Origin of the sequence: Shinella zoogloeoides (genome assembly GCF_022682305.1) — a bacterium.
Lineage (GTDB): Bacteria > Pseudomonadota > Alphaproteobacteria > Rhizobiales > Rhizobiaceae > Shinella > Shinella zoogloeoides_B.
The window spans coordinates 57,672-114,075 of record NZ_CP093531.1; the positions used below are offsets into that span (position 1 = coordinate 57,672).

At 60.0% G+C, this 56,404-nt stretch carries 52 protein-coding genes and 7 pseudogenes (1 of these 59 running past the window's edge); 21 read left to right on the forward strand and 38 right to left on the reverse strand.

All coding sequences use genetic code 11. The annotated features are described in order from the left end of the window. On the reverse strand, nucleotides 1-682 hold the 5' portion of the coding sequence (locus tag MOE34_RS24400; RefSeq protein ID WP_242225171.1) for a LacI family DNA-binding transcriptional regulator. Its footprint begins 416 nt before the window's first position; 682 of the gene's 1,098 nt are visible here — the first part of the coding sequence; the start codon lies at nucleotides 680-682; the stop codon falls past the left edge of the window. Between the two features lie 232 nt (nucleotides 683-914). Here MOE34_RS24400 and MOE34_RS24405 point away from each other — a divergent pair. From MOE34_RS24405 to MOE34_RS25545, 6 genes and pseudogenes are all read left to right on the forward strand, one after another. After that, a pseudogene (locus MOE34_RS24405) lies at nucleotides 915-1,148 on the forward strand (hypothetical protein); the annotation flags it as partial. A 446-nt stretch (nucleotides 1,149-1,594) separates the two neighbouring features. After that, the gene (locus MOE34_RS24410; protein ID WP_242225173.1) at nucleotides 1,595-1,807 is read left to right on the forward strand and encodes a hypothetical protein; all 213 of its coding nucleotides are present in this window, start codon (nucleotides 1,595-1,597) and stop codon (nucleotides 1,805-1,807) included. A gap of 3 nt (nucleotides 1,808-1,810) precedes the next feature. Then, nucleotides 1,811-3,151 carry an amidase gene (locus tag MOE34_RS24415; protein ID WP_242225174.1) on the forward strand — a complete coding sequence of 447 codons (1,341 nt, stop codon included), beginning with the start codon at nucleotides 1,811-1,813 and terminating at the stop codon, nucleotides 3,149-3,151. Nucleotides 3,152-3,384: 233 nt separating this feature from the next. Beyond that, a pseudogene (locus tag MOE34_RS24420) lies at nucleotides 3,385-4,379 on the forward strand (IS3 family transposase); the annotation flags it as partial. Between the two features lie 145 nt (nucleotides 4,380-4,524). Further along, nucleotides 4,525-5,264, forward strand: a pseudogene (locus MOE34_RS24425) (Mu transposase domain-containing protein); the annotation flags it as partial. Next, nucleotides 5,227-5,370 (forward strand): annotated as a pseudogene (locus MOE34_RS25545) (PepSY domain-containing protein); the annotation flags it as partial. The pseudogenes MOE34_RS24425 and MOE34_RS25545, both read left to right, overlap by 38 nt. Before the next feature lie 95 nt (nucleotides 5,371-5,465). Here the strand turns inward: MOE34_RS25545 and MOE34_RS24435 are convergent. The 3 genes and pseudogenes from MOE34_RS24435 to MOE34_RS24445 form a co-directional block, all read right to left on the reverse strand. Further along, nucleotides 5,466-6,863, reverse strand: coding sequence for an HD-GYP domain-containing protein (locus MOE34_RS24435; protein WP_242225175.1), 1,398 nt, complete (start codon nucleotides 6,861-6,863; stop codon nucleotides 5,466-5,468). 140 nt (nucleotides 6,864-7,003) lie between these two features. Beyond that, nucleotides 7,004-7,717, reverse strand: coding sequence for an anti-sigma factor (locus MOE34_RS24440; protein ID WP_130520370.1), 714 nt, complete (start codon nucleotides 7,715-7,717; stop codon nucleotides 7,004-7,006). Next, a pseudogene (locus MOE34_RS24445) lies at nucleotides 7,714-7,926 on the reverse strand (sigma factor-like helix-turn-helix DNA-binding protein); the annotation flags it as partial. The pseudogene MOE34_RS24445 and the gene MOE34_RS24440, both read right to left, overlap by 4 nt. Nucleotides 7,927-8,080: 154 nt before the next feature. Here MOE34_RS24445 and MOE34_RS24450 point away from each other — a divergent pair. After that, nucleotides 8,081-9,007 (forward strand): annotated as a pseudogene (locus MOE34_RS24450) (IS256 family transposase); the annotation flags it as partial. 32 nt (nucleotides 9,008-9,039) lie between these two features. Here the strand turns inward: MOE34_RS24450 and MOE34_RS24455 are convergent. The 5 genes from MOE34_RS24455 to MOE34_RS24475 all read right to left on the reverse strand — a co-directional run bounded on the left by MOE34_RS24455 (nucleotide 9,040) and on the right by MOE34_RS24475 (nucleotide 13,525). Further along, entirely contained in the window at nucleotides 9,040-10,344 is a 1,305-nt protein-coding gene (locus tag MOE34_RS24455) for a hypothetical protein (RefSeq protein ID WP_242225038.1), read from the reverse strand. 22 nt (nucleotides 10,345-10,366) lie between these two features. Then, a complete protein-coding gene (locus MOE34_RS24460; RefSeq protein ID WP_242225039.1) occupies nucleotides 10,367-10,969 on the reverse strand; it encodes a hypothetical protein in 603 nt (200 codons plus the stop codon). Between the two features lie 112 nt (nucleotides 10,970-11,081). Then, nucleotides 11,082-11,642: an RES family NAD+ phosphorylase gene (locus MOE34_RS24465; RefSeq protein WP_242225040.1), complete on the reverse strand. Its 561-nt coding sequence runs from the start codon at nucleotides 11,640-11,642 to the stop codon at nucleotides 11,082-11,084. A gap of 60 nt (nucleotides 11,643-11,702) precedes the next feature. Beyond that, nucleotides 11,703-12,668, reverse strand: coding sequence for a hypothetical protein (locus MOE34_RS24470; RefSeq protein WP_347342772.1), 966 nt, complete (start codon nucleotides 12,666-12,668; stop codon nucleotides 11,703-11,705). Between the two features lie 221 nt (nucleotides 12,669-12,889). Continuing rightward, nucleotides 12,890-13,525: a poly-gamma-glutamate hydrolase family protein gene (locus MOE34_RS24475; protein ID WP_242225042.1), complete on the reverse strand. Its 636-nt coding sequence runs from the start codon at nucleotides 13,523-13,525 to the stop codon at nucleotides 12,890-12,892. Nucleotides 13,526-13,911: 386 nt separating this feature from the next. On the opposite strand from MOE34_RS24475, the gene MOE34_RS24480 reads away from it, so the two are divergent. Next, on the forward strand, nucleotides 13,912-15,264 hold the full coding sequence (locus tag MOE34_RS24480; protein ID WP_242225043.1) for a DUF3800 domain-containing protein: 1,353 nt from the start codon (nucleotides 13,912-13,914) through the stop codon (nucleotides 15,262-15,264). Nucleotides 15,265-15,341: 77 nt separating this feature from the next. Here MOE34_RS24480 and scpB read toward each other — a convergent pair whose 3' ends face one another. The 8 genes and pseudogenes from scpB to MOE34_RS24515 form a co-directional block, all read right to left on the reverse strand. Then, complete coding sequence (gene scpB, locus MOE34_RS24485; RefSeq protein WP_242225044.1) at nucleotides 15,342-16,028, reverse strand: SMC-Scp complex subunit ScpB; 687 nt, start codon at nucleotides 16,026-16,028, stop codon at nucleotides 15,342-15,344. 1 nt (nucleotide 16,029) lies between these two features. Next, entirely contained in the window at nucleotides 16,030-16,983 is a 954-nt protein-coding gene (locus tag MOE34_RS24490; RefSeq protein WP_242225045.1) for a DUF1403 family protein, read from the reverse strand. Between the two features lie 474 nt (nucleotides 16,984-17,457). After that, complete coding sequence (locus MOE34_RS24495) at nucleotides 17,458-18,003, reverse strand: hypothetical protein (protein WP_242225003.1); 546 nt, start codon at nucleotides 18,001-18,003, stop codon at nucleotides 17,458-17,460. A gap of 147 nt (nucleotides 18,004-18,150) precedes the next feature. Then, nucleotides 18,151-18,582: pseudogene (locus MOE34_RS25640) on the reverse strand (TniQ family protein); the annotation flags it as partial. Continuing rightward, on the reverse strand, nucleotides 18,579-19,517 hold the full coding sequence (locus MOE34_RS24500; RefSeq protein ID WP_242225001.1) for a TniB family NTP-binding protein: 939 nt from the start codon (nucleotides 19,515-19,517) through the stop codon (nucleotides 18,579-18,581). The pseudogene MOE34_RS25640 and the gene MOE34_RS24500, both read right to left, overlap by 4 nt. Next, nucleotides 19,508-21,094 (reverse strand): Mu transposase C-terminal domain-containing protein, encoded by a 1,587-nt coding sequence (locus MOE34_RS24505; protein ID WP_242224999.1) that lies wholly within the window; start codon nucleotides 21,092-21,094, stop codon nucleotides 19,508-19,510. Before MOE34_RS24505 ends, MOE34_RS24500 begins: the two co-directional genes overlap by 10 nt. A gap of 314 nt (nucleotides 21,095-21,408) precedes the next feature. Continuing rightward, a complete protein-coding gene (locus tag MOE34_RS24510; RefSeq protein ID WP_242225046.1) occupies nucleotides 21,409-22,770 on the reverse strand; it encodes a hypothetical protein in 1,362 nt (453 codons plus the stop codon). After that, nucleotides 22,767-23,555: a recombinase family protein gene (locus tag MOE34_RS24515; RefSeq protein ID WP_242225048.1), complete on the reverse strand. Its 789-nt coding sequence runs from the start codon at nucleotides 23,553-23,555 to the stop codon at nucleotides 22,767-22,769. The genes MOE34_RS24510 and MOE34_RS24515 overlap by 4 nt, the downstream gene beginning before the upstream one ends. Here MOE34_RS24515 and MOE34_RS24520 point away from each other — a divergent pair. Then, nucleotides 23,536-26,508 (forward strand): Tn3 family transposase, encoded by a 2,973-nt coding sequence (locus MOE34_RS24520; protein WP_242225050.1) that lies wholly within the window; start codon nucleotides 23,536-23,538, stop codon nucleotides 26,506-26,508. The two genes, MOE34_RS24515 and MOE34_RS24520, sit on opposite strands and share 20 nt — an antisense overlap. Before the next feature lie 245 nt (nucleotides 26,509-26,753). Here the strand turns inward: MOE34_RS24520 and MOE34_RS24525 are convergent, their stop codons facing one another. Both MOE34_RS24525 and MOE34_RS24530 read right to left on the reverse strand, forming a co-directional pair. After that, entirely contained in the window at nucleotides 26,754-27,389 is a 636-nt protein-coding gene (locus tag MOE34_RS24525; protein WP_347342770.1) for a DUF1062 domain-containing protein, read from the reverse strand. Nucleotides 27,390-27,767: 378 nt separating this feature from the next. After that, entirely contained in the window at nucleotides 27,768-28,337 is a 570-nt protein-coding gene (locus MOE34_RS24530; protein WP_242225054.1) for a recombinase family protein, read from the reverse strand. Between the two features lie 145 nt (nucleotides 28,338-28,482). Between MOE34_RS24530 and MOE34_RS24535 the strand changes: the two genes are divergently transcribed. Further along, nucleotides 28,483-31,443 carry a Tn3 family transposase gene (locus tag MOE34_RS24535; RefSeq protein ID WP_242225056.1) on the forward strand — a complete coding sequence of 987 codons (2,961 nt, stop codon included), beginning with the start codon at nucleotides 28,483-28,485 and terminating at the stop codon, nucleotides 31,441-31,443. A 50-nt stretch (nucleotides 31,444-31,493) separates the two neighbouring features. After that, complete coding sequence (locus MOE34_RS24540; RefSeq protein ID WP_242225058.1) at nucleotides 31,494-32,435, forward strand: tyrosine-type recombinase/integrase; 942 nt, start codon at nucleotides 31,494-31,496, stop codon at nucleotides 32,433-32,435. A gap of 144 nt (nucleotides 32,436-32,579) precedes the next feature. On the opposite strand, the gene MOE34_RS24545 is transcribed toward MOE34_RS24540, so the two are convergent. From MOE34_RS24545 to istA, 6 genes are all read right to left on the reverse strand, one after another. Further along, nucleotides 32,580-33,011, reverse strand: a complete 432-nt coding sequence (locus MOE34_RS24545; protein ID WP_242225060.1) for a plasmid maintenance toxin (PemK-like) — start codon at nucleotides 33,009-33,011, stop codon at nucleotides 32,580-32,582. Further along, on the reverse strand, nucleotides 32,998-33,276 hold the full coding sequence (locus tag MOE34_RS24550; RefSeq protein WP_242225181.1) for a type II toxin-antitoxin system Phd/YefM family antitoxin: 279 nt from the start codon (nucleotides 33,274-33,276) through the stop codon (nucleotides 32,998-33,000). The genes MOE34_RS24545 and MOE34_RS24550 overlap by 14 nt, the downstream gene beginning before the upstream one ends. Nucleotides 33,277-33,450: 174 nt before the next feature. Continuing rightward, entirely contained in the window at nucleotides 33,451-33,885 is a 435-nt protein-coding gene (locus tag MOE34_RS24555; protein ID WP_242225062.1) for a hypothetical protein, read from the reverse strand. A 286-nt stretch (nucleotides 33,886-34,171) separates the two neighbouring features. Next, a complete protein-coding gene (locus MOE34_RS24560; protein ID WP_242225065.1) occupies nucleotides 34,172-34,396 on the reverse strand; it encodes a hypothetical protein in 225 nt (74 codons plus the stop codon). A gap of 283 nt (nucleotides 34,397-34,679) precedes the next feature. Next, on the reverse strand, nucleotides 34,680-35,480 hold the full coding sequence (gene istB / locus MOE34_RS24565; protein WP_242225182.1) for an IS21-like element helper ATPase IstB: 801 nt from the start codon (nucleotides 35,478-35,480) through the stop codon (nucleotides 34,680-34,682). Continuing rightward, nucleotides 35,480-36,766, reverse strand: coding sequence for an IS21 family transposase (gene istA / locus MOE34_RS24570; RefSeq protein WP_242225068.1), 1,287 nt, complete (start codon nucleotides 36,764-36,766; stop codon nucleotides 35,480-35,482). The genes istB and istA overlap by 1 nt, the downstream gene beginning before the upstream one ends. 299 nt (nucleotides 36,767-37,065) lie before the next feature. Here istA and MOE34_RS24575 point away from each other — a divergent pair, with 299 nt between their 5' ends. Continuing rightward, nucleotides 37,066-37,284, forward strand: coding sequence for a hypothetical protein (locus MOE34_RS24575; RefSeq protein WP_242225070.1), 219 nt, complete (start codon nucleotides 37,066-37,068; stop codon nucleotides 37,282-37,284). A 662-nt stretch (nucleotides 37,285-37,946) separates the two neighbouring features. On the opposite strand, the gene repC is transcribed toward MOE34_RS24575, so the two are convergent. From repC to repA, 3 genes are all read right to left on the reverse strand, one after another. After that, on the reverse strand, nucleotides 37,947-39,176 hold the full coding sequence (repC, locus tag MOE34_RS24580; protein ID WP_242225071.1) for a plasmid replication protein RepC: 1,230 nt from the start codon (nucleotides 39,174-39,176) through the stop codon (nucleotides 37,947-37,949). Nucleotides 39,177-39,390: 214 nt separating this feature from the next. Continuing rightward, nucleotides 39,391-40,368 carry a plasmid partitioning protein RepB gene (repB, locus tag MOE34_RS24585; RefSeq protein ID WP_242225073.1) on the reverse strand — a complete coding sequence of 326 codons (978 nt, stop codon included), beginning with the start codon at nucleotides 40,366-40,368 and terminating at the stop codon, nucleotides 39,391-39,393. After that, nucleotides 40,365-41,582: a plasmid partitioning protein RepA gene (gene repA / locus MOE34_RS24590; RefSeq protein ID WP_242225075.1), complete on the reverse strand. Its 1,218-nt coding sequence runs from the start codon at nucleotides 41,580-41,582 to the stop codon at nucleotides 40,365-40,367. Before repA ends, repB begins: the two co-directional genes overlap by 4 nt. 806 nt (nucleotides 41,583-42,388) lie before the next feature. Here repA and MOE34_RS24595 point away from each other — a divergent pair. Further along, the gene (locus MOE34_RS24595) at nucleotides 42,389-42,673 is read left to right on the forward strand and encodes a WGR domain-containing protein (protein WP_242225184.1); all 285 of its coding nucleotides are present in this window, start codon (nucleotides 42,389-42,391) and stop codon (nucleotides 42,671-42,673) included. A 449-nt stretch (nucleotides 42,674-43,122) separates the two neighbouring features. Here MOE34_RS24595 and MOE34_RS24600 read toward each other — a convergent pair whose 3' ends face one another. Next, a complete protein-coding gene (locus MOE34_RS24600) occupies nucleotides 43,123-43,824 on the reverse strand; it encodes a hypothetical protein (RefSeq protein WP_242225078.1) in 702 nt (233 codons plus the stop codon). Between the two features lie 380 nt (nucleotides 43,825-44,204). Here MOE34_RS24600 and MOE34_RS24605 point away from each other — a divergent pair, with 380 nt between their 5' ends. The 3 genes from MOE34_RS24605 (at nucleotide 44,205) to MOE34_RS24615 (ending at nucleotide 46,669) form a co-directional block, all read left to right on the forward strand. Next, a complete protein-coding gene (locus MOE34_RS24605) occupies nucleotides 44,205-45,119 on the forward strand; it encodes a DNA-methyltransferase (protein WP_242225080.1) in 915 nt (304 codons plus the stop codon). Nucleotides 45,120-45,171: 52 nt separating this feature from the next. Further along, entirely contained in the window at nucleotides 45,172-46,020 is an 849-nt protein-coding gene (locus tag MOE34_RS24610; RefSeq protein WP_242225082.1) for a hypothetical protein, read from the forward strand. Between the two features lie 172 nt (nucleotides 46,021-46,192). After that, nucleotides 46,193-46,669, forward strand: a complete 477-nt coding sequence (locus MOE34_RS24615; RefSeq protein ID WP_242225084.1) for a hypothetical protein — start codon at nucleotides 46,193-46,195, stop codon at nucleotides 46,667-46,669. A 161-nt stretch (nucleotides 46,670-46,830) separates the two neighbouring features. Here the strand turns inward: MOE34_RS24615 and MOE34_RS24620 are convergent, their stop codons facing one another. From MOE34_RS24620 to MOE34_RS24630, 3 genes are all read right to left on the reverse strand, one after another. After that, nucleotides 46,831-47,628: a metallophosphoesterase gene (locus MOE34_RS24620; protein WP_242225086.1), complete on the reverse strand. Its 798-nt coding sequence runs from the start codon at nucleotides 47,626-47,628 to the stop codon at nucleotides 46,831-46,833. Between the two features lie 389 nt (nucleotides 47,629-48,017). Then, nucleotides 48,018-48,335: a hypothetical protein gene (locus MOE34_RS24625; protein WP_242225088.1), complete on the reverse strand. Its 318-nt coding sequence runs from the start codon at nucleotides 48,333-48,335 to the stop codon at nucleotides 48,018-48,020. A gap of 63 nt (nucleotides 48,336-48,398) precedes the next feature. Continuing rightward, nucleotides 48,399-48,806, reverse strand: a complete 408-nt coding sequence (locus MOE34_RS24630) for a hypothetical protein (RefSeq protein WP_242225091.1) — start codon at nucleotides 48,804-48,806, stop codon at nucleotides 48,399-48,401. A 386-nt stretch (nucleotides 48,807-49,192) separates the two neighbouring features. On the opposite strand from MOE34_RS24630, the gene MOE34_RS24635 reads away from it, so the two are divergent. Both MOE34_RS24635 and MOE34_RS24640 read left to right on the forward strand, forming a co-directional pair. Next, a complete protein-coding gene (locus MOE34_RS24635; protein ID WP_242225093.1) occupies nucleotides 49,193-49,363 on the forward strand; it encodes a hypothetical protein in 171 nt (56 codons plus the stop codon). Then, the gene (locus tag MOE34_RS24640) at nucleotides 49,360-49,548 is read left to right on the forward strand and encodes a hypothetical protein (protein ID WP_242225095.1); all 189 of its coding nucleotides are present in this window, start codon (nucleotides 49,360-49,362) and stop codon (nucleotides 49,546-49,548) included. Before MOE34_RS24635 ends, MOE34_RS24640 begins: the two co-directional genes overlap by 4 nt. A gap of 76 nt (nucleotides 49,549-49,624) precedes the next feature. Here MOE34_RS24640 and MOE34_RS24645 read toward each other — a convergent pair whose 3' ends face one another. The 5 genes from MOE34_RS24645 to MOE34_RS24660 form a co-directional block, all read right to left on the reverse strand. Next, complete coding sequence (locus tag MOE34_RS24645) at nucleotides 49,625-49,888, reverse strand: hypothetical protein (RefSeq protein ID WP_242225097.1); 264 nt, start codon at nucleotides 49,886-49,888, stop codon at nucleotides 49,625-49,627. Continuing rightward, entirely contained in the window at nucleotides 49,881-50,009 is a 129-nt protein-coding gene (locus MOE34_RS25475; protein WP_277955671.1) for a hypothetical protein, read from the reverse strand. The genes MOE34_RS24645 and MOE34_RS25475 overlap by 8 nt, the downstream gene beginning before the upstream one ends. A gap of 81 nt (nucleotides 50,010-50,090) precedes the next feature. Further along, on the reverse strand, nucleotides 50,091-51,107 hold the full coding sequence (locus MOE34_RS24650) for a hypothetical protein (RefSeq protein WP_242225099.1): 1,017 nt from the start codon (nucleotides 51,105-51,107) through the stop codon (nucleotides 50,091-50,093). Further along, nucleotides 51,104-52,003, reverse strand: coding sequence for a nucleotidyl transferase AbiEii/AbiGii toxin family protein (locus MOE34_RS24655; RefSeq protein WP_242225101.1), 900 nt, complete (start codon nucleotides 52,001-52,003; stop codon nucleotides 51,104-51,106). Before MOE34_RS24655 ends, MOE34_RS24650 begins: the two co-directional genes overlap by 4 nt. Before the next feature lie 148 nt (nucleotides 52,004-52,151). Further along, nucleotides 52,152-52,505, reverse strand: coding sequence for a hypothetical protein (locus tag MOE34_RS24660; RefSeq protein ID WP_234189743.1), 354 nt, complete (start codon nucleotides 52,503-52,505; stop codon nucleotides 52,152-52,154). 620 nt (nucleotides 52,506-53,125) lie between these two features. On the opposite strand from MOE34_RS24660, the gene tnpA reads away from it, so the two are divergent. Genes tnpA through tnpC form a run of 3 tightly spaced genes read left to right on the forward strand, consistent with a single transcriptional unit; the run spans nucleotide 53,126 to nucleotide 55,571 of the window. Further along, complete coding sequence (gene tnpA, locus MOE34_RS24665) at nucleotides 53,126-53,530, forward strand: IS66-like element accessory protein TnpA (RefSeq protein WP_242225103.1); 405 nt, start codon at nucleotides 53,126-53,128, stop codon at nucleotides 53,528-53,530. Continuing rightward, a complete protein-coding gene (gene tnpB, locus MOE34_RS24670; protein WP_242225105.1) occupies nucleotides 53,527-53,871 on the forward strand; it encodes an IS66 family insertion sequence element accessory protein TnpB in 345 nt (114 codons plus the stop codon). Before tnpA ends, tnpB begins: the two co-directional genes overlap by 4 nt. 47 nt (nucleotides 53,872-53,918) lie before the next feature. Then, nucleotides 53,919-55,571, forward strand: a complete 1,653-nt coding sequence (gene tnpC / locus MOE34_RS24675) for an IS66 family transposase (RefSeq protein WP_242225107.1) — start codon at nucleotides 53,919-53,921, stop codon at nucleotides 55,569-55,571. Nucleotides 55,572-55,767: 196 nt separating this feature from the next. On the opposite strand, the gene MOE34_RS24680 is transcribed toward tnpC, so the two are convergent. Continuing rightward, nucleotides 55,768-56,127: a hypothetical protein gene (locus MOE34_RS24680; protein WP_234189742.1), complete on the reverse strand. Its 360-nt coding sequence runs from the start codon at nucleotides 56,125-56,127 to the stop codon at nucleotides 55,768-55,770. Nucleotides 56,128-56,404 lie beyond the last annotated feature (277 nt).

The window sequence follows — 56,404 nt, forward strand, 5'->3', positions numbered from 1 at the left end:
CCGAGGCCGCGTCGTTGGCGGTCTCCAGCACGACGAGGTTGACGCCATGCAGGCGCGCCGCCTCGCGAAGGCCGCTCTCGCGCCCGAAGCGCGATGACCATTTCGAGGGATAGACGAGAAACAGCCAGTCCTTGTAGCCGTGTTCGGCCAGATGCTGCCCCACGACGAGGCTGGCCTCGTGGTTGTTCGTCGTCACGCTCGGAAAATGAGCGGCTTCCGGCGGCGGGGACGAGTCGACGAACACGACCGGAATATCCCATTTCGCCAGAAGATCAGTGTGCGCAGGCTGCAGTGTCAACGTGGAAATCACCCCGGCCGTGCGGGATTCGATCAGCCGCTGAATCATGCGCGCCTCGAGCCGCGCGTCATAGGCGCCATCCACCGCCACGTCGCCGATGACCACTGTCCATTCGGACGGAGCCAGCGCCTGCTGGATACCACCCATGAGGTCGAGATAATAGGAGTTGGACGTACTCGCCGTGATGACCGCGACGGAATCCCGCTTGGCACGCCGCAATTCCTGCGCCGCCCGGTTCACCACATAGCCGAGGTCGCGCGCCGCCTTGAGGATCTGCTCGCGGCTCTGTTCGGAGACGCCATCGCCCCCACTCAAGGCCCGCGACACGGTAAAGACCGAAAATCCAGTGACGCGACTGATGTCGCGCATCGTCGAACGTGCCACTACATCCTCCCGGCGCGCCAAACCTAAACATTTAGGTAAAGAACCGTACTCCGAGGAAATTGTCAACACAGTGTTTTGATGACTCAATAAATTGTGTGATCCGCACTGCCGCATCACCACCGCCCCGGAAGTCTCAACCTGTGGGAATGGTGCCTCCATAAATGACATGTCGGGTGTCAACGGCGGAGTAAAAACCGGCCACGGGGCGGAGCAAAAGTCGGCCGTTGACAGCCAGTACTTCATGAAGGCGAGTCCGGTTCGGCCAGGCGATTATCTTGAGTTCTTTGCCGAGATCGATCTCCTCGGCGCAATGTCGGCCTGCCCTGGCGGCGATTGCTCGGCGGAGCATTCATCTGATTCCGCGGCCTGCTATCCGCTGGTCGCTGATATCTACCGGGCAAAGGCTTTGCCCCGGGGATGGAAACAGCCACAGGTGAACGGTTACGACCGAAGCCATGGGGTCTAGAATCAATCGGCAGAGGCTTAGCATGGCAGAAGCGATCTGAGAGAAGCGGTGCGATGAACCCCGCTGAGGCCCGTCTTTGTGATGTCGCGGTTGGCCGCCGAGACCCTCGCATCGAGCGTGAACAGGCGCTGGCGGTTATCGATCTGTTTGAGAACAACAGCTTCCTGCCCGTCGGTCACAGTTCGGCTAGGGTTTCACTCCGCCTTGGATCCCAATGCAGCTGCAAATTGGCGTATAGAAAATTACTCGCCCGCTTTATGGTGGACGCGGACAAGAACCGCGAGGTAATATAGCAATGCCGCCGCAACCGGATAGCTCTGCGAAACCAATTGAACGACGGCGTTTTTCCGTCTGCGGCATCTTCGCGCGCGACAGGGGCGGCGGCTTCGCCGCACAGCGCGCCCCTACAGATGGCGGAGCGCCGGAATCAGGGAAGGATATATGAAATGACCAACGTACGGCCGCAGCCCGGCCCGATGGAACAGCGGCTCGCCGAAGTAACCGCCTACCGTCCCACGGACGAGGAACGGCGAATTATCGAAACCTTGCTGGACGTGGCCCGCAGGCCCTTCGGCACCGGCCGGCCCATCGGCGACGACCCGGCCACGCAGTTCTTTCCGGTGCAGTCGGAAGCCTCTCCTTTCGACCCGGCAGGCTGACCCTTGGATACGATTTCCACCCTTTCGGCGCGGCTCGATTCCCGCGACGTGACTGCAGGCGCACTGCTGGATGCGAGCCTCGACATCATCGCTCGGCAGGACGGCGACATCCGCGCCTTCATTTCGATCATGGAAGAGAGCGCCCGCCGACAGGCCCAGGCCGCCGACACGCGCGCGCGAGAAGGCCAGCGCCTCGGCCCGCTCGATGGCATTCCGATCTCGGTCAAGGATATTGTCGCCACTCGCGATGCCCCCACCACCGCCGGCAGCTCGATTCTCGAGCATCACATGACCGGCGACGATGCACCGCTGATCAAGCGGCTGGCAGCGGCCGGCGCGGTGATCGTCGGCAAGAACAACATGCATGAATATGCCTTCGGCGTCAGCAGCGCCAACCGGCGTTTCGGCAGCGTCATCAATCCGCGGGCGCCCGAGTGCATTCCCGGCGGATCGAGCGGCGGCACGGCGGCGGCCATCGCCGCCGGCATGGTGCCGGCCGGCATCGGTTCGGATACCGGCGGGTCGATCCGCATTCCCGCAGCCTGCTGCGATCTCGTCGGTCTCAAGCCGACCTATGGCCTTATCGATGCCCGCAACACCATTCCGCAGGCATGGTCGCTGGATCATTTCGGCCCGATGGCGACCTGTGTCGATGATGTGCGCCTGCTGCTACAGGCCGCGATGGGCGCGCGCCTTGCGGCCGGCACTTCGCAATCGGTGCTGAAGGGTCTGCGCATCGGCGTGCCACGCCATCTGGTGGAACGCGCCGATGCCGCCACGCTCGCCGGCTTCCTGCGCGCCATGCAGCGGCTGGAGGAGTATGGCGCCGTTATCAGGGAGTTCGATTATGCCGATCTGGACGAGGGCTATCGCGCCTGGCTGGTGGTGATGCTGGCGGAATCGGCCGCCTATCATCGTGGCAATCTCCGCGATGCCCCTGAAGCCATCGACCCGGCCATTCGCCCCAGTCTCCTGGCCGGCATCTGTCTGAGCGGCTTCGAATATCTCGATGCCCAGCGCTATCGCCGGCAATGGTGCGCGCGTCTGTTCGACGACCTGCGCGGCATCGACATCGTCGCCAATCCGACCCTGCCGGTCGCCCCGCCGCTGCGCGATGTCGAAACCGTGCAGGCAGGCAGCGGCGAGATGTCGGTGCTCGACGCCATGGTCTGCTACCAGTGGGTGGCCAATCTCAGTGGCTGGCCGTCGATCGCGCTGCCATGCGAGCGAAGCGCCGGCATCGCGCCCAGCCTGATGCTCACCGCCCGCCCGCATGCGGAAGCCCTCCTTCTCGATACCGCCCGGGCATTCGAGGATATTCGCGGTCAAACTGCCGGGAATTGACGCCGTTTTAGCCCCGGTTCACCGGGAGCCGGGGCTAACACGGCGATCGCGCAAGGCCGACAGGGAACCTTGCGCAATCGCCGACGCGGGAAAATTTACGCACAGCAAGCGGTGCCGGAATGGCGGCGTCTGCCGGCTTCTTAGTTGAGAGAGCTGGCTCGGGAAATCTGCACAGCGGGGATAAGTGGAGTTTCTGCCTGACTTCGGCTTAGATGCCGGGAACAGGAGAGACCATGACGAGACGACCGCGCCGGAACCATAGCCCGGCTTTCAAGGCGAAGGTGGCACTTGCCGCCATCCGAGGTGAGCAGACGCTGGTGGAGTTGTCCCAGCAGTTCGATGTGCACGCCAACCAGATCAAGCAATGGAAAGACCAGCTCCTTGAGGGGGCGACAGGTGTGTTCGGCGATGAAACGAAAGCGGAGCCGTCGGGTCCGACCATCGATGTCAAAACGCTGCACGCGAAAATCGGCGAACTGACACTGGAGAACGATTTTTTATCCGGTGCGCTCGGCAAGGCGGGATTGCTGGGCGGAAAGAAATGATCGACCGCGAGCACAAGCTATCCGTCGTGCGCCAGGCGAAGCTTCTCGGCTTCAGCCGTGGCAGCGTCTACTATCTGCCTCGTCCGGTGTCTGACGGCGATCTGGCCCTTATGCGCCGGATTGACGAATTGCATCTCGACTACCCCTTTGCCGGAAGTCGGATGTTGCAAGGGCTCTTGAGAGGAGAAGGTCTGGAGACCGGGCGGCGACACGTCGCCACGCTGATGAAGAAGATGGGCATCGAGGCGATCTACCGCCGCCCGAACACCTCGAAACCAGCGCCAGGGCACAAAATTTATCCCTACCTCCTACGAAAGCTGGCAGTCACTCGGCCCAATCAGGTGTGGGCAATGGACCTGACCTACATCCCCATGGCGCGGGGATTTGTCTATCTGTGCGCCGTCGTGGACTGGTTCAGCCGGAAGGTCTTGTCATGGCGGTTGTCGATCACGATGGAAGCAGCCTTCTGCATCGAGGCGGTGGAGGAGGCACTTGCCCGTCATGGCAGGCCGGAAATCTTCAATACCGACCAGGGATCGCAGTTCACCTCCATCGACTTCACCGCCGTGCTGAAGAGGTCACAGATCGCCATCTCGATGGATGGCAAGGGTGCGTGGCGAGACAATGTCTTCGTCGAGCGGCTCTGGCGTTCGATCAAATACGAGGAAGTCTACCTCCATGCCTGTCATCACCGGATCAATACTCCCCAAAAGCACCGTTTGAATCTTCCCCAGTTTGAGTGCGCCGCCGGTCTTCCGGGGCGCGCCCCGGAAGACCGGCGGCGCGGCATCGCCAATACTCCTCCCGATGGTCGGGAGGGGAATGTTGGTGATCAAGCTGAGGGAGACAATCATGATCCTGGATTTGCATCGACAAGGTCTGTCGGTGTCGGCGATCGCCAGGCAGACTGGCATCGATCGCAAGACGGTGCGCAAGTATATCGAGCGAGGGCTGGAGGCGCCGGCCTACGGCCCCAGGAAGCCGAGAGCCGCGGTGATCGACCCGTTCGCCACGTATCTTCGCGAGCGCGTGAAGGCCTACTCTATGACCGGATGAAGACAGCGGTCATCGGCGAAGGCCAGACGGAGGGCATCGTCTATAACCGCGCACTTGTCGATCTGGCCCGCCATTACGGCTTTCACCCCAAGGCATGCCGACCCTATCGCGCCAAGACCAAAGGCAAGGTCGAGCGGCCGTTCCGCTATATCCGGGAGGACTTCTTCCTGGCGCGCTCCTTCCGCAATCTCGACGACCTGAACGCCCAACTCCGCCATTGGCTCGATACCGTCGCCAATCCGCGGGTCCATGCCACGACGCTGCGCGTGGTCAACGAGGCCTTCGCCGAAGAACGGCCGCATCTGCGACCGCTGCCCTTGGCTCCGTTCCGCGCGGTGTTGAAGCTGGAGCGCCGCATCTCGCGCGAAGGCATGGTCAGCGTCGGCGGCAATTCCTACAGCGTCCCGGATGCGACCCGTAGCAGGCTGGTCGAAGTCCACTCGCTTGCCAACGAGCTACGCATCTTCGAGAACGGGACCCTGGTCGCGGTCCATCCTGTGCTGGAGGGCCGCCATCCATGGAACACTTCTGATTGGAACGGTCGGCGATCGGCTGATTGAAGTCGCGGCCGGCTTCGGCGTAGTGCTGATCGTGACCGGCGTGTTTTTGTGGTGGCCTCTCTGACAAACGGCGGTGCCCTAGATACGACTGGCACCACCTCCATAGCAAAAATCGCTTTCTGGTCTGGAGCCACTCTTAGTCGAAATAGGCGGCTATGCAACTTGCGGCGTGGTTTGCACCGGTACCGAAAAAGATCTTGTTTTGCTGTCTCCCAATTCGACTCTGGCCAACGCACGCTGAAGGGCCTCAATGCAGATCGGATCGTGAGAATTGCCCGCATCTTCCCACAAAATCGCGAGTGCCTTGGCAATCGGCATAGCGGCTCTATAGGGTCGATCGGCGGTCAGAGCGTCAAAGACATCCGCCGTCGAAACTATCCGGACCTCCATCGGAATATTGTCCGCCGTTAAACCACGCGGATAGCCTTTCCCGTCCAGCCGTTCATGATGGGCGCCCCCGATCAGCGCCGCCTCGGAGAATGCGCCGATTGTAGACAGGATTTGCTCTGAAAACTCGGCGTGCCTCTTCATCTTGAGCCATTCATCGTCGTCAAGCTTGCCGGGCTTGTCGAGTACACTGTTGCTGACACCGAGTTTGCCGATGTCGTGCAGCAAGGCAGCCCGCTTGAGGAGCCGGCGAGCCTCGAAACCGATGCCCATTTCCTCCGCGATCAGATCGGTGAAGAGTGCCACACGATCGCTGTGGCCGGAAGTATAGGGGCTCTTGGCGTCGATGACCTTTGCGAAGCCGGCAGCAATGTCATCGAGATAGTCGTCATCAGCCATAATGGCATGTTGCCCCGGTTCGGAGGCCAACACGATTGCCTCGACATCGGAGGAGGATAAGGCATCCCAGAAAACGTCGTTCTCTGACACGCGGATAAAGGCCTTGACCAGGGAGGGATCGAACCAGTCGCCCTTACGCTTCTTGATTTCCGTGAGCGCACTTTTCCGGCCGCCGCTGACATGAAATATGTCGATCACCTGAGCCAGGAGAGCAATACGGGAAAACAGCGGTATATAGTCGCCGGCGAGCCCATTCGGCTTTCCGCCTCCGTTCCAATGCTCGTCGAGTCCAAGGATTCCCTGGGCTATGCCTTCGGAGAACCGCATCTGTCGAGCGATCTCGGCGCCGCGCTGGCAACGCGTCTGAATGAGTTCGGTGGAGAGCTCTCCACCATTTTGCAGAATGTTCAAAATACTGCGAAATCGCTCGGCAAGGCCTGACTGCATGCCGGTGTGGCTGATGACGAACCGGAGGACCTGGGTGAGACTGCCGTCAACCAGCTTGAAATCGCGTTTGAAATTCAGATCATCTGCGAGATAGAGTTCGCAGATGCGCGCGGCGTTGCTGCTACAGCCGAGATCCTTCAGCAAGAGCGTATAATAGAGATCATGCAATTGAACATCATCAAGGCCGATCTCGCGACCGACATGCATGCCGATATAACAGCATCGGATGCAATGCCCCTCAGGTTGCCCCTCGGTCATATCGAGCGCCTTGCTCAAAGCTTCGATGATTTCCGCCAAGCGGATTTGGACGCCCGTCATAAGCTCGACCTCGTTAATAGCCGAACATTAGTTGAAGAAGGTTGTAGAAGGATTGAGCAACCGACGTTGGCGCAAAAATAAGAGCGCGACAGTCTACCCGGCAGGCCAGTTCCGCTTATTTCGCGAGGAAACAGAGATACTTACCGCGTCAATTTGGCGAACCCCTTCGCGAGAATAGGCCCGGTGGGGCGTTTGCTCCGTGAACCACCCGCTTCCTCGAGGGTTATCTCGTACAGCTGCGCATCTGCAGGCTTCGGAAGTGACCACCCGGCTAGCCTTGCCGAACGTGACCCGTTCAGCACCCCGAGAGACATTGGCCCCATTTCGATCGAGGGTAGTGTCCAGACCTGCATTGTCTTGTCGTCCGGAACCGTAAAATCCGTGAGCAGCCTCACATTGGCCGAGTCGTTTCCAAAGTCCTCAACTACGGCCTGGACTTCGCCGGCCTCATTCATAAGCACCGCCACAACAAGGGGCTCGACCTGTCGCGTTATGCTCCATGTCAGGCCTATAGCCAAAACGATCGAGGCAGCGATCGCCGATACGGCGGCCGCTCGCCAACCGGAGCGATGATTGTCGTTGACCGCCTTGGCGGGATTTGCCGCAATCGCAAGCGATGTCCGTTGCTGTTCGGTCAGTCTGGAGGAAATCGCATTCCATAGGCTCGGCGATACATCCGTCGGCGCGAGACCTGTATCGAGCGGCAAGAACCGTTCGTACGCCTCAGCCACGGCCTGCTTCAAAGCTGCATTGAGCTCGATTTCCGCCTCAACATATGCCCTGTCGCCGTCCTCGAGCAGACCAAGCACATACTCGTCAGCGATGACGGAGATTTCGTTGGATTCGAGGTTCATGCCATGCACTCCCGCAGCGAGGAAAGGCCCCGCCGAATCCAGGACTTTGCGGTGCCTAGCGGCAGCCGCAACCGTCCGGCAATCTCGCCGTGGGTGTAACCACCCACATACGCCATCAGGATGCCGCGTCTGCGCACGTCATCCAGCCTGCTCAGGCATTCGTGCAACCGGCTGCCCCGATCCAGCTTATGCCAAGCCGACATGATCTCAGGTAGCGTCCACGTTCGTGGTGTAATTTCGGGGGCGCATTGAGTGGAAATTGCGGTGGAGAATGCGCTGCCGTTTTTGCCGAGCGCCGGGTGGTCACCGGGCCTGTCGGATAAGGTGGAGTTGTTCGACTTCAACCTGCCGAAAGGAACTCCGATGACCGACGATAGATTACCCCTTGCCGAGCTTGCCGCGAAGAGTGGCGACAGCGATTTTCTGCGGGCCATTGCCGAAAGCGTGCTGCAACTGATCATGGAGGCCGACGTGGACGGCCTGATCGGCGCTGGCCGCTATGAGCGGGGCGATGGCCGCCAGACCTGGCGCAACGGCTACCGCGACCGCTCGCTCGACACCCGGCTCGGCACGCTGAATCTGAAGATACCGAAGATGCGGCAAGGGGCCTATTTCCCAGGCTTTCTGGAGCCGAGGAAGATGGTGGAGAAGGCACTGGTGGCCGTGATCCAGGAGGCATGGATCAACGGCGTTTCGACGCGCAAGGTCGATGAGCTGGTGCAGGCGATGGGCATGACGGGGATTTCCAAATCCTCCGTTTCCAAGCTCTGCAAGGACATCGATGAGCGGGTGAACGCCTTCCTCAAGCGCCCGCTTTCGGGCGACTGGCCTTATCTCTGGCTCGACGCGACCTATCTGAAGGTGCGCGAGGGCGGGCGCATCGTCTCGGTGGCGGCGATAATCGCGGTGGCCGTCAATACGGACGGGAAGAGGGAGATCGTCGGCCTACATATCGGCCCTTCCGAAGCCGAGCCGTTCTGGACGAGCTTCCTGCGCGATCTGGTGCGCCGGGGTCTCACCGGCGTCAAGCTGGTCATCTCCGACGCTCATGAGGGGCTGAAGGCCGCCATCACCCGCATCCTCAGCGCGACATGGCAGAGGTGCCGCGTTCATGCGATGCGCAACGCGCTTGCCTACGTTCCCAAGGGCCAGCAAACTATGGTCGCCGCCGCGATCCGGCAGGCTTTCATCCAGCCCGACCACGACAATGCCGTGCAGACATGGCGGCATGTCGCCGACCAACTCCGCGCCAGATGGCCCAAGCTCGGCACCTTCATGGACAATGCCGAGGCAGCATCCGCCTCTGGCAGCGACGCGCATCGCTATTGGAGCTGTATCCCCGTATCTAACAGTTGGTCGAGAAAGTCCTCACGCGATGCGATTGACGCCGTCTTGGTCGCCTGGATGACGGCAACGATAACCTGCCGAGCAAGAGAGCGAGCGGCAACGCGGTCTCGAAAGGAAATATCGCTCATCGATCGGCCGTGCAGAAAAGAACTTCTGATGTTGAAAAGCCGCTCATATTGGGCCCCGAATGAGCGATCCCCGAACAGTCCGGTAACACGATGACGCATGCGCTTTGATGCACTTTTTTTTGGATGCCGGTCGGGGGCGACGCGTTGCGACCTGTCGTAGTCCGCGTGCAGGCCTAACGCCGCCTCGATCGCTATCATGTGCGCCAGAAATTCGTCGATTCCGTCAGCAAGGAAGGCACGGACGAAAAAGTGGACGATCGGTGTCTCGAATAAGGCGGAGTTCAGGGCGTGTTGTACAACCTCCCAGTAGGCTTGGTCCCATCTGGCAAGATCCGTTACCGCTTCGTCATCGAGTCTCCGACGCAGCGGCACGTCCTCTTCGACAGTCCCTCCGTAGCCGTCGTCGTAAATATTGACTGTCCAGTTCAAGGTTTGCGGAGACGGCGGAGCAGAGCGCCGCACAAAGATGTCATGATCGACGGTATAGACCCAGGGAACCCCGAAACCGCGCCAGTCCAGCCCAGGCATTGTCGACCAGTCCTCCCATGGTGCGAGAAGCAGGAAAAACAATGCGGACTCGACAATCCTCGGAACCTGGCCCTGGTGCGGCTCGATGCGACCAAAATCCTGGCCGAAATCCATCAGCAGATCGGGAAGAGTCCGCGCGCCGTCCGTTCTCTCAAGTTCTGAGATCTCCTCGACCACGAGCCACTGAAATTCAGCGAACTGCTCAGCCTGAAACTCCATCGCGTGGTGAGTGCGGTTCAGTCCCTGCTCGTCGAACAGGCCACGGAGCTCTGCCGCGGTGACGCTTTTAAGATGAGCGGTGCCAAATCTGAGAGATGGCAAGTCGTCGGCCAAATCCAGCGGAACCAGATGCGTTCGTTTCGAATGGGTCGATCCGAAGGCTTGGTGAAGAGCCCGCGCGGCGTCCTCGGCTTGCGCGAATGTACCCGTCGAATTCCTGGGTGCTCTGCAGGGCAGGCCGAGCGTGACGAGAGCTGTCATCAGCGTAGATTGAAATCCGAGCGCCCGCGTGTGGGGATGAAGCTTGCCGCAAGCATCGCGGAGGCGAAGAAATGCAGGATTGGCGAAAAGATTTTCGGGTCCGGGCGGCTCGAGCTTCCATAGCGCGCGCATGGCGTCAACCATTTCCTGGCTCGGCCCGGAAGGATCAGCTTGTAGGCCTGACATCAATTACCTCACCTCGGCTCCCCACGAGCGCTATCTCGATTCCAGCGAGTGCACACCGCGGCGCGAGCCGTTCGGCGAGCCTCATGGTGCGATTGGTCAGCGGGACGCAGGCGACTTGCCGGCCGGCGGCCGGCGTTGCCATCAACATCCCTACCGTTTCGCAGAGCCCTTTATAGAGACGGGAGACGTGGCCAGGGTGTCGAGTATTGATGATGCCACCCTTGCACTCGGCCGATATCAAGCCGCTCGGCGTTTCGGCCACGACGTCGCCTACACCGGATTTTGGATTGACGACGATGCTTTGCCCCAAGGCGTTCCCATAGGCGCCTCCGTAGGAAGTGCTGCCAAGACTGGAGACCTTGCGAAATCCTCGTTTTCCCAACCAACCCGAGAAGTCGAACTGCTTGCCATGCTCTCCATCGGGATGGATGCGCACAGTCATCGCATTCTCGGTCCGCAGAAGATGTATCGCGTAGGCGACCATGACGGCGCCTTCGAAAAGATGATGCTCTCGCGGCCCGTCCGTCTTGGTCACACGGTTGGGCGGCGGCTCCAGCGCCGCAACAAGATCGTCGAAGTCCAAGATTTCCTCCCCGCTCACCCTTAGCCGACGAAGATCGGACTGCACCTTGAACGTCAAGGCGTAGCAAGGACGCTACACTGCGCCGACGCTCGGGCGCACAGTAGCCCTTGGATCAGCTGATCGGAAGGCTCGTATCGAAAACCGCACCATGTAGGCGCATCAACTGGTCCGTTCTCGTCGGGTCATCCTCAAAACGTTGGCCGGGCAATGTCACAAGGTCGCTCGAGAGGACACGATCGAACAGGGCGTAGCAAACCTCGCCGTTATTGTGTCGGGATCGATAAGCCAACCCGTCCAGATCCGGGTAGTCCTGGTGCAAAGCCAGCGCCAGTGCGCGAGACGGCGCGTAGTCTGCCCCGGCGCTGATGGATGCGTCTACGCCGTGAAAGAGCAGCCCCTCGTCCATTAACTTCGCCAGGACCATCTGCCGCTGCAAGCGAAGCGGTGTCCACATGCGCTCCTCCACGAACGCTCGCCGAACGATGCGGTTTGCAGGCCTACGAAGAACCGTTTCCACAAACGCCCCTTCCAGACGTTGTGCGGCATAGAGGAGCTGGTACTGACCAGCAGGCGCATCGAACCGACCTTGCGGCATAACGCCAGGCGCCGGGCCGAAGAAGATCGGACCGTGAATCTTCTGATGAACGCGGACGACAACGTCGCCCGCGTCCAAGACAGTAATTCTCAATCCCGAGGGAAAGCGGGCGGTCGGCGCAGTATAAGTTGGCAATTCTCAGCCCTCATCCATGCCGAGATAGGCTTTGGCCGCCCTTACGACGTCGTCAACGCGGCCTTCGGCAAGGATTCGCTGTGGTGTGTCTGCCAAATTGGGATCGGTGTCTATCAGGAACTGCAGCATCGACCAACGGCCTGCGCCGCTGTCATCAAAGAGTTTGGTCACCTTGGCCAATCCATCTATCAGGCGGATCTCGCTGCCTACGGTAACGAACTGGAACTTCGGAAGGACGATTTCCGATCCGTGCATGAAACCGAATGCCGAACCCAACTTGACCCGCTTATGGAGGGCCTGGCGGGTCGTGCCGAGCATCTTCGCGCCTTCAGTGAGAGATACCCCACCCCCGGAACGATCAAGAAGCGCAGTGCTGATGTTGGCGAACCTTTGATCGTCGCTCAATTCAATCGCACCCGATCCTCCCTCAACCTCCGCCAATAGCTCAGCCGAGAGCTGAAATTGATCGGCGGCAAGATCGATGTGCTTTGCAAGCTCCGAGAATGCCCGCGGCCTGTCATACTGGCACAACCGCAGCAACTCGGTGCGAGCTGGTGTCAACTCAGTCAGCAGAACGAAAGCATCAATAGCCAGCTGCTCGGCGCGTGGAGTGGGGGTCCATCTGTGCAACAGAGCCTGTCGAACCTCCTTCGAACGCGCGAGACAGTCATCCACGATATGCGAGTACCAATTGCGCCCTTTCCGGACACGATGAACCGATGAACGCTGATGCCGGGGCAGTTCGAAGTCCGATACTGACGCCTCGTGAAACGCAGCCCCCATAAGAAGTGCTGCAGAGTGGAGCCGCGAATTGAAGACGAACACAAGTTTCAAGGTTGGGCTCGCCGAAACGTCAGGGAGAAGCGTCTCCCGAACGCGCATGTTCCAGTGGTGGAACTCCTCGTTGTCTGCCCAACGGTGGTTCAATCGCCATTGATGGCCCGCCCACGTCTCGAACCCTCGATCTATGTCTCCTGCAGCCGCCTGGTTGAACACGAGGCCAGCAAGGTACTGGGAGAGTGTCTGCCCTGCTTCTCGGGCATGCAGTTCCGCAGCAGCGCGTACGACCGGATCAATGTCGGCCGCAGATATCGTTTGTTCACTCATGGCCTACTCGCGGCTCGCGCCGTCGCGGGAGCAGTGCGTGGTTGATAGTCAGGGTTGATATATACGGCAATCAGCGATTACTATCAACCCCGAGGCCTCGCGGCATCAACTGCCCCTTCCCCTCCGGTTTCCATTCCAAGCAGGACAGCGTTGGCGAAACGCGCCAGCTTCTCGTCATTCCCGGCGAGCTGATCACGTAGCGATCGAGGGATCTCCAACTGCACCCCGGCTCGAGTCCTTCCGCGATTGCAGATGTTGTTTTGTGCGCCGCCGGCGAGGGATTGGCCCGGTCGCCTGATCTCCGAAGAGAAACCCGCCTTGACGAGTGCGGAGACAATTCTGTCACGTCGCTGAAAATCGAGACCGCCGACCCAAGTGGTTTCACCGTCACCATTGTCTGCCCGACCATGGACGCCGAGGACAACCTCCGCCGCAGCTACTATCGCCGCCGCTGAGGGCTCATCGAATTTCTCCGAAGTAATATGAAGTTCGCAATGGTCGCGATGGAGCCTCAGCCCCTCGAAGAGATAGAGAGAATGCGTCTCCCCTGCAATCGCCCTTGCTATGATCGAGGTATGAGGTTCGATTTCACCGCCATGAGGGGCGACAACCGCGATCTCGGACATGCGCTCGACCGCTAGCCGGCGGAAATCGATTCCCTCTCGTTCCGTCTGCTCCAGCTCACTGAAGCACTCATACGAATCCTTCTTCAACCTCATCCCCTCTCGACCGTTTCCCGCCATGTTCGGCGATGCTTGATAATCGACAGCCGTAGGAACCATTACCTATCACTCTTGCGACGCTCCTGATTTCTGTGGCCGCCCTAAGATCGATTGTTCAAGATCACCGACGAAAAGGTCCGGTTCACATCGTACAGCTGTTCACCCGCACACTGAGATGTGTGCGAAAGCGAGCTGTCAAAACATATATTCAAGAAGTTCTCGACACCGGCAAGGAAGTGCGAGGATAACTATTCTGATCACGTCGACATCACCTCTACAAGGCTGCGATCCCTGGCCGCCTTTCCTTATTGTCGAAAGGATCTTCCCGAGACAATCCTCACGAAGACCTAGAACCGAGCGATCGATGAATTCAACCTCGGAATATGTCCAATCATATCTCCAGGGTCAAAAACATCGCTGCCCGGACTCAGATGGTCTATGCGCTGAGTACGATCACCAACATAAAACTAGGCGCAAAACGCGAGGACATGGCCAGCCAGAACACACAAAAAAATGTTGTTCAAGCCAAAATTGGACGTTGTCTCTTGACTACGATGCAACCAGTGCTGCGTATTGCAATACGACATAATCCCTGGGGCTGTGCCATGTACTATTACATCGATGAGAGCGGGAATACCGGTCTTAACCTGTTCGACATAAACCAGCCCACGCTGTTCTATGGTGTGCTTGGCTGCCCGGCCAATCTTGATGTGATTGCAGAGCCGCTGCTGATAGAGGTGAGGAAGGAACTAGGCGTAAAGCGCATCCACGCCGCGGAACTCGGCGTGGGCCGCCTCATCCCGATAGCAAAGCGGCTTGCAGACTTCAGCAAGAAACACGACCTTCGGTTCTCCCTGCTCAAGGTTACAAAAGAGGATCATGCGGTTATCAGCTTCTACGATCAGGTGTTCGACTCCGGAATTAACAAGGCCGTGTCGTGGCACCATTACTTCACTCCCCTTCGTTACCCGATGCTGATGAAGGTCGCATTCCTATTCGATGACCAACTGAGGAAAGACGCTTGGGCCGCGCGGAAGGAAACTAATTCGGCCAAGAGCGCGTCCGCGCTGGTCACAATCTGCAATACTCTGCTTTCTCGTGTCGATTGGCTTCCGGACGCACGCTCCCGAGAACTTGTGTCAGGCGCATTGAAATGGGCGGCGGCCAACCCGTTCGAGATCGACTATGGTGTCGGCAACAAAGACACAGCCCTCCAGATTTCGCCGAACCTAGTCGGCTTTCAGCAGGTCATGCAGGTCATGGCCGTGCAGTCGAATAAGAAAGGGCGCTCCATCCGCAAGATCACGGTTGATCGCCAGACTGAGTTCAACAAGGCGCAAGGCGAACTTGCGAGTTGGTATGAGACTCTCCGGTCCGTCAAGCACAACACCAATCTCGGTCCGGGTATGCCCAAATTCGATTATTCGATGATGCCAGAAGTCCCGCCAACATTTACTCCCGGCGATGAAAGCGCCGGATTGGAATTAGTGGACGTGACCCTATGGATCACAAAACGCCTGGAGGAAAAAAAGGATGTTCCAAATCAGCTCCGGCACCTGTTTGCCATTCAGACCAAGCGCGGACTGGTCGATGAAGTTTCACTTGATGCGATAGATAAGCGCTGGCGGCACCTGGTGGCGCTGCCAGTTCCTGAAAAGCCCCTTCCTGCCAATCTCGAAAGACACTTCCAGGAAGTGGAAGATGCAAGGAAGGCAACGGTTGCTTCGCTGGGATGACCGCTATCTTCATCCTGCGTGCGGACCGCGCGCTAGACGATAGCCGGCGATGGCGGGCGGCGAGCGAACCCCAACTGCTAAGGTTCGCTGTCATCGGCCGCCGGAAAGTCACGTTCTGAAGCAGTCGCGGTTCGGCTGAGCAATCCGGCATCCTCCAACGCCTCGATGTCGGGCAGGTCGCGCAGCGTCTGCATGCCGAACGCGGTGAGGAAATGTTTCGTCGTGACATAGGTATAGGGCGCGCCCGGAGTCGGGCTGCGCGGGCCGGAAGCGAGCAAGTTGCCGCCTCGCAGGCTGGCGATCGTGTCGCGACTGACCTCCTTGCCGAAGATTTTCGACAGGTCGCCGCGGGTGATCGGCTGGAAATAGGCGATCGCCATCAGCACCATGGCCTCGAAGTCGGACAGGGCCGGCGCCGCACTCCGCGTTGACGCCTGCGACGCCCTAATTGGAACGGCGAAACGCGAACGCGTTCGGTGCTGCCAGCCACCGGCGACGAAGACGATCTCATAGGGCCGTTCACGGAGTTCTTCCTGCAGGTCGTCGATTATCAGGTCGATGCTGCAGTCCTTGCCGATGACACGGGCTAGCGTCTCGCGGCCGACCGGTTCTGCCGCGGCAAAGATCACCGCTTCGACGCGCAACATCCATTCTCTCCAGCGCAATTCCAGCGGCAGGTCGGCCAACTCCCGATCCAGGAGGACTTCGTCCTCCGATGTCGATCTGCGGGCTCGCCGCGTACTGGCCACCTCCGGTTCGCTCATGTCACAACCCATAGATCCGGAACGAACTGCGGCCTGACAATTCGCGCACAGCGCCAAAGCCTTCCAGCCGGTCGAACAGCCGGGTCGCCGCCCAGCGCGAGAGAAAAGTGCCGGGGGCCGAGGCTGCCACGGCGTCCTCGTCAAGCAGCGCTTGGATAACGGCGCCAGCGCCTTTCGTCCGGACCTTTGGCACCGCGGCCCGCAGCGTCTCGGCACGGCGGGCGATATCACCGGCGGTGCGCAGGGCCGCGCCCGTTCCTTCGACGAGGGCAAGGCAGACGGCACGGGCAAAGGCCGGATCGCCCGGCCGAACGCGGCCCCGCCCCCCGAGCGTCTTGAAGGCCGGCCCGTAGCGTTCCGCCATCAGCAGCGGCACGGCACAATCCCATTTCAGCTGCGCGGCGATCAGCAGATCAGCCAGCATCCACGCGAGCGGTTCAGCATCCGGTCGCGCAGCAAAGATGGCGCTCACCAGATCCGCCGCAGCCAGCGGCGCCGGGCGGCCCGATTGCAGCGCCTCGTCGGCGTGGTCGACCGCCGCGGCCATCCGATCGTCCCAGGCCAGCCCCAACAGATCGGCAAACTCAGCCACGACTTTCGAGGAAAAGGTGGGTTTTCGGGTGGAAAGCCTTTTGGTGGCCAAAAACACCTTTCCGGCCGGACCGGGATCGCCACCGGTAGCCGTCAGCAGAACGGCATCGCGCAACGCGGCCTCGTCCTCGTTCCGCCCCATCAGCCGGACCGCGACGGCGGCGCATTTGAGGGCCTGGCGGGCGCGCCAGCAGCCGGCCCAGACGGGGGCGGAGCGGACAAGATCGTCGAGCGATTTCAGGGCGATGCCGGCGGCGAAGGCGGCGGCAAGATCGTCCGGCTCGCGGCCACGCGGCAGGGTCCAGCCGGGCAAGGCGGTCGGGAGTACCGGCGAGGCGACGAGAGGGGTGATGGGCGAATCCATGACCTCCATCCTAGTTAATTTGTGCGGTTTATGCCATAATTATCGGCATAAACAGCACGGCTTGTCTTTCCTTTATAATGATGGATAAGTTTGCATTATCGTTCGTTTTGTTCATTATAGAGAAATGACGCAATGTCGCTCGCATTTGACCGCCGGACGGCCCGTTTTTGGCGTCCCTCGGCGTCGAAATTCGCGTTCATTGGGCGGATTGGTTGTGCGCTTGATCAGTGGACAGCAGCGATCCGGTACCTCGCACGCTATCCCGACCGGCATCGACGGCGGTCGCCGCAACTGACCGGGCGCTCGCAGGCGCCCTCTTCCGAAAAATCGCCGATTTCGGCCAGAGAAGCCCGTGCAGCGGCTTTTTGCGTCGGACGATCAACAACTCATACTGGTCATCGAAACGCGCTCCATGGCCCTCTGTGTGACCTGAATTTTTCGTGCTTTCTGTCCGTCTCTGGCGGCGACCGCAGGTCACCCCTTCCTGGAAAGCGCTGCATCGATTAGCCTTGCACGAGTCCCGTCGCGTTTGCGCTGCGGTAGGCGTTGTGCGGCGGTCCACCTTGGGTCCGCCAGGATCTGATTGGCTAAACGCTCATATTCAGCCGAACTGCGCGGCAATGGACCGGTGGCCATTCCATGGGGCGGCGGTGGCGTGGCGCGCATCCGCCGCGATGCTGCGCGACGCGTCAGACGAATGGCGACTTGCGAGTTTGTAGCGACCCCATCCGGGTTGGCACCGAATACATCATTCAGAGCAAGCAGAGTAACGAAGCGCCAGCCTACCGGCAACTGGCCGAGCGGCGCCGCCGCGCCGACGGCATGGCGAACCTCGTAGGGGCATCGCCAGCCTGCTTCGTTTAACCAGAGCGCCAAAGCCGGCCGCGCCGCCGCCGGCTGATCGAGTGGTGCCCAGAGCGTCGCCAGCGCCTGCCCGAGCCGTTCACGCCCGCGACTGTCGCCGTCCACGCTTTGTGCAACCAGCTGCTGGATCGATAGCGCCGTTTCGATCAGAGCCACATCCCGCGGCGGGCCACCCTCCCCTCCCCTATCGATAAGAAGCGCTTCGCACCGGCTGCAGACCGCGCGTGCATGCCCTTCTCGCAGGCGGAACGCAACGGAGAGACGGTGACCACATCCGAGGCAGCGATCGCGAAGAAGATGGCCATGCTTGGGGCAGATGCAGTGCTCGGCGAGCACCCAGTCAGCCCGTAGCCACGAATCGCGATCGGCTGTGTAATCGGCCGCTAAACAGGCAAGGCAGACGGCTGGGGACCCGATCGTTGCTGAAGGCGCCCATTCCGGCCCTCTGCTCACGTACCAGGAATTTGGGCGTTGCGGATGCCGCCGGCTCAAGGATAATCGGAGCAGCCGCCCTGGGTCGACACCGCAGCTCCGGGCCCATTGTCGAACTTGTTCGGAGGCCGGCAGCCGATCATCGACGGACTGAATTGGCGAAAGACTCTCCCCACCATCGGTCATCCAGCCGGCGAGTGCTTGATGCGTAAGACCGTAGCGACAGGCTACTCGTGCAAGCCACGACGATAGCAGTTCGCCACGATAGGGTCGCGGTGCCACGGGTAGACGGCGGGCCGTCATGCACCCACCTGTTGCGGCCTGCGAGACGCGCGTCGTTCGACGGACTGCGTCATCGAAACGAGGGGCAGAACCAGATTGTCGCCGAAGCTCGTCAGGTCGAGCCGCTCCTTCCCCGAACGGATAGCTTCCTCGGCTGCCGTTTCGATCAGCCGGAGAATCCGCGCGGTGACACCACTGGTAAGCACATGGATTCGCTCGCGTACCGCGTCGCTTTCGAGATCGGAGGAAGCGCGCAATGGCAGGATGCGAGTCAGGCTCTTCAACAGAGCCGCAAAGACGTGATCGTTCTTCCATGGCTTGAGATGAAACGCTTCGAAGCGCTCGGCAAGCTGTGCGTCGGTCAGCAATGCCTGCCGCGCCAGATCGGTCCCGGCGCAGACAAGCGGCACCTTTAGGTCGTTGGCGAGAAACCGCAGTGCGTTCAGAAAAATCCGCTGCTGCCGATAGGTGCCAGCCAGCATGCCGTTGACCTCATCGAGCACAATCATCCTGGCGCCGACGGTGCGCAGCAACGAGCGGCAGATATCTTTCTCGCGCGCAAGGGTGCCGCCAATGAGCGCGGGAGCCTCAAGGCTTGCCAGTAATTCCCGATAAAGATCCCGCTCGACCGGCTCCGAGGGCACCTGCGCTACGACGACAGGCCTCTTGGTTACGCCGGTTGCCTGGCAGAACGTGGCCGGATGCGAACGCTGGAATTTGCGAATGATCTTGGTCTTGCCCATGCCAGTGTCGCCATAGACCAGAAGGCAAGGCATGCGGTCCCGCGGCGGATAGGCGAGCAACGCGTTCAGACGGGCAATTGCGGCTTCAGCCTGATCGAAGCCGATCCAGCGGTCTGCCTTGATCCAGGCAATGCGCTCATCGTCGGACAGCGCGGCGTAGCGGCGGTAGCGGTCGTCAAGATGTTCGTAGGTCCCCTCCTCTCTCACGACCACTCCTCGACGGGAAAGATCGGCACCTTACTCCAATCGATCGGCCGGTCGTCATCAGCTTGCAGCGGCTCGGCGGCAGCAGGCGATCTGTTTGGCGTGGCAGCATCAAGCGCGCGGCTGCGTTTCTCCGCCAGCTGACGCGCTGCTTTAGTGCGCCGGACCGCGTCATCAACCAACGCGCGCTGCGCCTCGATCGTCTCGAAGATCAGTTGCTCGTCGACAAGCGCCAGGCCGCGCTCACGCAAAGCTGCCCGGGCACGCCGGTGCTCGCCGAGCGTGATCGGCGGGCGCCGCAAATCGGCAAAGCGGATCGGCCATTGCGCACCGTTGGGACCCCGCACGAAAATCGTCGAGAGGTCTCGCGGATCGTAGGAAACACGCAGCGACCGATCAAGCCGGCCAGCCCAGATGCTCAGCACGTCATCCCAATAACGGAAACCGAACAGGTGAATGCCGTCTCGTCGCACCAGCCGGTCGACGCTCGGCAGGAAATCGATCATGAAGCCAGCAAGATCCTGGGGCTGCCGGACAGGCCGGACACGCCTCGCCACAGCTTCACACCACGCCGAAAGCGGCGGAATCCCCAAGGCCCCATGCCGATCGGCGTGATAACGGGTAATCTCGAGTGCTAACCAGCGCTCCAGTTCATCCAGCGTCATCGCCGCCCTCGCGGCTGAATCGTAGTCGCCCCGCTCGTCGATGTCGCTGAAGGTCGTGCCCGGCAGAAGATGAATGGCGCCCATCATGGTGCCGATCAGCCGTTCGATATGGCCGCCATAGTGCGGTGTGGCGGCCGGGCGGTGGATGAGCTCTATGCCATACTCTTGGGCGCCGCGCTTCAGCGTGCGGGAACGGAATTCCTTGGCGTTGTCGAGATGGATCGCATCGGGAAACCCGGAGACCGGCCACTCGGCGCTGATGCCCAGCCCGGCAAGCCATGCCTCTTTTGGCTGCACGCAATGCTGGATCGCGAGCGCGACGGAAATCGTCGACGGTGCCTCGAGCGTCAGGTAGAAACCCGCGATCATGCGGCTTGCGACGTCGATGGCGAGCGTCAGCCACGGCCTCTGGAGCGGCTTTCTATATTGACGATCGACGACGATGATATCAGCCAGCGTATGGTCGATCTGGACAACGCCGAAAACGCACTCGGCCTCGTATTGCCCGGGAACAGGCCGGAAGCGGTCACGGGCTGCTTTCGGGCCATGCCTCGCCCCGGTAAGTTCGGCTGGCTCCAGGGCAGCAACGCGCGCCTTCACGGCGTGCCAGGACGGCGCCCGCACGCCACGCACGCGGCAAAGCCTGCGAATCTCCTTGAGCAACTGGTTGATGCTCGGCTTCTGACGCGTCTCGTAGAAATCCCGTACCGCCTCGGCAATCACGGCTTCGGTCTCGTCCGGAAGCCGCCGACTGCCGCGTCGCGTTCCTGCCGGCTGCGGCAGCAGTGAACTCGTAACCGGATCCTCGCGATACGCCCTGAGCAGTTCATACAGCCGGGTGCGCCGAAGTCCGAGCTCACGGCATGCGCGGAGGAAATCAGAACGGCTGGGGTGCGCGAGAGACACCAGCCTTCGGATCACAGTCTCTCTTGCAACTGCCTCGCTCCAGACAGCGTCATCGACAATATTCCTGTCAGGCACATGAACCACAGCTACCTCGCTGCAAAGTTCGTCCGGCTGAATACTACGAAAATTCCGCTGATTCGGCTAGAATCCGTCCATAAACCTCGGGCCTGATTCGGACATATCAGTCAGTTACTGTCCGTTGATTAAATGCGGAGGACAGCCCGAATCGTCGACGAAAACAGCAAAATTCATGCTTCGGACAGCTCTGCGCCGCCGTACAGCGGGTAGGTGCAGGATACGTGTAAAAACCGGTCACAAGCGTTTTCACGCTATCGTCTGAGGTCTTCGATTTTGAGTTCTTTCCATATCCACCCGAAATCATAGGTGGCCATCGGGTCTTTCGGGTCCGGTCCGGACGATGATCGCATTTCCAGGTATTTGAGCCATTCGGCAACCTTTTCGCGCCCGGCCTTGGTACGGGCGGCGGCGCGCGGCGAGATGTCACCGAGCATGCCGACAGGCTCATCGAGAGTGGCGCGATATTGTTTGTCGAGCATGGCATGGACGAGCGGGGTCGCCACTTCGGGCGGGATATCGTCGGCTGATGACCTTCTTCCCTGATGCGCGGCTTTCAGTTGTTCTATGGTCTGGATGCTGGTGAGCGGCGCACGAACCATTTTGCCGAGGATGTCTTGCAAGAGTTTTGTGCCTCTTTGCGCGCGCTCGGCCGAGTTGACCATGAGGACGAGAAAACGGCCCTTGACTTCGAGGTTGCCGAGGACGGGCGTGCCGTCCTCCATGGTGACGCCGGCAACCAGAGCGTCCGGGTGGACCGGTTTGGTGGCGTCCTTGGCCGGCGGCTGGCCGAGCCAGTTCCAGAATGTCGGGTTCTCCTGGCGCAGGTCGGCGATCCCGGCGAAACGTTCGGCGATGTCTTTTTCCGTGATGCCGGTTTCCATGGGAAAGCGCACCTCATGGAACACGATGTCGTCGCCATCGCTGTTGCAGACGAGCGGCTGGGTATCGCCGAGCATCCTGGGCAAGGTGTCGAACAGCCAGGCATGGGTGAACAGCGGCGCTGCCAGACGCAGGGTGTCGTCATCGAGGATCAGCTTTTTGCGCGATCTCTTCTTGCCGGACATTTCCTTCAGCCCTTCAAGCAGGGCTTCGGATGCTTCCGGCGAATAGGGCAACAGGCCACCGGTTATGACGTTGACGCCGCCGACATGGACGATACGGGCGGCGATCTTTTCCCATTGCCGTAAGGTCTGGGTCGCCGTTCCTTCGCTGACGGTCACGGGGTCGCCACTGCGCAGAAGATCGCGCGCCAGAAAAGATTTACCGGGCACGATCTCGCTGATCTCGTAGAGGCTGATGACGGAGGTGCTGATTGCTTTGAGATAGGCCTTGCTGCGGGCGGTTTCCTTGAACCCCCGGCTCTTGAGATAGATATCGACGAAGGTCCGGTTGTCCGGTTCGAAGGCCTGGGTGAGGAAATCCTCGAAGGCGCATCCCCAGAGGGTCATGGCCCAATGGGAGCCAACCACCTCACTGATCTCGTCGTGATCAAGGTCGAATGCGTCCATGACGGGCCAAAAATGATCGCCCATCACTTCGTCGAACTCAATCGCCCAGTCGTCACGACCCAGGAATTTGACGAGGGCGCTCATGTTGAAGTGGTTTGCGTTCATGGATGATCCCCCAGCGCCAAAGCGGGTATGCTGCCTTTATTACGTGATCTTGCCTGCCTGACGATCTCACCAATGCGTCCCCGGCTGGCCCGGCCTTCGACAGCCGCCTGTATCTTGCGGATGCTGAGATCCGTGGATGTCGCGAGCGTTTCGATTTCCTTGACCACACGAGCGGACAACTTTGGCCGGCCAAGGGATTTGCCTCGCGCGCGAGCGGCCTGCATACCGGCGGTGACGCGCTCGCTGATCAGGGAGGATTCCAGTTCGGCCATGGCGCCGATGATGGTGAACATCGCTCGTCCCATGGGACTTGCGGTGTCGATCTGGTCCTGCAGGCTGATGAAGCGCACGCCGAGATGGTCGAATTCCTCAAGCGCCGTCAGGAGATGGCGGGTCGAGCGGGCGAAGCGGTCGAACTTCCAGACCAGGACACAATCGAGTTCGCGGTTGCGAGCGCGGGTCATCAGGGCGTTGAGCCTGGGGCGCCCTTCGCGGCGGCCGGAAACGGCAATGTCGCAATATTCGCCGACGATGGTGAGACCGGCGCGCTCGGCGTAAGCACGCAGGCCGTCATATTGCAGGTCGGGCTTCTGGTCGGGGGTGGAGACCCGCAGATAGAGCGCCGCATGGTTCTGCTGCGGCGTGGGTGCCGTGCTGCGCTGTCCTTTAATGTATTCCTTTCTGGACGGCGGATCGCTATGTCCCGAAGCCTTCATTTTGCGCACTTTTTTCCACCCCTTCGGCGAACCCTTTTCTGGACATCTTATGACAGCGATCGACCGCACCGCCTACCCTCATTCCGGGGAGCGCCTCACCCGGCAGGAGCTGGAACACCGGTACAGTCTGAGCGAGGCCGATCTCGTCTTCATCAGCAGCAAGGCGCGCGGTGCTTCCGGCCGTCTGACATTGGCTGCTTTGCTGAAGGCACGACAGGATCTCGGATTCTTTCCGGCCCCGGCTGATCTCCACGGCGAAACGATCGCCTATCTTGCATCGCAGCTGGGCTTGGCCGATCCGCAGGCAGGCCTTGTTGAAGCCGCCGGCGACAAGACGCTTTACCGGTATCGAACGGCGGTCTGGGCCTTTCTCGATGTCGTGACTTATAACGAGAGGGGCGAGGAACTGCTGACGGCCGCGATCACGGAAGCGGCGGCGACGATGAGCGATCCGGCTGACCTGATCAATCTGGCGATCGAGGTTCTGGGCAAGGCGTCGATCGATCTGCCGGCGTTCAGCACGCTCGATCGGCTGGCCAATCACCTGCGCACGAAGGTTCATACGACGATCTATGCCCGGATCGCGGAGCGTCTGGTCGAGGAAGATGCCGCCTTTCTGGATGGGTTGCTGGTCGTGGCACCCGGTGCGGTGACAACCAGCTTCAATCGCCTCAAGCATGCGCCGGGTCCCGCCCGCCCGGAAACGATCAAGCTCTGGACGGAACGGCTTGGATGGCTGACTGACATGCTTGATCCCGACCCTCTCCTTCAGGAGATCGCCCATACCAAGCGACGGCAGTTTGCCGCCGAGGCTCGCGGCCTGGAGGTGAGCGATCTTCTCGATATCAGCCGGCCGGGCAAGCGCCATACGCTCATTCTGTGTCTGATCCAGCAGGCCCGCGCGCAGTGTCGCGATGAATTGATCGAGATGCTGCTGCGCCGGGTGCGCAAAACCCAGAACGCCGCCAGGGAAAAGCTGAAATCCCTGCAGGACGAGCACCGGGAGATCGAGGAGAAACTGATCACGGTATTGGGGCAGGTGCTGGAGAGCACCAGGCAGAGCGAAACCGACATGGAGGTTGGCCGTCGCATCAGGGCCGTATTGGCGGAACGCGGCGGGCTCGATCTTCTGTCGGAGCAATGCGAGACCGTCTCGGCCTTTCACCACAACAATGATCTGCCGCTCCTGTGGCCGATCCATGCCAGGGTTCGTGCGCTGCTGTTCAGGTTGCTCGACCTGATGGATATCAGGTCGACGACGCAGGACCTCAGCCTGCTGGAAGCGCTTGCCATCGTCATCGACAACAGGAGCGCCCGCCGGGACGAACTGGCCTATGATATCGACCTGTCGTTCGCCTCGCAGCGGTGGCAAAGCTTTGTGGTCAAGCGCCGCAAGGCGGGCGTCATGCTGGACCGGCGTGCCTTTGAAGTCTGTGTGTTCATCCATCTGGCCGATGCGCTGCAAGCAGGCGATCTTTTTATCGTCGGGGCCGAGACCTTCGATGATTACCGCACCCAGCTCCTGACCTGGTCGGACTGCGAGGCAAGACTGGCCGACTATTGCGCTGACCTTGGACTGCCGCGCTCCGGAGAGGAATTTGCCGCATGGATGAAGGAACAGCTGATGGCGGCCACCGCCGCCGTTGACGCAGGCTTTCCGGAAAATACCGAACTGAGCATCGATGCCGACGGCGTACCGCACCTCAAGCAGCAGAAGGCATCCAGCCGGCCAGAGGGGCTGGTAACCTTCGAAGCCGAAGTCCATGCCCGCATGCGCGAGCGACATCTGCTCGATATTCTGAAGGACAGTACCAGCTGGACCGCATTTACCCGCCACTTCGGGCCGCCTTCGGGTGCCGATCCGAAGGTGGCAAGGGCGCTGCAGCGCTATATCCTCACCGTGTTCGGTTATGGCTGCAATCTCGGTCCCGTCCAGACCGCCCGTCATGCTGTCGGCATCGCCAGCGCCGATACCCTGCGCCGGCTCAATGCCCAGCATATCGACACGGCCAAGCTCGAAGCCGCGATGACCGACCTGATCAATGCCTATGATCGTTTCGAGTTGCCGAAGCTGTGGGGCGCCGGTCAGGCAGCGATCGCAGATGGCACTCACATTCCGCTGCGCGAAAACAATCTGCTGGGCTCTCAGCATATCCGCTATGGCGCCTACGGCGGCATCGCCTACCACCATATCGCCGACAATTACGTCGCGCTGTTCACCACCTTCATTCCCTGCGGTGTCTGGGAAGCCATCCATATCCTCGACGGCCTCCTGAAAAACCGTTCGACTGTTCAGCCGGACACCCTGCATGCCGACACGCAGGGCCAGAGTGAACCTGTCTTCGGGCTGGCGCGTCTGCTTGGGATCAAGTTGATGCCGCGCATGCGCAACTGGGCGGATGTGACTTTCTATCGTGCCGACAGGTCGGCCTCCTACCAGCACATCGACGCGCTCTTCGGCCGCGAGATCGACTGGCGGCTGATCGAGACGCACTGGCAGGACATGATGCAAGTGATCCTCTCCATTCAGGCGGGTCTGGTGCTGCCCTCGATGTTGCTGCGAAAACTCAGCTCGCACAACCGCAAAAACCGGCTCTATCAGGCCTTCCGGGAACTCGGCCGGGTCGAAAGGACGTTATTCCTGTTGCGCTACATCTCCGATCCCCAGGTCCGGCGCTCCATTCGCGCCGAGACGACCAAAATTGAATCCTTCAATGACTTTCTCGACTGGATCACCTTCGGTGGCCCCGTCATCAAGAGCGGAGATCCGGTCGAGCAGGAAAAGCAGGTCAAATATGCAAGCCTCGTCGCCAATGCCATCATGCTATCCAACGTCGCCGACCTAACCGACGTCATCAACTCCATGGCTGCCGACGGTCTGACTGTCACGCCAGAGCTCGCAGCCGCCCTAAGCCCCTACGCGCGAGCGAAAATCCGGCGCTTCGGGAAATACTCAATCAACATGGAGGATCTCCCTCAACCACTCAATCAGGCCCCTCTGCCGTTTGAAATTCCCTTGTGACCGGTTTTTACACGTATCCTGCGCCTACCCCTACAGCACGCCGGCGGCCGAGGGCATGTCCGTCGCCGTCACCGCAGTCTCCGAGACCCCTCCCCTACCGGCCCAGCTGCAAGACCTCGCCGAGCGCGCCCGCGGCTATGTCGAGGCCGCCAGTTGAGGGGATCGCGTTGATTTCCCGCTAAACAACGGCAGAGTTGAACATTCGTGGGCGAAGGCTTGGAGATGTCAGGCCTCCGCCATTGTGTCTAAAGGGGTCCACCCGTCGCCAGGGGCTTCCACGATTGCTCTCGATCCGCCTCGTCGGATAGATCGATAGTGATCACCGTGCCGGTCTTAATATGCCGCCGCATTGCATTGGCGCGGTCAGATGTTGCCTGGAGAAAACCGTCTTCGTTCAACTTCTGAAGCCGCGAGCGCGAAATCCTCAACTCCGACGAAAGCAAACGATCAAGGCGTGTGCTGGTCGGGATAGGAGTTACCAAGACGATCACCAATTTCGTCCAGTCCTCAGCTTCAAGCATCGTGGCCTTTTCGATGGCGTAATCATCAAACTCATCAACCCTTTGCGCCTTCCGCTTCAGAGGTTCCAGGTTAAACGCCTCGGCCCGGACCCACTGAGGATCGTTGGACTGCAACGCTGCAAGGGTGTCGGGATTGATGTCGCGAACATTCTGCCGCTCGAAAATCGGCCGGTTCCAAGTCTTTTCGCATGCCAGGCATTTGTAGATGAGCCATGCGTCGAGCTTGCGGCCGTTGGCGTTGAGCCGAATTTTGCCACTGGATTGAAATGCTCTCATGCCACCACATCCGCTGCATGCGATCCACGGCTGGGGAGGTGTTGTGGGTATAATGGTCCATTGGACCTGAAGTGTATTGCACATACCGTCTTGGTCTTCCGTTCGGAAGTCCACCAAGATGGTGCATGAGAAACCCCTGAAGGGCACGGTGTGGCGATGCTATTGGGCGGCTGAAGAGCTGAGACAGCGGAGCTGCACTGGCACATTGTAACAATGCCAAACCGGTCTCTTGCCGCCACCCGATGAACAGAATTATACGCCGACAGCAGATCGCTATCCGGCAGTAAGGGTGAAACTGGATTGAGACCGGTATTTACTTAGGCAAAGTCTACCTCGATGCGCCAACGCTCTTCAACCAAAGCGATAACAAATGACCGGTTTGATTTGGAGTCCTTAACGGCAGTGGAAAGCTGAAACCTGAGGTGTTGCGGCTTTTTTGCAACTTCCGATGATGCGATTTGATCAGGCCGGTCGTTGGATACCCAGACGACGCATCTCACGATAGACAGTAGAGCGCCCAAGCCCAAGCTGCCGGGCTGCTTCCGTCGGAGATGTTTTTGCTTCGATAAGTTTGATTGCCGCTTCGACCCTTTTCATGTCCAGCGGTTGCCGGCCTGGCAACTTCCCTTTCGTCCTTGCGGCGGCGATACCGTCCTTGGTACGTTCCGATATCAACCTACGTTCAAAATGAGCGATGGCGCCGAAGACATGAAAGATGAGTTCGCCGGCGGCCGACGACGTATCGATCTTCTCTTCAAGGCTCAGTAGGTCGATCTGGCGCTCGCGCAGCATCTTCACGGTCTCAAGCAGTTCGGCCAACGACCGGCCGAGGCGGTCGAGCCGAACGATCGCCAGTGTGTCGCCGGCACGAGCATAGGCAATAAGATCCCCCAGACCGGGCCGATCCATGCTCTTGCCGGACTTCACATCAGTGAACACCTTGATCGCTCCGGCTTGTTCGAGACGCAGCGTCTGACCCGCTACATCCTGATCGCCGGTCGAGACGCGCGCATATCCAAGAATTGCCCCCATGATGGCGTCTCCCAAACGGCCGTTCTGTGGACGGTGACAACCGACCTCATTCCGACAATGAAAAATCGTCCATAGAATACGTCTCTTTATTCCGCGCTGTCCATAGAATATCACGCCCTTTTGTGGACGAGTTGGCGGGGTAGAGATGCGCAAACATGAACTTCTGACAGAGCACGAACGGCGACAGCTCTTATCTCTCCCTGACGATCGCGATGGCCTGGCCCGCCTCTACACCTTTGAGCCGGATGATCTCGACCTGATCCGGGATCGGCGCGAAGATCATAACAAGCTCGGTTTTGCTCTGCAGCTTTGCACCCTTCGTCATCCGGGTGTGCCTATGGCTCGAATCCTCGGCTCGATCCCGGCTTCGATGGTTTCCTTCGTGGCAGAGCAGATCGACGTTCGACCTGATGATCTTGCCAGCTATGGGCTTAGAAGCCAGACGATGACGGATCATGCGCGTGAAATAGCCCAGATGATGGGCATGCGGGCGGCCGAACGTGGCGATATCCCTATGATGATCGAAGCGGGAGAAGTCGCCGCGACGGCGACAGACAAGGGAATGCCGATCGCCATGCACATCATCACGACATTGCGGCAGGCCGGGATCGTGCTTCCCACGCTCTCAACAATCGAGAGGGCCGGAATTGCCGGAAGGGCGCGAGCGCGCAAACATGCATGCCAGGCTCTCATCGGTGGTCTGACTGCTCGCCAGTTTAGCGTTCTCGATTCTCTCGCTCAGAGCGACCCGAAAACCGGCTTGTCATCTCTGGCGTGGCTGAAGGCCATGCCGGTCGCAGCGAAAGCCGACAACGTTCGCGATATTCTGGAACGGTTGACCTTTGTCAGGGCGGTTGGCATTCCTGTTGCCAACAGTGTGGCCCTGCATCCCGACCGGTATCGCCAGTTCGTCCGTGAAGGGCGTATGTCGCCATCGTATATGATCGAGCGCTACACCGCTTCACGACGGCGAGCGACATTGGTCGCATTCCTGATCGACGCCGAGGAACGCCTGACAGATGCCGCGATCGATATGGCGGACAAGCTGATTGGTTCGATGTTCACTCGGGCCAAGAATTCCAAGGCCCGCAAATATGAGGCGACCGCGAAGGATGTGTCGCGGTTAATGCGTCTGTTTCGAGGCACAATCGATGCGTTGGCGGACGCCATCGAGACCGACAGCGATCCGATCGACGCCATCAATGCATCGGTCGGCTGGGCAAATCTGCTACGAGCGCGTCACGAGGTGGCAGAAATTGCGGACACTGCGGATCAGGATCCTCTGATTGTTGCCGCTGATCGCTATGCGACACTGCGGAAATTTGCGCCGGCGCTGATCGAGGCGCTTGAGTTCAAGGCCAGTAGAGGCAGCGCGCGGACCGTTTCGGCTGTGAAGGTGCTCCGAGAGGCTCATCGAACTGGAAAACGAGATTTGCCGACTGACGCGCCAATGCCGTTCAAAAAGGACTGGCAGAAAATTGTGGTTGGCCCGGACGGCAAGATCAATCGTAAGCTCTACGAGGTCGCGACACTCGCGCATCTACGCAATAAGCTGCGGTCGGGCGACGTCTGGGTAGAGCGCTCATCGTCATATCGCCGCTTCGACAGTTATCTCCTGCCTCCGCAAATGGCGGCGCCAGTCGTCAAAGATTTAGGGCTGCCCGCATCTGCTGACGATTGGCTGGAGCAGCGGGGCCGGGAATTGGACTGGCGGCTGAAGCGGTTCTCAAAACGTCTCCAGAAAAATCAGGTTGGAGGCGTCAACTTCGATGGAAGCCGCCTGAGCATCACACCCTTGAAATCCGTGGTTTCCGCCGACGCGGAAACCCTCGTCAGCCGGATCGAGGGTATGATGCCGCGCATACGGATCACCGAGTTGCTGCACGAGGTCGCTAGCCAGACCGGCTTCCTTGGAGCGTTCACGAACCTGAGGACGGGTCAGACATGCCCGAACGACAGTGCAATGCTGGCCGCGATCCTCGCCGACGCCACCAATCTCGGCCTTTCCCGCATGGCCCGCGCCAGCGAAGGCATCACCCGAGATCAATTGATATGGACCAAGGACGCCTACATTCGGGACGATACCTATGCCGCCGCCCTTGCAACGATCATCGATGCGCACCACCGTTTGCCAATCGCGTCGGTCTGGGGCGACGGCACGACGTCAAGCTCAGACGGTCAATTCTTCCGCGCCGGAAAGCGGGCGAAGACCGGCGGTGATGTAAATGCCCGATACGGCGTCGATCCGGGGTTCGGATTTTATACCCACGTATCCGACCAGCATGGCCCTTATCATGTGAAGGTCATCTCGGCCGCCACCCATGAAGCGCCCTATGTCCTCGATGGTTTGCTGCAGCATGGCACGGGTCTCAATATCTCCGAGCATTACACCGATACTGGTGGCGCAACTGATCACGTCTTCGCGCTCTGCGCCGCTCTTGGATTCCGGTTTTGCCCGCGGTTGCGCGACTTCCCGGATCGGCGTCTTATCCCGATCGAGCCGACCGGCAGCTATCCGGATCTGGCGCCTCTTCTCGGAAAGAGGGTCCGCGCGGACATCATCCGTGAGCATTGGGACGATGTGCTGCGGCTCGTCGCCTCCCTGAAGTCGGGCCAGGTCGCGCCTTCAACCATGCTGCGAAAGCTCGCTGCTTACGAGCGTCAGAACCAGCTCGATGTCGCCCTTCAGGAAATCGGCAAGGTTGAGCGAACCCTGTTCATGCTGGATTGGCTGGAGAATCCGACACTGCGCCAGCGTTGCCAAGCCGGCCTGAATAAGAGTGAACAGCGTCATGCCCTTACGCAGGCAATCTGCACGTTCAGGCAGGGCCGTATCATCGATCGCAGCCATGAGGGCCAGCAATACCGCGCCTCCGGCCTCAACCTCGTCATCGCCGCGATCGTGTACTGGAATTCGACCTATATGGCCGACGCACTTGCGCATCTACGTTCGACCGGTAAGGTCGTGGAAGACGCAATGATGGCACATACCTCACCGGTCGGATGGGAGCATATCGCATTCTCCGGCGATTTCCTCTGGGAGCAGGCCGCTAGACGCAGGTCGCGAAAAACACTTGTCATCTCTGACGGAGCGTGGGCAGCCTGAGTGTTCTGTCCCTGTTCACGCCAACCGTTGTTCAGCGGGAAACCAACGCGATGCCCTCCAGTTCGGCCAACACGCGGAAAGCCTATGCCTCCGACTGGAAACACTTTGCCGCCTGGTGCCGGCGGCAGAACCTCTCCCCCCTCCCCCCGGATCCGCAGGTCGTCGGTCTCTACATCACCGCCTGCGCCGCCGGGACAGCGGAGCGCGGCGACCGACCGAACAGCGTCTCGACCATCGAGCGGCGCCTGGCCGCCATCGGCTGGAACTGCGCGCAGCGCGGCATGCCGCTCGATCGCAAGGATCGCGCGATCGCCACCGTGATGGCCGGCATCCGCAACCGGCACGCGGCGCCGCCGCGGCAGAAGGAAGCGATCCTGCCCGAGGACCTCATCGCCATGCTGGAGACGCTCGACAGGGGGAGCCTGCGCGGCATCAGGGACCGGGCCATGCTGCTCATCGGCTTTGCCGGCGGCCTGCGCCGTTCGGAGATCACCGGCCTCGACCTCGGCCGCGAGCAAACAGAAAACGGCCGCGGCTGGATCGAGATTTTGGACAAGGGCATGCTGGTGACCCTGCGCGGCAAGACCGGCTGGCGTGAGGTCGAGATCGGCCGTGGCTCGTCCGACGCCACCTGCCCCGTCACCGCGATGGAGACCTGGATCCGCTTCGCGAAGATCGCCCGGGGTCCGCTGTTTCGCCGTGTCACCGGTCAGGGCAAGGATATCGGCCCAGACCGGCTGAACGACCAGGAGGTGGCGCGCTTGGTCAAGAAGACGGCGCTTGCCGCCGGTGTGCGCGGCGAGCTATCCGAGGCCGAGCGCGGGGAGAAGTTTGCAGGCCATTCGCTGCGCGCCGGTCTCGCGTCCTCCGCTGAGGTCGACGAGCGACATGTTCAAAAGCAGCTCGGCCATGCCTCGGCGGAGATGACGCGGCGCTATCAGCGCCGACGCGACAGGTTCAGGGTCAATCTCACCAAAGCGGCAGGGCTATAGACTCCCCTCCCCTGTCAGTGAACCTGCTCAGACCTTGGAACCATGTCGGGAACGCTCTGCGATGCGGGAAAGATCAACCTTCTTGCCCGCGACGTCCGCCACGATCTTCAAGACAGCCTGGGGGGAAGGAGAAAGCCGGTTCGGTCATTCACTGCGCGCCGTGGCCCGATGCCGTTGCGCACGGGCCAGCTCGACAAACCGTCGCTTGACCTCGGCAAACAATGCCGGCGGCAGCGGCCCGAAATATCCTGTATCGCTGTCGACCGGCCGCATGTCCGGACCCGGCCAGACGAACCGGTTGCTTTCGGTCAACACAATCCAGGAACGCTCGTCGTCGAGCCCGAAGCGTCGCTTGGTCGCCGGCGGGATCTCGATCGCGTCTTCAGCATCGGATGGTGGGCTGTGGGTGATCGGCAGCACCCTCACCGCCGGTCTGCCATCCTCAAGATGCGCGACGATCGCCAGCACCAGTGCCGGGCGATCCTTGTCCCCCTCCTCGCGGCCTTCGAGGAGTTGCCAGTGCCAAAGATAGGAATAGCGAAAGACCCAGCCGACCTTCGGTTCAGTCGGCAGCATGTTTTCCCGTCAGAAGCTCGGCGTTGAGATGATCGAAATCTCCCTCCATTGCGGAGGCTTCGATGGCGGCGAGATCGTCATCCCCGAGTGTAGCGGTCAGCTCGACGCGCCGGTCGCGTTTCGTCAGTCGCAGGTAATCCTCATAGGCGATTAGCACCGTGCGCGGCCGACCGTTCTTGGTGATGATCACCGGATCACGGACGGCGGCATCCTGATAGGCGCCAAAATTCTTCGAGACCGCAGCGGCCGTAACAGTGGAGGTCATAGCAAACTCCTTTTTACGGAATATACGGATTTTACGGAAGACTTGCAAGATTGCTGTGCCGCCGGCCGGCGTGCCGACTGTCGGACGGCGCAGGATGCCAAGGCCATCATCGCTGTTGGGCGGAGATAGCGGGATCGACGGTTGCCGACGCTGCTCGGTGAAAAGCATGTCCTTCTACAGTTTCCGCTGCCGGTCGAAGAACTCCGCAAGCAGCTGCGCACTGGCGTCTCCAAGATTTCGTATCATTCCAACGTCACCTGGTGACGCCATGAAACCCGATACGTCAACAGCTTTAAAGTGATGTATCAGATTTACATAGAGGATGCGCTCCGCGGCCCCCGTCAGAGCTCTGTCGCCATCACGGAATTCTACCGCCCAGATCGGCCGCCAAGGGCGATGTCGGTTTGTCCATAAGCCATCGGGAATAGCCCTGGCACGATGTGTTTTGAAGCGACCGGCAAGATCTCCCTTGCCGTTCACACCAGAGGCACCAATACGGAAAACCGTTCCATCCTTCATTGACTGTAGGACGTACAGACCGTACCGGGCCTTCACGGTGTTGAATCTTTCATGATGAACGATAACGCCGGACATATCGAACCTTGCCACGAGTGAAGTTTCTCAAGCCGACATAGCGATCAAGTATGAATGGATCATTCTCGTCGGGCTCAGAGTGTGTTGTCAGGTTCGTTTTTGGACAGCATACCTCTCCGTCGATTCGAGATGGCACTTCACCTTTCCTGGTGATCGATCCGGAGCATCATGGCGGTGCCTCCGCCTCAAGACCACTGAAACGGATAACCACCAGTCTGATCCCTGACCTGATCCAGAAGGTCGCTAGCGATAGCCAAAAGGCGACACCACTCCGACGACCGCTGATTGTGCGTCTCTATCATCAGACGGCAAGCTGGTAGCTCTCGCCGGACCATGCCGAGAAGGCAGCGGCAAGCGTCTTCAGATCATCGACCCTAATGCCGAACTCCGCGGCAAACCCGGTCTTCTGATCGAGCCACACCTCGCCAAAGAAGGAACTGACCTGACCGGAGAATACCTTGGCGAGCTCAAGATCCGAAAGGCAATGAGCCAGCGACGCCATCCAGCTGCGTGCTGTCGGGCGCATTCACGGTCGTCAGGAATGGCACAACATTCTTGCTCATAGTACTTCAACATAGGGAATCCCGGGCCGTTCTCCCATTTATCCGCGATCGGTTGTCCGCGCATGCGACATCAGGAAATCGGAGCTGCGTGTTCCGCGGCAGGCCGGTCCTTCCCGACCCCTATTCACATCGCCGCCAGGATTGCCCATTAATGTCATTCAAGCAGCCGGCCGTTTGTGGCCGCCTCCCCTTTGTCAAGCGACACGAGGAATTGACCCCTTTGCCGACATCAGGAATTGACCCCCTTCACTGGCTCGACGTTTCGTTGGGTTCAAGCGCCGCTCCGGCCTTCTGCAGAAGGCCGGAGCGGCGCTTTTCGCGAAGCCGGTAGCTATCGCCCCGGATGGTGATGACCGCGGAATGATGAAGCAGGCGGTCCAGGATCGCCGTGGCGACGACGGGGTCTCCAAAGACACCTCCCCATTCTCCGACGGATCGGTTTGAGGTGATCAGGATCGAGCCCTTCTCATAGCGGCGGGACACCAACTGGAAGAACAGGTGGGCGGCATTGGCCTCGAAGGGCAGATAACCCAGCTCGTCGATGATCAGTAGTTTCGGCCGCGACAGAAGCGTCAACTGCTTGTCGAGCAAACCGTCACAATGGGCCTTGGCCAGCGTCGCCACCAACGTCGCCGCGGTGATGAACTGCACATTGTAATTCTGGCGGATCGCCTCGCGGCCGAGGCTGACGGCAAGATGCGTCTTGCCCGTTCCGGGAGGGCCAAGGAGCAGGAGCGTATCGCCATGGGCAATCCACCGGCAGGTCGCAAGCTCCCGGATCTGCCCCTGATCCAGGGACGGCTGGGCATCGAAGTCGAAGCCGTCCAGCTCGCGCACGAAGGGGAACTGGGCGATCTTGCTCGACATGGAGATCCGCCGCTCGTCACGCCGGGCGATCTCGCGCGACACCAGGAAGCCCAGGGCCTCGCGCAGGTTCATCTTCGAACGGGCCGCCTCGTCGAGCAGCGTGTCGAGCTGGTCGCGGATCGCCGTCAGCTTCAGCCGGTCGAGCGTTGCGATAAGCAGGTCATGGTCCACGTTCGTCATCACCAGCCCCCTCCGGCAACCGCTTCATATTCCGCAAGCGGCCGCAGCAGTGCGGCGGGTGCGATCTCGATCGGCGTCAGGCGCACCGGGCCTTCGACACCCGCAATGCCGACAAAATGGGATCGATCGACGATCCGTTGCCGTCGCCCCCCGTTCAAGGCATGGTCGGCCACCACCTGGCCCGCATGGCGGATGATCACGCGACCGGCCAGCACCACAACCTGAACACTCTCGCCGATCAGGCGCCAGGGCACCGAATAGCTGTTCGTGTCGAGATCGATGGCGCAGTCGGCCTGCACCTTGCGGACCAGATCCCGCAACTGCCCGAATGCTACCCTGCCGGAAAGCGGGCGCAGCGCCCCGGCCTCCGCGGCAAAGCGCTCCGCCGGCGCAACGCCGGTGGTGCCGTGCTCCCGCTGGTCGGCAACCTCGCGAGTCCACCGATCCAGATGCGCCTCGAACGCCGCCCAGGTCTCGAAGCGGCGGCCGGCGATTGCGTTCTTTTTGACATAGCCGACGCCGCGCTCGTCCTTGCCCTTCGTGCGCGCCCGATACGGAGCGCAGGCGCGCGGCCTGAAGTCCCAGTAACGGGCAAAGGCGTGGAGCCGGGCATTGAACCTGACCTCGCGCGTCACCGCATCGTGGTGCTCGACCAACGCCTTCGCATTGTCGATCAGCACCTCCGCCGGAACGCCGCCAAAGCGAAGGAAAGCGCCTTCCATCCCCTCGAACCAGTCCGTCTGGCGCTGGCGCTGCGAAGCCCGGATATGCAGCCGGCGCGAATAGCCGAGCGTGGCGACAAACACATGAATCCGTACCCGCTCGCCGCCGATCCAGACCCGCGTATCGCCAAAATCAATCTGCATCTGATGACCGGGCGCGGTCTCGTAGCGCACCGTCGCCCGCTTCTGCGCCGTCAGCTCCCGCCGCCAGACCCTAACCCGGCGCTCCACCTGCCGTAGGCTGATGACGATCCCGTGCTCACTCTCCAGTTCCTGGCGGATAACGTCCGCGTTGCCCTCGTGGCGGAAGAAGCGCTCGCGCAGCCAGGCATCCAGGCCGTCCAGCGCCGAAACGCGCGGGCGGCCCCTGTAAGCAACGGTTCCGCCTTCCCGAAGATAACGGCGAACCGTATTACGGGCGCACTGGAATTCCTTCGCTATCCGTTTGGCTCCCCAGCCGCTCTTATGCAGACGCACCATCGACATCACTTCGTCAGGCTCAAGCATCGCATCTCCCCGCACCCCTCTCGGCAATGCAGGATTCATCGAATTCTCAACTGACATCTATTCCTCCTCTCTAACGAAAGGGGTCAGTTCTCTATGTCGCTAGGGGGTCAATTGTGCATGTCGCCCGACACCCTTCTGGGGCTTACCAGCGAAATCCCGTCTCAAGGTCAGAAAACACCTGCAGGTACTGGATGGAAAAGCCCTGTGCAGGAAGACGACGATCCTGGCTGACAGAATCTATGTTGCACGCAATCGAAAATTCGATACGGCTTGAAGCTCGTCCAGCGAGCGGTATGCGCGGACGCAATACAAACCGCGCGCCACGACTTTGCCGCCAATCCTGAAAGAATTCGTAAATGACCGATCAGACCGAAACGATGACGATCTCAAGCCGCAACGACTTCGCCCAATGGGCGATCGAGCGGGCGAAAGCCATCGTCGCTGAGCAAGGCGGTAACCAGGCACTCGCCGCCCGCGACATGAAGGACGACCAGATAGCCATAACCGGCAATGCGCTCGGACAGGCGATCGTCGATGCCTTGCTCGAAGTGTTTGACGGGCTGACGGAGGAATAGGATCACCACCAGAAACAGAAAACCCGGCGCGGGAGGAGGTGCACCGGGTTTTCCAAAAATTGACCGTTGGCTCGGAAGAGGAAAGCCTTCGGTCGACCGAAACCGATTGGGAGGAGGAGTATCGGTTTCGACAGAGAGAAGTTAATGCTGCCATGCGCCCAAGACTGCTCTCGCTGTCTATATGCTCCGTGATTGTAGCGGAAATTCAGCCGGCCGACCTTGCACGAATATGGCATCCGGAACGACGCCCTGCCGGAGCCAATAGGCAATGAAGGCCGGCTTGTGGCTTGTCGATCACCCGATGCGAGGCTTTGGTCGGGAGTAGGCTGCCAGCAGCGCTTCCATGCTGAACTTCAGAAGCCCGACGACCGCCACATGAAATCTCAGCAGGCCCGTTGAAGGAAAGTCTTCCCTTGATGCCGTCAAGGCTGAAGCGCGGGGCAATCGCCCGCGCGTTAAACCTCAGCTATTGCCAGGCGCTTGATCAGATCGCGCAACGCCGCGGATATGCGCAACCTCCGCCTTGGTGGTGATGAATGATGGCCAGAGCTCTCGACGGGGATTTGCGGTTACGCGTCTTGAAGGCTGCGGATGATGGGATACCCCCTGCATCTCCTTTTCGCATTCCCCGCTTTGAAATTCCTGCCGGGCAAGGTTTACCGCTACGCCAATTTGCGCGCCTCCCCTGCATTTGCCCGCATCAATGCCATCAACATCGGACCGAGGCCGAATTCGTCCCGGGCTGCACGGCGCGTCAAATCCCGCAGATACCCGCCAGCCGACTTGATATGCCCTGCCCGCTCCAGAATGCAGGCGATCGCGATCGCCGCATTTTCCGGCCCCATCACCTCGCAAGCCTCCTGATAGGCCGAGGGACTAACACCGAGCATCGATCGAACTACGACGGCCGCGCCCATCAGATCGCGCCAGTGCGAAATCGCCCCGCCCGGCCCAAAATCGGCGATTTGCGGGCAGGCGCGCAGAACCATGCCGAGGGGGAAGGATTTTTTTCGGTCCGTAACGGGCTCCGGCTTCGTCGGTTGCGGTTCTTGCGCCAGCCTTTCGCCCTGCTCTTTTTCAGAGCGAGGTTCAAGTTCATGGATGGATTCGGGTTTTGAATTCTGTATGTGGCAACCATTTTGAACATCATTGCCATCTGTTTTTTGTGAATTTATTTGCATTTCCAGGATGTTGACGATCTCATCCCGCAGCATCGTCATTTCCTCGAGCACAGCCTCCGTTTCAACCCGGTTCGGAGCGCGGGGAAGGCGAGCGCGAAGGGCGACATACATCGCTTCAATGGCTTCCCAGTCCCCATCAGCCCCCTCATCGATCGCCGCTGTGATCAGCTTGCGGACGTCACGGCGACAAATCGAGAGGGCTTCCTTAGCGCGCTTGAACACACGCCGCTCCTCGGCAACCTGCTGCGCCAACTGAGCGAACTCTTCTACACGCGCCAAAAGTGGCGCCAGGCTGAAGCCAAACGCTTTCTCGATCTCGCCGGACTTGGTTCTGTGTGCGTAGCGTTTCCCGTTCGGGCTGTCATGGCGATGGATCAGGCCGGCATCCACAAGCGCCGCCAAATGACGACGAAGCGTCGTGCCGGCGATCCCATGCGCGCGGACTGACAGCTGAGCATTTGAAGGGAAAACCACGAGGCTCTGCCCTTCCGCCAATTCGATATGGGGGTAGAACGTGAGAAGCGCATCCAGGACCGTGATAGCGCGGTCCCCAAGGCCGAGCACACTCTTGGCTTCGCTGACGTCCCGGAAGATTTTCCATTTATCGGCGGTCTTGCCGCTCTTGATTTCGGCCGCCTTCACCTGCCCCTTCACAAGGGCAAGCGACATCGGCCGCCGCCCGAAGGGCGTCGTCACATTTCCGATCTGCATTTTCCTTCACCTTTCAGAAGGCAAAAGAAATCCGCTCACCAAAACGGTGCCAAAAACTCTTGACTGCGATTCGTGAAAATGCGATTCTTTGTTTGCTACAACATAAGAAGGGGCTTCCACGACGGCGACGTTTTGGGGGCCTTTTTCTTTTGTAGGTTACACTCCAGCTTGCAAGAAATTGTCAGCTGACAATTCTCTCAGTTGATTGAATTCTCTAAATTTTTTCTCTCTCAAACGCAGCAACAAGATCGGCCAATTTATCAGAAAGGAAGGCTGCGAATGGTTCTGAGGTTACCGTGATTTTTGTCCCTCTCGTGCCTCGCTCGATGGATGCAAGCGGAAGCCCTTTTTGACCACGCAGAACTTGGACGGCATTGGTCTTCTTTTCACTGCGGCCAGCGAGTGCCTTCCACAAGCGTTCAAACCGTGCGTTCGAATCTGCTTTAGCAAACTCAGCGGAGGTGAGCTCTTTATCGACACGCTTTGCCGCATCGGTATCTTTCAGGCCATCCGCGAAAGCCAGCCACCGAGGTCTACCGACCTTAAAGGCGGGGCCAACAGCCAAGATCAGCTCGGGCTTAACGGCATCCGCAACCTGAAGAAGTCGAGATATTTCCGGCTTATCGACGGATAGTGCTTTTGCGATAGTGTCACGATCAAATCCATGCTCGTGCATTCGCCTGGCGAACAACGCCCGCTCAATGAAGCTCAAGTCAACACGGGGGCCATTCTCCTGCCCCTGTGCAAGGATGACCTCTTCATCTGTCATTTCACGAACGATGGCTTTGACCCGGCGGCCGAGCAGCTTTGCGACCCGCCTGCGCCGATGGCCGAACACCGACTGATAGCAATTGACCTTAGTTGGATGAGGGCGCACCAATATAGGGACTTGCTGACCAGACTCCTCAATGGCGGTCTTCAGCTTCTCTAGCTCTGGGTCAAGTTCCACCGGTATTCGATCTTGGATAAATGAGTTTTCGATCAAGTCCGGATCGAGTTCGACAACTTTATCCCCCGACGCGAGCGCGTCGCGCAAAACTTTAGCGGCAGCCGCCTCGTCATTCAGTCGATTGAGCGACAGGTTCATCGCACGAACGGCACCTGCCGGCTTTTGCGATACTGAAACAGCCGGCGCTTCTCCAGCAGCTTGCCCCGCTGATACCATGCTCTTGAGGATGTCGCGGCCCTTCATGTCCTGCCCCACGATTTTTGAATTAAAGCTTCCACTTCACCATTCACACCATCCATCGCCTCCACTGCACGATCATAGGTCTGACGGTGAATTGTCTCTCGTCCGGCTTCATAGATTGTCTGCTTCGAAAGGCCCGCATCGGACACCGCAGTCGACTTAACCATCATTGAAGTCAACACTCGCTCGTCGAAGAGGCTGCGCAGAAACGCCACGATTTGAGCCTGCGGGCCGTCATTTGGTTCGTATCGCGTAATTAGATACCGCATCCAATCGTACTCAAGACTTCCCCCAGCTTCCCTTACCACGGAAAGCAGATTGGAGGTCATCGCGAGAAACTGGTTCATTGACGCGATGTCGAGCATCTGCGGATGAACCGTGATCAAGACCGAAGTTGCCGCACAAAGCGCTGAAAGCGTGAGGAAGCCTAGAGTGGGCGGGCAGTCGATGACAACGACGTCATAGTGCTCCTGCAATCCGGTCAACGCATTTCCCACGCGCATGAAGAACATGTCGGTATCGGCCACGGAACGCGTCGCGAGAGCGTGGGGAGTATCATGCTCGAACTCGTGGAGTTCAAGATTACCCGGAATGAGATCCAATCCCGGAAAATAGGTCTGCCTTACGACTTCCCTAACCGCCCGTCGTTCACCATCATAGCGAATTGCGCCATAGAGCGTTTCATTGTCACCCACGTCAAATTCCGGCTGATATCCGAGCATCGCAGACATCGATGCCTGTGGGTCAAGGTCAACGGCCAGAACACGATAGCCTCGCAATGCAAGGTACTGGGCGAGATGGATAGCTGTCGTCGTCTTGCCTGACCCTCCCTTGAAATTCGTTACCGCTATTATCTGGAGGTGATCGCCTTCGCGACGACCAGGAAGATAAGTGGGCTTCGTACGACCTCGAATTTGCCGAATGGTATTTATCTCTTCCAGCGAGAACGTCAGCCGCCCACCTAGCGTTCGTTCCGAGGTAACCGCGTCTTCTTGTGAAGCGATATGCCGCACATAGCTATCAGTGATACCCAGCAGCTTCGCAGCCTCCTTACTGCTGAAGCGACGAAGTACTTTCTTCGCGTCTGGGGAAAAGAGCTTCTCGAAAAGAATCTGAAGCTGGCCACTGAGCGTCGCAGAGTCACGCTCAATCGCCTTGTCGATCGAGAAAGCCCCTTCTTTGCTTTGTTGATCCTTCGTCGCGGCTTTCGTCGCCATTCGCGGAAATTCCAATAATTTGTTGAAGTTTCCGCAAATGATCCCGGAAAGCGCGTTGTGGTCAAGGTTTTTTTGGTTAACGCAAAACAACGATTGTGGTCGAGGAAATTTCCTATTTATTTTCCTATGCTTATGAAGATTGTCAGCTGACAATCCTCCACTCAATCAAAGGGGTCAAAGCGGGTGGAAAACGAATCTGGAGAGAATCGGTCCTCGAACTAGGAACTGTAAAACCTAACTTACCGCCGGCCGAACACCCAAAGCAGACACGTCTGCGGGTTTCAATTCTGTACGCGTGGCTCCCGATTCCCGTCGGCCTTACGCGACAACACACAAGCTCAATCTGTAACACCGGCGCAATCGCAAACGTCTGGTATATGTCACAAAGTCCTGATCTTTCCGGCCGCCTCACCGCCTGGAGCCATCCACACCTCCAAGCCTCAGGGAGAAGAGCGCGAGACAAAAAAGGGGCCGTCGGAAACCCGCGGCCCATCAAGTGTGGAGATCTGTAACCTCCAGAGGGGAACAGCTGCGGCGGCGGGTACTGGGAGGATAAACCGCAATGAGCATTAGCTGCCTGTAGGATGCTCTCATTTTCATCGGATGGCGAGCATTTCTTGTGCAATGTAGTAACTATGCGGTTGCCACAGTGCTCCACGATGACTCTATTGCGGGGTGCGGCCTTCGTGACGGGGCCGATATCCACGGCTCGCGAACAGGATGTATCACTGAAATGAATCGATCGGACCGGACCGATTCATATCTCTCGTTGGACGAGCGCCCGGGGATTGGCGATGCTCACGTCCATGCTCGCACAACCCTACCAGCTCTATGTCGAACGCACCGATCCGGCCAGGAATGTCGCCCGTTTCTACGCGATGTCGATCGATGCAACGCTGTATGGCGATACATGCCTGACGCGGCGCTGGGGGCGCATCGGCACAGGCGGCCAGATGAAGGCGCACCTGTTCGAGAGCGAGGATGAGGCGGTGCAACTGTTTCTCGAACTTCTGCGACAAAAACATGGACGCGGCTACCGGCCGAAAGGACGCGTCGCTGACGACAGGCGGCCTTCAAACAAGATGCCATGACCAGCGGCGAAGAGAGGGTAGGGGAGGAGCCGTCCCACTCCCAACTTTACAAACCCGGCGAACAGAAAGCACTGTCAGGCAGGGTTCTTCTTACTGCTCGGCATGCCGGGCAACAAAGCGCCAGAACGACCTGTACCCGTCCCCTGAGAAGCCGAACGGCGACACTTCGTGTTTCGGACTGAGGAAGAGTTCATAGTCCCATCCAGCACTATAGGTTATCATCGCAGCCATGGAGTTGCGAGCTTTGAAAGCCTCGACTGCCTGTAGAACGCCCGGAAAGCCTAGCCGGGGCTTTATCAAAAGCCGCAGATGGTCGCGACATCTGTTGGCCCCTGTGGCGACGGGCTGTGACCAACCTCCTCCGCTGCGAGGCCGACGGCGAGTACTTGACGTCGAGAAATGCTCCGTCTTCACGGAGCGCGGGTAAATACTCGCTCATCGAATTCACTTCACACCCCTCCGCTGTGCAGCGCATGGTGCTGTTGCCCGCGCGACGGACGCCCCTGTGCTCCGGCAAACTTTCCAGGATGGCGTTGAACTTTTCGCCGATGTTCTCCCAGATCGCCTGATGACCTCAGCCGCGCAACGATACCGGCCAGTTTGTCCAGCACTGTCACTGTGACCTCATGCGCACAGGCATCAAGTTTGTCGGCGAGGGACGCGATTTCCTTCAGCCATGCGTCGTCGCCATCGTCTCTGGAAATGAACCGTCCACAGTTATCGATCCGTCGCAGAATCTCGGCAGTCGCAAACGGCCCGTCATAGGCTTGCGCCCCGATGACGAAGCGCACGCAGCGATTACCCGATATGCCGTCGAGCCTCGCGTGCCGGATCTCGATAACATCCGCGAGCTTGAAAACCCTGAAATCGCGACGCGTATAGTTATAGCCGGTTCCGGAAAGCGCCTGCTCGACGTCATCGGAGAACGCCGGCCCGGAGATATCGAGGCCGTATTTCCGACAGTCCGCGAGGATTCCATCCCACGCGGCATCCACCGCGGCACGGACCTTGTCTCCTCCCTGGTCCGCATGGGCAACGACACGGATATTTGCAATGGCAACGAGCCAATCCGCCCGGATCTGGCTGGCGCAAGAAGCGGAGTAACGCGGGTCTCTCACCTTAATGCTCCTCGATAAAAAATTGAATTTCATGTTTCAAAGCCCTGAATTTTCGTCATTCCTCGGCAAAGAAGTAGCTTCCTTTGGCGACAATATGGAAAGTATGTCGCGCATGCCATGAACATTCAAGAAATAATTTTAATATTACAGAAGTTAATTCCAAAACACAAAGGTACATTCTGTCTGTAATGTCGAATGTTATACGAGGATTCAAGATAACTTTAGCGCGACATTCAGATTTATTGACCGTGGAAGGGCAGTCAATAAAGCATATCGTGGATTACTGGCAGAATTTATCGACCTTCTCACCGTGCAACCCTCCATGATTGTCGCAATATTTCTTTCTGACAAGACGTTGACGTCCATTTCACCTCGGGCAACGCTTTACCTACAACGAGCGATGAAAGCCCCCAATGAACGACTGCATTCTTGAACGCCAGCCGGCGCAGACCGATCTCTTCACCACTCTCTGGAGCACACTTCATTCCGACGGGACCGATCGCATTGTCGCCGGCACGGCGCCCTCTATCGAACGCCCGCGAGCTGATACTTGCCCGATCCGTGTCGGCGCATGCGAACTCCATCATGGTGATGCTGCGGACATTCTGCCAAATCTGCCGGCCGGGAGCGTCGATCTCATCGTGACGAGCCCTCCCTACAATATCGGGAAGTCCTACGAGACCCGCACGCCCCTGATCCACTATGTCGCGTTCATCGAGGAGATCATTGGCGAATGCCATCGTCTTCTCGGTCCGCAGGGAGCCATGTCCTGGCAGGTCGGGAACCATGTCCACAAAGGAGAGGTCATCCCGATCGACAGCCTGATCATTCCGCTCTTCCGCAGTCTCGGCATGAAGGTCCGCAATCGCGTGGTCTGGACGTTCGGCCACGGCCTGCACTGCTCGAAGCGCCTGTCGGGACGGCACGAGACGATCGTTTGGGCCACGAAATCCGACGACTACACCTTCGATCTCGACGCGATCCGCGTTCCGCAGAAATATCCGGGCAAGCGCTACTACAAGGGGCCGAGGAAGGGTGAGTTGAGCGGAAACCCGAAGGGGAAGAACCCGGGGGACGTGTGGGACATCTCGAACGTCAAGCACAACCACCCGGAAAAGCTCGATCATCCGTGCCAGTTTCCCGAGGAGCTGATCGATCGGCTCGTCCTGTCCCTGACCGCCCCCGGCGACGTCGTGCTCGATCCGTTCGCCGGCTCCGGCACGGTCGGAGCGGTGTGCAATCGCCTTGGCCGCAAGTCAATTCTCGTGGAACGCGAGGAAAGCTACGTCCGGATGGCCGCACAGCGGCTGGCCGGTCACGCGGTGTAATCACGACCAGCGGAACGGTCGGTCGCAAACAATTCTGGAAACGGAAGCATCCATGAACCATCACAAATTCCTCTTGTCCGCGCCCTATGACGACGTGGACGTCGAAACCGAGGGCCCGACCTTTGCCATCGCAATCGGGCAGGCGCTCCCGAACCTGTCCCGGCGTCTCGGCAACAGCCGCACGATCCTCGGCGTACGTCCGTTTCAGGACGGCCGTAAGGACTTTTACGGCTTCGAGCTGGATATTGATCCCGACGAGGTCACCCCCGATCTCCTGATCAATCGCTACGGCGCACGGCAACCGGTCCCGGCACCCTCGGACCCGGATCACCTCGAAATCGAAGCGTATGATGTCTACGAGACGATGGGCAGCATCGAAGGTCTACTCAGATATGCGGCGCAAGACCTGATCGACGATGAGCGCTGGCACGGTCTCATCCGCGAGCGGGCGCTGGAATACCGGCAGGCCGTCAGCGATGTCCTGGTATACGATCCGAAGGCAAAGATCGACATGCTTGGGAATCTGGACGAACTGTTCGCGGGCCGGGACTGGAGCCCGTTCTTCTCACCGGCACTGCTCGTCCACCCGGTCGTTCAAATCGGACAGGTAGACATCGTCGAAAAGACAGATGACGAGATTCTGCTCCGGTTCGAGTACTGGAACGGTGACGATCACGGCCGCGAGCTGGAATTCGCCGACACCAAGAACGGGCGCCATCACGTTCGCCGTTCACGCTACAGCGCTCTGCGAGCGTTCGATCCTGCTTTCAGTGGCTGGCAGCTTCCGGCTGTCCACGATGCCTTGCAGGAGGCGCTCGATACCGGCCGCCACACCGACCTCAGCGACACGAATTGGGCAGTTGGTCTTTCTGCATCCGAGGCCGAGCTCGAGCCGGCATGAATCCGCAGAGCTTTCTGAATGCCGGGGGAGGGAGGGGCGTAGGCCGGCCGGCCCAACTCTCGACGCCGAAACCCGATGGCCCGCTTTCACGACCTGGACAGGCACCAGAATTCTCCGGCTCCCATCGCCCGGGACCACTAACCATATCAATCCAGAACACCGAAGGACACCCATGCTAATCGCCCTCGAAGCAAGCAAGATCAAGCCATCAGATATCGACCCCATCCGCCTGCGTGAACTCGCGCTCGACATCGAACGCCGGGCCGAATTCGTCAGCGCCTGTCAGGCATGGATTACCGCCGGCCGCGAGGTTTCCGGGATCACTGCGGCCATTCGCGAAACCCCGTGGCGTTTCATCCTGACCAACTCCGGGCAGGCGATAGAAGTGGAACACGTCGATGAACTCGAGGCTGCCTACTGGGAGGCCGTGGACGAAATGAACGTCGGCCGAAGCTGCATTGGTAACGAGGGACACGAAGAGTACGTTCTTGAAGGTATTCGGAACTGTCTCAAAGTCCACAGGAGAGCAAGTCAGTTCATGACCTTTGAAGACGATTTTGCGCGTGTCGAGGACGCAATATCCAACCTCTTCGAAGGCACCGGCTATATCTACAATGGCGAGAATAGCTTCATCCCTGATGACGAATGATACGGCCGCCGGGCCATCCGGCTTCGCTCTGTTTTCAGGAGCGCGCCCCTTGGCCCGATGATTTCTGGCTCCGCGGATTCGACAGCAAGACCGATGGTATGCGGTCTTGCTGTCCGCCGGAGACGTGATCGTGATCGCCGAGGTGCGAGGCGGCGGAAACCTCACCCGATGACGATCGTCTTGGTCGGTTCGAACGCCATATTCTCGACATCGCTCCGATTGAACCCGTCCCTCACATAGCCCCGGGGATTGCAGACGACCCGGGTCTTCGTCCCCGGCACCACATAGTCGAAATTGCTATGGGTGTGCCCATGAATCCAGACGTCAGGTTCATGGCGCTGGATCATATCCGAGAGATCCGACACGAACGCCGGTGTCAGCCGGTCTCCCTTATACTCATCGGCGACCGACAGATCGTGCGGGCATGTATGCGTCACGACGACCGTCGGCCCGTCGAAGGGCAGGGCAAGCGTCTCATCAAGCCATTCCCGGCTCGTGCGATGAATATCGACGGTGATTGCCGGCAGGAATCTTCGCGGGGTCCCTTCCGGCCAGCGCGACGCGATGGTGCGATAGTCGTTCATGAACAGCGCCGCAGCACCCATTGCCTGGATCGGATTGCCATAGAGCTCGAAATCCGTCCACAGGCAGCAGCCGAGGAAGCGGACTCCGTCGATGACGACATCGCGGTTCTCCAGCATGAAGACATTTTCCAGCTCGGGGATATCGCCGATGCTGTCCTCATAGACCTGACCGTAATGTTCGTGGTTGCCCGGCACCATCACGACGCGCTTTCCGCGGCTGCCATACATCCGGTACGCCCAGCGGGCACTTTTGGCTACCGGTGCGGTGACGTCGCCCGCGATCACGATGACGTCGACATCGTCGGCGACCTCGATCGCGAAATCAGGCTCCCGGCTGTAGTCGAGGTGGAGGTCGGAAAATACGGCGGCTTTCATTCTGGCACCTGTCTTGTGGTCTGCGACAAGGCTTATTCCGGGCTCGACGGCCTCCGGCAAGCCGGCCGGCGAAATTTTCTGGACAGGGGAGGGCAGGGGAATTTCCTCCTGGTCCGAGGACGAGGACCGATGGAGGTTCCCACGTTGTTGATGTATAGCCTCCCTTGCCGGGCCGAGAGCTTCCGTATTGGCCGGATGTATCCTGTAACGACCGTGGCGGACCTGCAGGATGGATGGCGGGGCGGAATTGAAGCGGCTCCGCTCCGACGATGTGCGTGCGCGGATCACCGCGGCATGATGACATAGACAACCGTCCCGGCATCGCTCTCAGAGGTCATATCCAGCCGCTTCCGATACCTGAACTCAGGTCGGCGAACGGCCCGACCCGTTCACGCCCGGGTCTTCTTTGCGATTGCAACGATGACGTCGTCGCTTTCGATAGGCTGTCCTGCCGTGCGCCGGCCCCAGACGCTGAGGCCGGCGAAATCGGTATCGACAATTTCGTCGCTTTCGATGAGCTTTTCCGCAAGCCAGCCCGACACGATCCAATGCTCCATAACCTCCGGGCCATCAGGCTCACCATCGCCGTGCAAGGAACGCGCCGCCTTCGTCAGCGACGTCTCGGGTGAGGCTTCGGCAAGTGTTGCAATCAGCGTTGATGCGCAGCACAGGACCTCTGTGTTCGCGATGTAGGCTGCTGTTTTCATTTTCCATGTTCCTTCTCGATGCGAGATTGATGAATAAGGTCGGGGTGGCGGCCGCGAGGACCGTCATGCTTCATCGTCATCGAAGTTGAAAAACAGCTCGGCAAAGTCCTGCCAGACGGTCTCACCGTCCCGCCTCCAGCAACCAGCATTGATCGCCCGGTTTTCGAAAGCCGCGTCGATCGCCGCTTCCGCAGCCAGATCCCTGCCAGCGAGAATTTCGTAGTCGGCGGCGGCCAGCTTCATCATGCGCATCGCGAGACAGACAGTGCCGATCGCACGCTCGTCCTCGTTGCCAAGGGCTGTGTGCAGTTGCTCTCGGGATCCGAAGAACCACAGGAGAGCTTCGGACGGCGAGATCGTCCAGGTCCATCTCTTCGCCAGTGACACCGTAACCGTGTGATCGTCAAAGCGTGGATTGTCGGCGGGATTCGATGCAGCAGCAGGTGAATACGAGTTCGTTAACTGAGCCATTTCAATGTTCCGTGTTCATGGTGACGCCGGACTTCAACCGGCGGCGAGACAACACCTTTGTTTCTCATGTAAAAATGATGGTTCATTCCAAATGATCGCGCAATACTTCTTCGGAAGAAATTTGATTACCTTCTGAATAAGGGCAAAGAACATGCTGCGTTTCTACAATATAAAACGGCGAACTATAGAGAAATCGCATTTTTATATTAAGGGTAATGCTCGATTTATCCGGGCGATGCTCGTTTGAATTCCGATGGCATGCAGAGACCGGGAATAGAGCCCGCATTCACATAGCCGGCTGACCTGTCACAGCAGAAGAAACCCCGGTTCGCCCCTTGACTCCTTTCCGGAAAAATAGAACATAAAGGGAACATAGGAGGTTGCCAATGCAAACCGACAGCATCGAAAGAGCCCTTGCCGAAGTCGCCGCCTGCCGCGCGCTCCGGGAAAAGCAGCTCGCCGTTCGCGCCGAGAACCGGCGCAAGCTGGAGGCGGCGACCGCAAAGCCGCTTTACGTGCTGAAGCACAAAAAGCAGCTTGAACTGCGCCTTCAATGAGCGAGATATGCCAACAAAAAGAACGCGCCGTGCAAGACGAGGCGATCGAGGTGCTGCGCCTTCACAACGGCAATGCGCTCGAGGCATTGAGAACGCTGATCGCCGAGCGTGACACGGTCGAGGAAAGACTTAAGATTGCGATAATCGCAATGGGCCGAGGATTCACGCGAGGCTGGCGGCCGTGAGCTTCGGGACGCGCTATCTCCGCCCGATTCTGGAATTCAATAACCGACCCCGCTCATACCACCGGGGCCTTGAGTGTCATCGAATGACGGCGGGATGGCAGGTCGCGTCGGCGACATCCAGCCGCCATTGCTCCTCCCACCGTCTGATCCATGCGGATTCCGGCCCATAAACCCCTATCACCCTCTGCAGACCGCGTCCGTCGAGGGCGGGGACAAAGCGCACCGTCTCCAGGTCAAGCCGCAACCTGTCGTCTTCCTGCTCATCTCCGGCTATCGCGAGATCGTCGGCGATGTCGTCCCAGGTCAGGATGGGGTCGTCATAAACGGGGAGTTCAGCCATGGTCGCGAACCTCCCGCTCGAATGCATCGATCTCGGCCTGCCGGGCCTCCGCGACCGGACGCTCGGCCGGGTCATGATACGGCAAGCGCCTCACGGTTGCTTCCATGATGTCCATGGTCATCCCCATTTCATTCCGCCCTTGATGGGCCGTTTCTCAAGTGTGCTGCGCCGGTTCCGTCGGCGCAATCCGTCGCCGGCACGATCATCGTTGCTGGCGGCGGGTGGGCAGCGCGCCGTTGTTGGCGCGGACCATTTCCGCCAGTTCCTCGTCCGTGACGGGGCGGGCACCTTCAACACCGTCGAGGGCACGAAGAACATCGTCGCCGAGGAAGCGGTGCCATTCGTCCCAATCCCGCAGAAACCTGCCAACGGATGCTTCCTCGTATCCCCGCCACTGGTTTTCCGCCGCATGTCGAGACATAAGATCGACGACCGCCTCCGATGGCCGGGCATCCCTCGGCCCACGGAATTGCCGCACCACATCGCCCGCGAGTTCCAGGGTCGCGATCGGCAGGCCGTCGGGGCCGCGCACCGAGTAGTACCTGAAGCGTGAATCCCGGAGCCGGATGTCATAGCCGCCGTGGCTCAGACAGTGGCGCATGCGGGCGCCTTCGATGCGAAGCGCGAGTGGCGTCAGGAGCTGGACAAGCATATGGCCGGCACCGAGGTCGGCGATTTCGGATTCGTCATCGGGACCCGGCTCGGGAATGGCGACGGCCGGCAGATTGCCGTCGTGGAGCCTGTCTTCCGGCCGGAACCGGAAGCCCTTGTTCGCTTCACGAACGAGCTGCTCCAGGCTCCCGCACTTCGCCAGCTTTTTCGGCTCGCCGTGAGGATCGTGAATGTGAAGCCACGGCGCATTGGTCGCCACCGCATAGATCAGCCAGTCGGCGACGTACCAGATATCCGGCGCGTTCCAGCGGAAATAGAGCGCCGCCCGCCGCTCCCACTTGCGTCGGAGAATCTCGTCCTCTAAGCCGCCGCGGATGGGCCATCCGTCGCTCTGGTGCCAGCGCGGGTCATCGCTGCGATCGGTGGGATCGATCACGATCTCGGGATCGATACGGTCCTGCGCGATCCAGAATTTCATGTAAACGCGGCCGAGGCTGGGGGCGATCAGGTTGTCGATCAGCATGTGCTGGCGGTTGGGAATGTCCAGTTCGCGGCAGAAGGCTTCCACCGCCGGCCGCCATTCAGGATGTTTGCGAGGCGACTTCATGCGAACATCCTCGCTACGCTTGAACCCGGGCGCTGGACCACGAACGGCTTGTGTCTGAGGCCGAGTTCGGCCTTCACCTCGGACCAGAGGTAGGCTGCGTCGATCCACGCCGAGAAGATGGAAAGCGTGGTCTTTCCCGCCGCCCGGTGCCTTTCCCACGATGGTTCAAGGCGTTGGATCGCGGGCCAATCGAGCGTCGCCGGCAGATCGCGGACATCGATGCCCCGATAGCGGCAGACGCCGATCATCTCTCGGGCGACGTCCCGGCAATCCACGTCCGCCCAGAGACGCTCGTCGATAACATCCGCGAGGTGCCGGATACGGAAATCCGATTCCGGCTGAAACATCACCGCGAGCAGCGTCTCGGCGGCGACGACTTCCAGCGGCTGGCAGGCGATGGCGAGCGGCGGGATGCCCGAGACCAGCGACGGAATTTCGGAAAGCTCGATCGCCTCGATGACAGCGCCGGCCCCGCGCCGCGGGTCCATATTGAGGCTGGCGCTGGCGGCGACACCGCCGACCTTGCCCTCAATGATCCATCGCTCCACGGAGTTGCCGCATCCAGTGTCGGCCTGCGGCACAGGGGCGGTGAAATCCAGCCGCATACCTTCGCGCTCGAGGAGCCGGGCAATAGTCTCCATGCCGCGCACGATGTCGTCGCACCGGTAGCGGCGGGATATCGCGATATCGGCATCGCGCGTTTCACGAACGGTTTGGTCGAACAGCAGTCCGCCTGTCAGCAGGACCGGGGCCGGTCCCATTCCCTGCGCCCAGTACCTCAGAATGCCCTCGACGAGCGTCCTCCCGGCCAGCTTTTCCAGATCGAGGCCATGTGTTGTCGCGGCGATCTTGAGGCGCGCATCCAGGCTCTGCGCAATTTCCGATAGCTTCTCCATTGTCGATCTCCTCAAATTTATCGGCTGCGGAGATCATCCGACGTCGGCTTGCAAGGAACGACGTCACTACGTGCTTTTACGAAAGCCGGATTCAGAACCATGAAGTAACGGGGGGAGGTCGGAGAAAAAGCACGGTTCGAAAACAAGGTCATGTTGCCGGCGGAAACCCTCCCGGATTTGCCACCCTGTCGGCCGGTCCGTTCACCAGAGGAACAAGCATCTCGGCATCCATGCGCCGAACCCGACGACGGACCTGGCGGGTGGCGTGCTCGACGGCATAACCCTTCGAGACCAGGAAGTTTATGGCCATCAGTTCCATGCCCGATGCACGCGTTACGTCACGCTTCGAGCGGCGCGCCTCCGCGACGTGCCGGTACACGGTGACCGCGGCCGCCAGGGCCGTGTCGACGGCATCGGTCTCGGGCCGGCGTTCCCTCTTGACCTTCTTGCGCCATTGCCGGGTCGCTTCCTGTCCCCGGCTCCCGCTCTCCGCTCTCGGCATTTTCGTCGTTCCTCTTGTCACTACGTATGATCACTACGTGAGATTGGGTGGAGCGCTTGCAAGGAACCAGGCCGGCGTGGTCGTTGCTTTTCCGCGGAGAGGTCGCAATCGTTCCGGAAAGCCTGGGGAATGTCAGATATCTGAGACGCAAGAGCGTCTTGTGTCGCATCTGCGCGACATAAGCGGGGTAGGAGTGTCGATCACGACCATCCCGTGTTGCCGGTAAACGCGCCAGGCGCTTCCAATCATGCGGTGCACTGCATCTTGCCTTTCTCCGATTTGAGCGCACGCCGATTCAATTTGAGGATGGGACATCCGTGTCCCATTCGTAAATTGAAAAACGTTGGATCAAGTTTCTTTGCGCTCCAGCAACGCCGACAGGCCCGGTTCGACCAATCGCACGCTGGAAACTGTCTGCAACAGGTTGCCGGCCGCGCCTCGCGTTGAGGATTGCGATTATGACGGGCAGAGAGGAGAGGATCGGCGCGCGGGACAGGGCCGCGATGTGACACGGGGAGACGCTGGCCGGCCAGCAGGTCGCGTGCAATTGAGGGGCTGCACCGTAAGCATCCGACGGCGGCCGCCTTGAGGGCGTGATGTGAATCTGTCGTTTTGTCCTTATGGACAGGCATAAGGACAGTTTTGGGACACCGGTGAGCCGGTTGGCGATCGTCGATACGGGGCGGCGGCGGCGCTTCACCGACGAGGCGAAGCTCCAAATTCTTGAAGAAGGCTTTTCTGGCGATGGTCGCCAGGTCTCCGCGACGGCGGTGAAGCATGGGGTTTCCCGCTCGCAACTGTACCGCTGGCGTCAGTTGGCACAGGCCGGCAATCTTGGCAGCATTCGGATCGAGGGCTTCGTACCGGCGTTGATCACGCCGGACGTGCCGGGTCCATCGAATCCGGTAGTGGGTAGCGGCCGCATGGAGGTACTGAGCGCAAACGGCCGGCGCGTCATTGTCGAGCGCGACGTTGATGTCGATGCGCTGCTGCGAATCCTGCGCGGGCTGGAGACGCTGCGATGATCTCGATCCCGACAGGCGTTCGGGTGTGGTTGGCGACGGGCCATACGGACATGCGGTGCGGGTTCCCGTCGCTGGCGCTGCGGGTGCAGGAGGTGCTGAAGCATGACCCGCTGGGCGGCCATCTGTTCTGCTTCAGGGGCAAGCGCGGCGATCTGATCAAGGTCGTTTGGCACGATGGCCAGGGGGCCTGCCTGTTCACGAAAAAATTGGAACGAGGAAGGTTTATCTGGCCTTCCGCCGAGGGTGGCGCGGTGGCAATCTCGTCGGCGCAGCTTTCCTATCTACTGTCCGGAATTGACTGGCGCGCGCCGCAGGAAACCTGGCGTCCCAGCCGGGTCTGACTGCATTTATGCATTGATATTGCTGTGAAATCTGATTCAATGTCGTCGTGACATTGCCGCCGCTTTCCTTGCCATCGGACCTTGCCAGCGCTCATGCGGCGCTGCTGTTCGAACGCGCCGCGCGGCTCCAGGCTGAAGCGGAAGCTGCCAACGCGAAGGCGCGGCTGTCCAGCATCGAGGCGTTGAACACGCATTTGCAGTTGCTGATCGGCAAGCTGGAGCGCGAGAAGTACGGGCCGCGCCGCGAACGCACGCAGCGGCTGATAGACCAGTTGGAACTGCAGCTCGAGGAGCTCGTGGCGTCGGCCGCCGAGGACGAACTGGCGGCGCAAGAGGCCGCCGCTAAAACGCAGTCCGTACGTGCCCTCGTCCGCAAGCGTCCGGTGCGCAAGCCGTGGCCCGAAGACGTCGAGCGCGAACGCATCGTCATCGAAGCGCCGTCGGCATGTGCCTGCTGCGGTGGCTCGCGGCTGTCGAAGCTGGGCGAAGACGTGACGGAAACGCTGGAGGAGATCCCGCGCCGCTTCAAGGTGATCGAGACGGTGCGCGAGAAGTTTACCTGCCGCGATTGCGAGGCGATCAGCCAGGCTCCCGCACCGTTCCATGCCACGCCGCGTGGCTTCATCGGGCCTCAACTGCTGGCAACGATCATGTTCGACAAGTTCGGTCAGCACATCCCGCTGAACCGCCAGAGCACGCGCTTCAAATGCGAGGGCATCGACCTATCGACCCAGACGCTGGCCGATCAGGTCGGCCACGTCACTTTCGCCGTCAAGCCGCTCTTCGACCTGATCGAGGCCCATGTGTTCGAGGCCGACCGGCTTCATGGCGATGATACGACGATCCCGATCCTGGCCAAGGGCAAATGCACAACCGGGCGTATCTGGGTTTACGTGCGCGATGATCAGCCCTTCGCAGGACCTGCGCCGCCGGCTGCAGTGTTCTACGCCTCCAGTGACCGGCGTGGTGAGCACCCGCAAAGGCATCTGGCCGAGTTCAGCGGCATCCTTCAGGCCGACTGCTACAACGGCTTCAATCCGCTGTTCGACCGGACGAAGAAACAGATGCCGGCGACGCCTGCATTCTGCTTCGCCCATGCGCGCCGGAAGTTCTTCGAGCTAGCCGATGTGGCTCGCAACGCCCGGCGCGGAAAAGGAGCCAAACCGATCTCGCCGGTGGCCCTTGAAGCCGTCAAGCGCATCGATGCCTTGTTCGCCATCGAGCGCGAGATCAACGGCCTGAGCGCGGCCGAGCGGTTCGCCGTCCGGCAGGAAAAGAGCAAGCCGCTGCTGGGTGATATGGAGGAATGGTTGCGCGCCGAGCGGGCCAGCCTGTCGCGCTCATCGCCGGTGAGCGGACCGATCGACTACATGCTGTCGCGCTGGGCCGACTTTGCCCGCTATGCGGACGACGGCAGAACCTGCATGACGAACAATGCCGCGGAAAGAGCGCTGCGCGGCGTAGCTTGCGGCAGAAAGGCATGGCTCTTCGCCGGTTCCGAGCGCGGCGCAGACCGTGCCGCCGTCATGCTCACCCTCATCATGACCGCACGGCTGAATGACGTGGACCCTAAGGCCTGGCTCGCCGATGTCCTTGCCCACATCGCAGATCTCCCTGCCTCGCGTCTCCATGAAATGCTCCCTTGGGAGTGGAAGAGGCTGCGCCAGGCCGAAATCCAGGCTCGTCAGCAGGCCGCCTGAACCCGCTCCCCCTTCATCATAGGGACGTTCAACATCGCGCGCGCGTCTCTCGCCCGCGTGACTGCTCGGATGCTTACGCTGCACCTACGTGCCGATAAGGTCGGCCCTCAATGGGATGCCTGCCGCCCCCGAACGCCGAGGGAGCGTTGGCAACTGCGGTTTTATGGATCGCACGGACAGCAGGCCCCGTCGTCCATCACGCTGGCCTGAACAGTCTCGGCCTGATCTTTCCAGCCCTGATTTTATCGGCGATCGTGGCCGGTGCGTCAGGATCATGGGCGAAGACGGTGGCGAGCGCCTGGCGGATGATATCGGCCCCATCACCTCCGCTCGAAAGGATGTGCATGGCTGCATCGCCGAGAACGTCCCGAACATGCCGGCGGTTGACCGGTACGATGCCGCCGGCAAGCGCTGCGGCCACCCTCTGGCGGCTCCTGGCCGTAGCTTTGGCCTGATACCGACGTCTCCTCTCCCGAGGGAGTTTGCGGATAGGAGTTGAACGAACGGCTTCATCGATCAGTTCGGCGAGGAGATGAAGGTCGTAGGGAATGGCCATGGCACGGTCTCGGTCGGGGATACGACGATGATGGCCACCGGCGGGGGCCGGCGCAACGGGGAGAAGCGCCACGGCCCGATGGCCGGATCAGCGGCGGCGGCCCAGCACTACGGGTTTCCGCGATCTCGACCCGGGAGGCAAAAAAAAGCGAAGCGCCCCGTCTGAATCGAAATCCAGCCCGGCGTTGCCGCATCGTCCCCTCGCGTGCACGCATACACGCGCGCCCACGCACTCCCATTTAGAATTAGCGGCCGGAATCCCGATTTCGGGAAGAAAA

Excerpts from the sequence above, each read along its gene's own strand:
- MOE34_RS24410 (WP_242225173.1), top strand. The coding sequence starts at position 1,595 with ATGACCAACGTACGGCCGCAGCCCGGCCCGATGGAACAGCGGCTCGCC.
- MOE34_RS24435 (WP_242225175.1), bottom strand. The coding sequence starts at position 6,863 with ATGACGGGCGTCCAAATCCGCTTGGCGGAAATCATCGAAGCTTTGAGC.
- MOE34_RS24440 (WP_130520370.1), bottom strand. The coding sequence starts at position 7,717 with ATGAACCTCGAATCCAACGAAATCTCCGTCATCGCTGACGAGTATGTG.
- MOE34_RS24455 (WP_242225038.1), bottom strand. The coding sequence starts at position 10,344 with ATGGTTGACGCCATGCGCGCGCTATGGAAGCTCGAGCCGCCCGGACCC.
- MOE34_RS24475 (WP_242225042.1), bottom strand. The coding sequence starts at position 13,525 with ATGAGGTTGAAGAAGGATTCGTATGAGTGCTTCAGTGAGCTGGAGCAG.
- MOE34_RS24480 (WP_242225043.1), top strand. The coding sequence starts at position 13,912 with ATGTCCAATCATATCTCCAGGGTCAAAAACATCGCTGCCCGGACTCAG.
- scpB (WP_242225044.1), bottom strand. The coding sequence starts at position 16,028 with ATGAGCGAACCGGAGGTGGCCAGTACGCGGCGAGCCCGCAGATCGACA.
- MOE34_RS24490 (WP_242225045.1), bottom strand. The coding sequence starts at position 16,983 with ATGGATTCGCCCATCACCCCTCTCGTCGCCTCGCCGGTACTCCCGACC.
- MOE34_RS24510 (WP_242225046.1), bottom strand. The coding sequence starts at position 22,770 with ATGAACGCAAACCACTTCAACATGAGCGCCCTCGTCAAATTCCTGGGT.
- MOE34_RS24520 (WP_242225050.1), top strand. The coding sequence starts at position 23,536 with ATGACAGCGATCGACCGCACCGCCTACCCTCATTCCGGGGAGCGCCTC.
- MOE34_RS24525 (WP_347342770.1), bottom strand. The coding sequence starts at position 27,389 with ATGTGCAATACACTTCAGGTCCAATGGACCATTATACCCACAACACCT.
- MOE34_RS24530 (WP_242225054.1), bottom strand. The coding sequence starts at position 28,337 with ATGGGGGCAATTCTTGGATATGCGCGCGTCTCGACCGGCGATCAGGAT.
- MOE34_RS24535 (WP_242225056.1), top strand. The coding sequence starts at position 28,483 with ATGCGCAAACATGAACTTCTGACAGAGCACGAACGGCGACAGCTCTTA.
- MOE34_RS24540 (WP_242225058.1), top strand. The coding sequence starts at position 31,494 with ATGCCCTCCAGTTCGGCCAACACGCGGAAAGCCTATGCCTCCGACTGG.
- MOE34_RS24545 (WP_242225060.1), bottom strand. The coding sequence starts at position 33,011 with ATGCTGCCGACTGAACCGAAGGTCGGCTGGGTCTTTCGCTATTCCTAT.
- MOE34_RS24550 (WP_242225181.1), bottom strand. The coding sequence starts at position 33,276 with ATGACCTCCACTGTTACGGCCGCTGCGGTCTCGAAGAATTTTGGCGCC.
- MOE34_RS24560 (WP_242225065.1), bottom strand. The coding sequence starts at position 34,396 with ATGCGCCCGACAGCACGCAGCTGGATGGCGTCGCTGGCTCATTGCCTT.
- istB (WP_242225182.1), bottom strand. The coding sequence starts at position 35,480 with ATGACGAACGTGGACCATGACCTGCTTATCGCAACGCTCGACCGGCTG.
- istA (WP_242225068.1), bottom strand. The coding sequence starts at position 36,766 with ATGTCAGTTGAGAATTCGATGAATCCTGCATTGCCGAGAGGGGTGCGG.
- MOE34_RS24575 (WP_242225070.1), top strand. The coding sequence starts at position 37,066 with ATGACCGATCAGACCGAAACGATGACGATCTCAAGCCGCAACGACTTC.
- repC (WP_242225071.1), bottom strand. The coding sequence starts at position 39,176 with ATGCAGATCGGAAATGTGACGACGCCCTTCGGGCGGCGGCCGATGTCG.
- repB (WP_242225073.1), bottom strand. The coding sequence starts at position 40,368 with ATGAAGGGCCGCGACATCCTCAAGAGCATGGTATCAGCGGGGCAAGCT.
- repA (WP_242225075.1), bottom strand. The coding sequence starts at position 41,582 with ATGGCGACGAAAGCCGCGACGAAGGATCAACAAAGCAAAGAAGGGGCT.
- MOE34_RS24595 (WP_242225184.1), top strand. The coding sequence starts at position 42,389 with ATGCTCGCACAACCCTACCAGCTCTATGTCGAACGCACCGATCCGGCC.
- MOE34_RS24600 (WP_242225078.1), bottom strand. The coding sequence starts at position 43,824 with ATGAAATTCAATTTTTTATCGAGGAGCATTAAGGTGAGAGACCCGCGT.
- MOE34_RS24605 (WP_242225080.1), top strand. The coding sequence starts at position 44,205 with ATGAACGACTGCATTCTTGAACGCCAGCCGGCGCAGACCGATCTCTTC.
- MOE34_RS24610 (WP_242225082.1), top strand. The coding sequence starts at position 45,172 with ATGAACCATCACAAATTCCTCTTGTCCGCGCCCTATGACGACGTGGAC.
- MOE34_RS24615 (WP_242225084.1), top strand. The coding sequence starts at position 46,193 with ATGCTAATCGCCCTCGAAGCAAGCAAGATCAAGCCATCAGATATCGAC.
- MOE34_RS24620 (WP_242225086.1), bottom strand. The coding sequence starts at position 47,628 with ATGAAAGCCGCCGTATTTTCCGACCTCCACCTCGACTACAGCCGGGAG.
- MOE34_RS24625 (WP_242225088.1), bottom strand. The coding sequence starts at position 48,335 with ATGAAAACAGCAGCCTACATCGCGAACACAGAGGTCCTGTGCTGCGCA.
- MOE34_RS24630 (WP_242225091.1), bottom strand. The coding sequence starts at position 48,806 with ATGGCTCAGTTAACGAACTCGTATTCACCTGCTGCTGCATCGAATCCC.
- MOE34_RS24635 (WP_242225093.1), top strand. The coding sequence starts at position 49,193 with ATGCAAACCGACAGCATCGAAAGAGCCCTTGCCGAAGTCGCCGCCTGC.
- MOE34_RS24640 (WP_242225095.1), top strand. The coding sequence starts at position 49,360 with ATGAGCGAGATATGCCAACAAAAAGAACGCGCCGTGCAAGACGAGGCG.
- MOE34_RS24645 (WP_242225097.1), bottom strand. The coding sequence starts at position 49,888 with ATGGCTGAACTCCCCGTTTATGACGACCCCATCCTGACCTGGGACGAC.
- MOE34_RS25475 (WP_277955671.1), bottom strand. The coding sequence starts at position 50,009 with ATGACCATGGACATCATGGAAGCAACCGTGAGGCGCTTGCCGTATCAT.
- MOE34_RS24650 (WP_242225099.1), bottom strand. The coding sequence starts at position 51,107 with ATGAAGTCGCCTCGCAAACATCCTGAATGGCGGCCGGCGGTGGAAGCC.
- MOE34_RS24655 (WP_242225101.1), bottom strand. The coding sequence starts at position 52,003 with ATGGAGAAGCTATCGGAAATTGCGCAGAGCCTGGATGCGCGCCTCAAG.
- MOE34_RS24660 (WP_234189743.1), bottom strand. The coding sequence starts at position 52,505 with ATGCCGAGAGCGGAGAGCGGGAGCCGGGGACAGGAAGCGACCCGGCAA.
- tnpA (WP_242225103.1), top strand. The coding sequence starts at position 53,126 with ATGGACAGGCATAAGGACAGTTTTGGGACACCGGTGAGCCGGTTGGCG.
- tnpB (WP_242225105.1), top strand. The coding sequence starts at position 53,527 with ATGATCTCGATCCCGACAGGCGTTCGGGTGTGGTTGGCGACGGGCCAT.
- MOE34_RS24680 (WP_234189742.1), bottom strand. The coding sequence starts at position 56,127 with ATGGCCATTCCCTACGACCTTCATCTCCTCGCCGAACTGATCGATGAA.